This window comes from Nocardioides sp. NPDC006303 (genome assembly GCF_040613175.1).
Taxonomy (GTDB): Bacteria; Actinomycetota; Actinomycetes; order Propionibacteriales; family Nocardioidaceae; genus Nocardioides.
Genome location: NZ_JBEXRR010000029.1, coordinates 1 through 57,671, shown reverse-complemented (window position 1 = coordinate 57,671; position 57,671 = coordinate 1). Strand labels below are relative to the sequence as shown.

Annotated in this window: 48 protein-coding genes (1 of these 48 running past the window's edge); 15 read left to right on the top strand and 33 right to left on the bottom strand. The window is 68.6% G+C overall.

From position 1 onward, the window contains the following. The 14 genes from ABZY89_RS20530 to ABZY89_RS20465 form a co-directional block, all read right to left on the bottom strand. Window positions 1-950: the 5' portion of a polysaccharide pyruvyl transferase family protein gene (locus ABZY89_RS20530; protein WP_355230154.1), read on the bottom strand. 166 nt of this gene lie to the left of the window's left edge; only the first 950 of its 1,116 coding nucleotides appear in the window; it begins with the start codon at window positions 948-950; its stop codon lies off the left edge, out of view. A gap of 243 nt (window positions 951-1,193) precedes the next feature. Further along, entirely contained in the window at window positions 1,194-1,391 is a 198-nt protein-coding gene (locus tag ABZY89_RS20525; protein ID WP_141803713.1) for a hypothetical protein, read from the bottom strand. A gap of 182 nt (window positions 1,392-1,573) precedes the next feature. Further along, window positions 1,574-2,377, bottom strand: coding sequence for a DUF6576 domain-containing protein (locus ABZY89_RS20520; RefSeq protein ID WP_355230153.1), 804 nt, complete (start codon window positions 2,375-2,377; stop codon window positions 1,574-1,576). An 85-nt stretch (window positions 2,378-2,462) separates the two neighbouring features. Continuing rightward, window positions 2,463-3,689 (bottom strand): glycosyltransferase family 2 protein, encoded by a 1,227-nt coding sequence (locus ABZY89_RS20515; RefSeq protein ID WP_355230151.1) that lies wholly within the window; start codon window positions 3,687-3,689, stop codon window positions 2,463-2,465. Between the two features lie 11 nt (window positions 3,690-3,700). Further along, complete coding sequence (locus ABZY89_RS20510; protein ID WP_355230149.1) at window positions 3,701-4,519, bottom strand: FkbM family methyltransferase; 819 nt, start codon at window positions 4,517-4,519, stop codon at window positions 3,701-3,703. Window positions 4,520-4,545: 26 nt separating this feature from the next. Then, window positions 4,546-6,681 (bottom strand): acyltransferase family protein, encoded by a 2,136-nt coding sequence (locus ABZY89_RS20505; RefSeq protein WP_355230147.1) that lies wholly within the window; start codon window positions 6,679-6,681, stop codon window positions 4,546-4,548. Between the two features lie 16 nt (window positions 6,682-6,697). Then, a complete protein-coding gene (locus ABZY89_RS20500; RefSeq protein ID WP_355230146.1) occupies window positions 6,698-10,834 on the bottom strand; it encodes a glycosyltransferase in 4,137 nt (1,378 codons plus the stop codon). Window positions 10,835-10,937: 103 nt separating this feature from the next. Continuing rightward, window positions 10,938-12,011, bottom strand: a complete 1,074-nt coding sequence (locus ABZY89_RS20495) for a glycosyltransferase family 8 protein (protein WP_355230144.1) — start codon at window positions 12,009-12,011, stop codon at window positions 10,938-10,940. Between the two features lie 455 nt (window positions 12,012-12,466). Next, window positions 12,467-13,333 (bottom strand): bifunctional DNA-formamidopyrimidine glycosylase/DNA-(apurinic or apyrimidinic site) lyase, encoded by an 867-nt coding sequence (gene mutM / locus ABZY89_RS20490; protein ID WP_355230143.1) that lies wholly within the window; start codon window positions 13,331-13,333, stop codon window positions 12,467-12,469. Then, the gene (gene rnc, locus ABZY89_RS20485; RefSeq protein WP_355230189.1) at window positions 13,334-14,032 is read right to left on the bottom strand and encodes a ribonuclease III; all 699 of its coding nucleotides are present in this window, start codon (window positions 14,030-14,032) and stop codon (window positions 13,334-13,336) included. Between the two features lie 20 nt (window positions 14,033-14,052). Further along, complete coding sequence (rpmF, locus tag ABZY89_RS20480; protein ID WP_008358292.1) at window positions 14,053-14,238, bottom strand: 50S ribosomal protein L32; 186 nt, start codon at window positions 14,236-14,238, stop codon at window positions 14,053-14,055. A 66-nt stretch (window positions 14,239-14,304) separates the two neighbouring features. Next, window positions 14,305-14,859 (bottom strand): DUF177 domain-containing protein, encoded by a 555-nt coding sequence (locus ABZY89_RS20475; RefSeq protein WP_355230142.1) that lies wholly within the window; start codon window positions 14,857-14,859, stop codon window positions 14,305-14,307. Window positions 14,860-14,900: 41 nt separating this feature from the next. Then, entirely contained in the window at window positions 14,901-16,280 is a 1,380-nt protein-coding gene (locus ABZY89_RS20470; RefSeq protein ID WP_355230140.1) for a hypothetical protein, read from the bottom strand. Further along, the gene (locus ABZY89_RS20465; protein ID WP_355230138.1) at window positions 16,232-17,239 is read right to left on the bottom strand and encodes a lysylphosphatidylglycerol synthase domain-containing protein; all 1,008 of its coding nucleotides are present in this window, start codon (window positions 17,237-17,239) and stop codon (window positions 16,232-16,234) included. The genes ABZY89_RS20470 and ABZY89_RS20465 overlap by 49 nt, the downstream gene beginning before the upstream one ends. A gap of 94 nt (window positions 17,240-17,333) precedes the next feature. On the opposite strand from ABZY89_RS20465, the gene ABZY89_RS20460 reads away from it, so the two are divergent. The 7 genes from ABZY89_RS20460 (at window position 17,334) to ABZY89_RS20430 (ending at window position 26,853) form a co-directional block, all read left to right on the top strand. After that, a complete protein-coding gene (locus ABZY89_RS20460; protein WP_355230136.1) occupies window positions 17,334-18,440 on the top strand; it encodes a glycosyltransferase in 1,107 nt (368 codons plus the stop codon). Window positions 18,441-18,493: 53 nt separating this feature from the next. Next, window positions 18,494-19,249 (top strand): class I SAM-dependent methyltransferase, encoded by a 756-nt coding sequence (locus tag ABZY89_RS20455; protein WP_355230134.1) that lies wholly within the window; start codon window positions 18,494-18,496, stop codon window positions 19,247-19,249. A 90-nt stretch (window positions 19,250-19,339) separates the two neighbouring features. Then, the gene (locus ABZY89_RS20450) at window positions 19,340-22,120 is read left to right on the top strand and encodes a YfhO family protein (RefSeq protein WP_355230132.1); all 2,781 of its coding nucleotides are present in this window, start codon (window positions 19,340-19,342) and stop codon (window positions 22,118-22,120) included. A gap of 65 nt (window positions 22,121-22,185) precedes the next feature. Beyond that, window positions 22,186-23,799, top strand: a complete 1,614-nt coding sequence (locus tag ABZY89_RS20445; protein WP_355230130.1) for an acyl-CoA synthetase — start codon at window positions 22,186-22,188, stop codon at window positions 23,797-23,799. 2 nt (window positions 23,800-23,801) lie between these two features. Next, window positions 23,802-24,626, top strand: a complete 825-nt coding sequence (locus tag ABZY89_RS20440) for an enoyl-CoA hydratase (RefSeq protein ID WP_355230128.1) — start codon at window positions 23,802-23,804, stop codon at window positions 24,624-24,626. A 170-nt stretch (window positions 24,627-24,796) separates the two neighbouring features. After that, window positions 24,797-25,885, top strand: a complete 1,089-nt coding sequence (locus tag ABZY89_RS20435) for a glycosyltransferase family 2 protein (protein WP_355230127.1) — start codon at window positions 24,797-24,799, stop codon at window positions 25,883-25,885. Further along, on the top strand, window positions 25,882-26,853 hold the full coding sequence (locus ABZY89_RS20430) for a lysylphosphatidylglycerol synthase domain-containing protein (protein WP_355230125.1): 972 nt from the start codon (window positions 25,882-25,884) through the stop codon (window positions 26,851-26,853). The genes ABZY89_RS20435 and ABZY89_RS20430 overlap by 4 nt, the downstream gene beginning before the upstream one ends. On the opposite strand, the gene ABZY89_RS20425 is transcribed toward ABZY89_RS20430, so the two are convergent. From ABZY89_RS20425 to ABZY89_RS20380, 10 genes are all read right to left on the bottom strand, one after another. Then, complete coding sequence (locus tag ABZY89_RS20425) at window positions 26,795-28,306, bottom strand: phospholipid carrier-dependent glycosyltransferase (RefSeq protein WP_355230123.1); 1,512 nt, start codon at window positions 28,304-28,306, stop codon at window positions 26,795-26,797. The two genes, ABZY89_RS20430 and ABZY89_RS20425, sit on opposite strands and share 59 nt — an antisense overlap. A gap of 122 nt (window positions 28,307-28,428) precedes the next feature. After that, window positions 28,429-30,183 (bottom strand): hypothetical protein, encoded by a 1,755-nt coding sequence (locus ABZY89_RS20420; protein ID WP_355230121.1) that lies wholly within the window; start codon window positions 30,181-30,183, stop codon window positions 28,429-28,431. 56 nt (window positions 30,184-30,239) lie between these two features. Beyond that, window positions 30,240-30,821 (bottom strand): hypothetical protein, encoded by a 582-nt coding sequence (locus tag ABZY89_RS20415; RefSeq protein WP_355230120.1) that lies wholly within the window; start codon window positions 30,819-30,821, stop codon window positions 30,240-30,242. Next, entirely contained in the window at window positions 30,818-31,210 is a 393-nt protein-coding gene (locus ABZY89_RS20410; RefSeq protein WP_355230119.1) for a hypothetical protein, read from the bottom strand. The genes ABZY89_RS20415 and ABZY89_RS20410 overlap by 4 nt, the downstream gene beginning before the upstream one ends. A gap of 276 nt (window positions 31,211-31,486) precedes the next feature. Further along, on the bottom strand, window positions 31,487-33,199 hold the full coding sequence (locus tag ABZY89_RS20405) for a hypothetical protein (protein WP_355230118.1): 1,713 nt from the start codon (window positions 33,197-33,199) through the stop codon (window positions 31,487-31,489). Window positions 33,200-33,307: 108 nt separating this feature from the next. Next, window positions 33,308-34,006: a class I SAM-dependent methyltransferase gene (locus ABZY89_RS20400; protein WP_355230117.1), complete on the bottom strand. Its 699-nt coding sequence runs from the start codon at window positions 34,004-34,006 to the stop codon at window positions 33,308-33,310. 105 nt (window positions 34,007-34,111) lie between these two features. After that, window positions 34,112-34,603: a pantetheine-phosphate adenylyltransferase gene (coaD, locus tag ABZY89_RS20395; RefSeq protein ID WP_350661889.1), complete on the bottom strand. Its 492-nt coding sequence runs from the start codon at window positions 34,601-34,603 to the stop codon at window positions 34,112-34,114. A 34-nt stretch (window positions 34,604-34,637) separates the two neighbouring features. After that, window positions 34,638-35,201, bottom strand: coding sequence for a 16S rRNA (guanine(966)-N(2))-methyltransferase RsmD (gene rsmD, locus ABZY89_RS20390; protein ID WP_355230115.1), 564 nt, complete (start codon window positions 35,199-35,201; stop codon window positions 34,638-34,640). Between the two features lie 9 nt (window positions 35,202-35,210). Further along, the gene (locus tag ABZY89_RS20385; RefSeq protein ID WP_355230114.1) at window positions 35,211-37,475 is read right to left on the bottom strand and encodes an ATP-dependent DNA helicase RecG; all 2,265 of its coding nucleotides are present in this window, start codon (window positions 37,473-37,475) and stop codon (window positions 35,211-35,213) included. A gap of 13 nt (window positions 37,476-37,488) precedes the next feature. Beyond that, the gene (locus ABZY89_RS20380) at window positions 37,489-39,132 is read right to left on the bottom strand and encodes a DAK2 domain-containing protein (protein WP_355230112.1); all 1,644 of its coding nucleotides are present in this window, start codon (window positions 39,130-39,132) and stop codon (window positions 37,489-37,491) included. Window positions 39,133-39,369: 237 nt separating this feature from the next. Here ABZY89_RS20380 and ABZY89_RS20375 point away from each other — a divergent pair, with 237 nt between their 5' ends. Both ABZY89_RS20375 and rpmB read left to right on the top strand, forming a co-directional pair. Further along, the gene (locus ABZY89_RS20375; RefSeq protein WP_355230111.1) at window positions 39,370-40,398 is read left to right on the top strand and encodes a methyltransferase domain-containing protein; all 1,029 of its coding nucleotides are present in this window, start codon (window positions 39,370-39,372) and stop codon (window positions 40,396-40,398) included. A 125-nt stretch (window positions 40,399-40,523) separates the two neighbouring features. Beyond that, window positions 40,524-40,709 carry a 50S ribosomal protein L28 gene (gene rpmB / locus ABZY89_RS20370; protein WP_141803692.1) on the top strand — a complete coding sequence of 62 codons (186 nt, stop codon included), beginning with the start codon at window positions 40,524-40,526 and terminating at the stop codon, window positions 40,707-40,709. A 58-nt stretch (window positions 40,710-40,767) separates the two neighbouring features. On the opposite strand, the gene ABZY89_RS20365 is transcribed toward rpmB, so the two are convergent. Further along, window positions 40,768-41,724 (bottom strand): thiamine-phosphate kinase, encoded by a 957-nt coding sequence (locus ABZY89_RS20365; protein ID WP_355230109.1) that lies wholly within the window; start codon window positions 41,722-41,724, stop codon window positions 40,768-40,770. Between the two features lie 233 nt (window positions 41,725-41,957). On the opposite strand from ABZY89_RS20365, the gene ABZY89_RS20360 reads away from it, so the two are divergent. After that, a complete protein-coding gene (locus ABZY89_RS20360; protein WP_091049571.1) occupies window positions 41,958-42,194 on the top strand; it encodes an Lrp/AsnC ligand binding domain-containing protein in 237 nt (78 codons plus the stop codon). Window positions 42,195-42,233: 39 nt separating this feature from the next. Next, complete coding sequence (locus tag ABZY89_RS20355; RefSeq protein ID WP_355230107.1) at window positions 42,234-43,190, top strand: D-alanine--D-alanine ligase; 957 nt, start codon at window positions 42,234-42,236, stop codon at window positions 43,188-43,190. A gap of 134 nt (window positions 43,191-43,324) precedes the next feature. Here ABZY89_RS20355 and ABZY89_RS20350 read toward each other — a convergent pair whose 3' ends face one another. From ABZY89_RS20350 to ABZY89_RS20335, 4 genes are all read right to left on the bottom strand, one after another. After that, complete coding sequence (locus tag ABZY89_RS20350) at window positions 43,325-44,278, bottom strand: hypothetical protein (protein ID WP_355230105.1); 954 nt, start codon at window positions 44,276-44,278, stop codon at window positions 43,325-43,327. A gap of 340 nt (window positions 44,279-44,618) precedes the next feature. Then, the gene (locus ABZY89_RS20345; protein WP_355230103.1) at window positions 44,619-45,734 is read right to left on the bottom strand and encodes a hypothetical protein; all 1,116 of its coding nucleotides are present in this window, start codon (window positions 45,732-45,734) and stop codon (window positions 44,619-44,621) included. Window positions 45,735-45,754: 20 nt separating this feature from the next. Further along, a complete protein-coding gene (gene murF, locus ABZY89_RS20340; RefSeq protein ID WP_355230101.1) occupies window positions 45,755-47,245 on the bottom strand; it encodes a UDP-N-acetylmuramoyl-tripeptide--D-alanyl-D-alanine ligase in 1,491 nt (496 codons plus the stop codon). Between the two features lie 23 nt (window positions 47,246-47,268). Then, window positions 47,269-48,006 (bottom strand): alpha/beta hydrolase, encoded by a 738-nt coding sequence (locus ABZY89_RS20335; protein ID WP_355230099.1) that lies wholly within the window; start codon window positions 48,004-48,006, stop codon window positions 47,269-47,271. Between the two features lie 87 nt (window positions 48,007-48,093). On the opposite strand from ABZY89_RS20335, the gene ABZY89_RS20330 reads away from it, so the two are divergent. After that, window positions 48,094-49,161 carry a PLP-dependent transferase gene (locus tag ABZY89_RS20330; RefSeq protein ID WP_355230097.1) on the top strand — a complete coding sequence of 356 codons (1,068 nt, stop codon included), beginning with the start codon at window positions 48,094-48,096 and terminating at the stop codon, window positions 49,159-49,161. Here the strand turns inward: ABZY89_RS20330 and ggt are convergent. Beyond that, a complete protein-coding gene (gene ggt, locus ABZY89_RS20325; RefSeq protein ID WP_355230096.1) occupies window positions 49,158-50,984 on the bottom strand; it encodes a gamma-glutamyltransferase in 1,827 nt (608 codons plus the stop codon). The two genes, ABZY89_RS20330 and ggt, sit on opposite strands and share 4 nt — an antisense overlap. A gap of 175 nt (window positions 50,985-51,159) precedes the next feature. On the opposite strand from ggt, the gene ABZY89_RS20320 reads away from it, so the two are divergent. Beyond that, window positions 51,160-52,821, top strand: a complete 1,662-nt coding sequence (locus ABZY89_RS20320) for a glycosyl hydrolase family 18 protein (RefSeq protein WP_355230094.1) — start codon at window positions 51,160-51,162, stop codon at window positions 52,819-52,821. Between the two features lie 100 nt (window positions 52,822-52,921). On the opposite strand, the gene ABZY89_RS20315 is transcribed toward ABZY89_RS20320, so the two are convergent. Then, window positions 52,922-53,926 carry an NAD(P)H-dependent glycerol-3-phosphate dehydrogenase gene (locus tag ABZY89_RS20315; protein ID WP_355022151.1) on the bottom strand — a complete coding sequence of 335 codons (1,005 nt, stop codon included), beginning with the start codon at window positions 53,924-53,926 and terminating at the stop codon, window positions 52,922-52,924. Further along, window positions 53,923-54,687, bottom strand: a complete 765-nt coding sequence (locus ABZY89_RS20310; RefSeq protein WP_355230092.1) for a lysophospholipid acyltransferase family protein — start codon at window positions 54,685-54,687, stop codon at window positions 53,923-53,925. Before ABZY89_RS20310 ends, ABZY89_RS20315 begins: the two co-directional genes overlap by 4 nt. Before the next feature lie 61 nt (window positions 54,688-54,748). Here ABZY89_RS20310 and cofC point away from each other — a divergent pair, with 61 nt between their 5' ends. Then, window positions 54,749-55,390, top strand: coding sequence for a 2-phospho-L-lactate guanylyltransferase (gene cofC, locus ABZY89_RS20305; RefSeq protein ID WP_355230090.1), 642 nt, complete (start codon window positions 54,749-54,751; stop codon window positions 55,388-55,390). Window positions 55,391-55,395: 5 nt separating this feature from the next. On the opposite strand, the gene ABZY89_RS20300 is transcribed toward cofC, so the two are convergent. After that, a complete protein-coding gene (locus ABZY89_RS20300) occupies window positions 55,396-56,055 on the bottom strand; it encodes a hypothetical protein (RefSeq protein WP_355230089.1) in 660 nt (219 codons plus the stop codon). 163 nt (window positions 56,056-56,218) lie between these two features. Between ABZY89_RS20300 and ABZY89_RS20295 the strand changes: the two genes are divergently transcribed. Further along, the gene (locus tag ABZY89_RS20295; RefSeq protein WP_355230088.1) at window positions 56,219-57,496 is read left to right on the top strand and encodes a hypothetical protein; all 1,278 of its coding nucleotides are present in this window, start codon (window positions 56,219-56,221) and stop codon (window positions 57,494-57,496) included. Window positions 57,497-57,671 lie beyond the last annotated feature (175 nt).

Sequence of the window (57,671 nt, the reverse complement as noted above, 5' to 3'; positions counted from 1 at the left end):
CGCTTCATGAAGTTGCGGTTCTTGTTGGTCGCGATCATCACGATCGACGGCACGCCGTACATCGTGGCCACCACCGAGCCGTGGAACTTCATGCTGGCGAAGGCGGTGCACTCCCCGATCGCCCGGGTGAGCTCGTCGAGGTCCTCGGTGTAGACGACCTCCTTGCCCGGGATGTCGAGGTCGTCGGCGTTGGCCACGTCGCGGCGACCGACCTCCATCGTGCCGAGGATGAGATGACGTACGCGCCACCCCTCCGCGATCGCCTTGCCGGCCATCTCCTCGACGCGCGAATAGTCGTCGGGTTCGTCCAGGTTGGGGCGGTAGCGGGTGACCACGCCGAGGATCGGCGCCCCATCGGGCTTGGTCGCCGGAGGGAGGTCCAGCGAGCAGACCATGTCGGGAGCGACCTTGATGTCGAGGTCGGCGGAGATGTTCCCGAGGATCCAGTCGGCGGTCGGCTGGTCACGGACGCCGATGAACTTCACGTTCGGGTGCTCGAGGAACTTCTTGTGCCTCTCGATGATGTGGGGCTTGATCTCGGTGTTGCGGTAGATCGGGACCCCGACACCGACCACGAAGACCGGCTTGGCCAGCATCTTGTGGTTGAAGTAGCGCGGATCCGCCTGCCACGACTGCAGGATGTCCCCGCCGCCGATGAGGATGGCGTCCACCTCGTCGACGATCTCGGGCAGCGGCCGGTCGTAGTAGGGCTTGGTCATGTTGTCGGCCAGCACCCGCAGCTCGAACTCCTCGCCGAAGTACTGCTCGTAGACCGACAGGAACAGCTCATCGCCGTAGTTACCCGCCCCGAAGAACCCGGCGAGCCCGATGACCGGCTTGCGGCCCCGTCGCTCACGGCGGGCCAGCGCCGCCCTGATCTGCTCCTTGAGCGGGTCGGGAAGGCGGCGAGCCGCGGACCGCAGGACCGGGTGATGGCGCAACGAGGACAACGGAGAGCTCCTGGGGGATCACGAAAACGGGCCGCCGACGGCGGCGAACCGCGCGAGCGTAGCGACGCCGGGTTGTCCCCGACACCCACCGGCCGAACCTGAGGTGAACGCTGGGCGACCAGTCCGTACGCCCCTCGAAAAGGTCGAAACCGACCCTGAGTTTCAGAGTCGGTTCCCCCTGAACGAAGCTAGCCGCGAAACACGAAATAGCTCTCGCTCGTGGTGTTGCAGAGTGCCCGCAGGTCAGGCGGGCTGCATCTCCTGCATCGAGGTGTCCAGGTCAGCGGTGTGAGCCGCGACCAGAGCGTCGTTCTCCGTCTTCAGAGTGAGAACGAGATCCTCGAGCTCACGCACACGTGCACGCAACCGAGCATTCTCGGCGGTGAGGTGGGCGGGAGTCCGCAGGTCGCTGCTCATGTAACCGATCAGCGCCTTCGCCATGAATACGTTTCCTTCGTTGGAATCACTAGAAGTTCCCGCGATACCGGGCCGTCTACAAGGGTGACACCGTTATCGACAAGCGTCAACGTCACGCGTCCAAAGCCGGGACCTCCGACCATGCATTCCCCGCGAATACGGCCGAAATTTGAGTCGATCGCACTCAACTTCGGCTGATTTCCGCCTCAGCCGCGGCGCCGGCGCTCCCGCAGCTGCATGAGCTCCTTCTTCTCCTTGCTGGTCAGCGAGTCGGCGCCCTCGGCGTGGATCTTGTCGAGGAGCTCGTCCATCCGCTGGTCGTCCTTGGAGACGGTCGAGGACTCCCAGGGGCCGGTGACCACGGTCGGGCCGGACTTGCGCTTCTTGGCCTTGCCCGGCTTGGCCGCCTTCGGCTGCCCGGGCCCGCCGGCCACCTGCGGGATCCAGGGGAACCGGTCGAGCAGCCCGAACTGACGCGCCACGAAAGCGTTGACGAAGAGGCCGACGACGAAGACCAGCAGCATCACCCAGCTGCGGTATCCGAGGTACTGGATCAGCTGGATGCCGACGAGGATCACACCGAAGAGCCAGGCCGGGATGTTGAACATGAACATCCGGTCGGGCCACTGCGCGATCCACAGCAGCACCACCATCATCTCGAGCATCCCGAGACCGGCGAGAACGTACGTCGGGTCCAGCACCGCGCCGAAGAGGACAGCCAGGAACGAGAGCACCCCGGTGAACGCCACCAGCAGCCACGCGAACCGGACCTTGCCGAGCTCGTTGCGCTCGAGGTCGGAGCCGAAGTACCAGAAGAAGAAGATCGCCAGGACGTCGAAGATGCTGAACCGCGGATAGGCGAACGGCCAGGTGAACAGCGTCCACAGCTTGAGCTCGGCGAGGTTGGGCTGGATCAGCGCCAGCCCGGAAGCCACACCCGCGCTACCCATCACGGCGAAGAGGATCAGCCCGACGATGCTCGCGAAGACCACGAGCCACGTCGTGGTCACCCCCAATGAACCGATGTGGAACCAAGGCTCGTGGGGGTAACGACCGCCTGGGGTCAACCGGAAACGTTCTCGCACGGGGCCGAGCCTATCCACGCATTGGTTGCCACGTCAGCAGGGCACTCCCACCGACCTTCTCGATGTTGCCCAGATCCGGGGGCAGCGCCGGATCGTTGCGCCACGGATGCTGCCGAAAGGCCGCCCTGGCGCCGTACCTGTCGATCATCGCGATCAGCGCGACGAGGTCCTCGGCACGGTCCTGGGCGACCAGCCACGCCATCAGCCGTTGGGCACGTGGGACCGCCGTGTTCTCGAACGGAACGCCGGCGTCGTACCAGAACTCCAGGACGGCACCGCGCAGCAGCTTCCAGTAGCGGCTCGGGTCCTCGGTGTCGGGGTGGACCGCCGCGCGGAAGTGCTCCCACATGTCGATCGGCAAGACCTCGAGGAGCAGGGTCTCCATGAGCTTCGCCGAGCCGGCCGCGCGAACGAGGTCCACGGTCTGGCGCTTGGTGTCGATCCGCTCGACGAGGTTCGCGATCTGCGCACGCCGCTGCGTCGCCGAGGACCTGTCCGAGCGGACCTGCCAGTCGTAGACGATCTCCGTCATGACGTCGAAGGAATCCGCGGCGAGGAACACCTGGGTGAGTGCGACCTGGTCCTGGTAGCGAGTGCGCTCGGGAAAGGCGATCGCGTTCTCCGTCCAGAACGACCGCCGGAAGATCTTGTTCCACACGAAGATGTCAGCGAGCATCAGCGGCGCGTCCTCGATCCGGCACCTGAGCCGTTCCTCCGCGTGGTTGCGGCGCATCAGCGGTGTCATGAACCGGCGTTCCACCCCGCCCTCGACCGCGACCCGCTCTGCCGCACCGACCGCGAAGTCCGAGCCCGTACGCCGCAGCGACCGCACCATCGCCGACCACGCATCGTGCGGCAGGGTGTCGTCAGGGTCGACGAACGTCAGCAGCTCGCCGGTTGCCGCGTCGATCCCGGTGTGGCGCGCGCGGGAGACCCCCGAGTTCGGCTGGGTGATGACGGTGACGCAGGCTTCCTCCGCGGCAAGCCGCCGCAGGATCTGCGCCGACCCGTCGGTCGAGCCGTCGTCGACGACGATCACCTCGAGTTTCGAGATCTCGTTCCGCGGCTGGTCCAGGATGCTGCGCAGGCTCTTCTCGACGTACTCCGCCACGTTGTAGACCGGCACGACCACGCTGAGCGTAGGTCTGCCCCGCAGCAGCTCTCTCGCCCGACGGACCCCGGCGTCCGTCCGCTGACGCCAGTCCGTCACGCCGATCCGTTCCCCGACGGAGCGCACCCGAGCACCTCTCACAGCGGGAGGTCCGTCTCTGCGGCCGACTGGCGGTCCCGCTTCTCATATTCGCTGATCTGGTCACGGAGCGACCGCTTCAACGAATTGAGGCGATAGATCTCCTCGGTCGCCGCCACCAGCGCCGCAACCACCTCTGCCTCTTCGGGTGTTCCCGTGGCGGGGCGGAAGACATGGGTCGGAGTGAGGTTGAAGGTGCCTGTCTGGGAGTAGCCCATCCGACTCATCCATGACGAGACCTTCTGGTACCCCGCCAGCGTTCCGCACTCGACGTATAGGAATGGTCGGTCCCGCGCGATGAGCTCGGCCGCGCCGCCGAGCACATCGATCTCGGCGCCTTCGACGTCGATCTTGAGCGCCGCCACCCGGGCCGGAAGCTGCTCGTCGTCGAGAGCGACGACCGCGAAGTCGCCATCGTCGTCCGCCACTGCGACGGACTGTGCCCCCAGATTCGTCGCATCGAGGTCCGCCATCGTGCCACGTGCGGACTTCGCGTGGACGCCGACCTCACGGACGGCGACACGGTCACCGAGGCCGTTGGCCTCGACACTGGCGTTGATTCCGGCGACCAGCTCAGGGTTTGGTTCGTACGCGACGACGCGGAGCCCTCCGACCACCGCCAGGTACAGGGTGTGGTTGCCGATGTTCGCCCCGACGTCGATCACGAGGTCACCTGGCTCAAGAGCAGCAACCATCGCCTCGAGCATCCGCTCCTCATAGGGACGGCCGGTTCGCACCAGGTTCGACTGGATGTAGTCCGTTGCGGCATGCGGAACACAGACCGCGTAGCTCCGTCCCGCGACCTCGATCGTGGTCATACGGGCCGGAGATGTCGTGCCGTCGATCATTCGTTGATCACTTTCGCAGCGCAAGGATGGGACGGAGCGGGGCCGCCTGGTTGGGGAGCAACGTCCGCCAACGAGTCATCACTACACACGATCTCAACGTCCCCGAGCGGGCCAAGCCGCTCGGCGAAGTCATCGACGACGCGCTTCGCCCAGCTCGCTGTGACGTGGTTCAGATCCTGGTAGAGGATCGACTCTCCGACTACCAACGGGCAGCGTTTAGTACACATCAGGTCGACGATCGGTATGAAACGAGCGCTGGTCCCATTGATCGCACGCCGGGTCAGTTGGTTGCGCTCGATCTCGATACCGGCCGCCACAGTCACACAGTCCTCGAGTTGGTCCGCGGATGCGAGGCAGTCGACAGGATCCGGCCGCGAGGGAATATCGGCCAGGACCCTGACATCCGCCGAAATGCCAGTGAGGCGATCCACGACGGACGCGACGCCGGTTTCCCACTGTTCCCCGAGATTCCTGGTGTCACCTGGATGTGACTCCAACCCAGCTCTGGTGCCGACGATGATGGTGTCGGGTCGCATTGTCGTCAGACGTCGCATCGTCCATTCTCTGAACGCGTCGCACTCTGCGTCGGGCAGCTTGTCGCTGGTCGTGGCAACGTCCCACGTCGGACATGAGTGTTTGATGATGGCAACCAGCCGAATCCGTTCCCGCTTGGCGACCAAGTCCAAAGCGGGGAGCCACATACCTGCATGCGAGTCGCCGATAACGACAGCGACCCGTTTGGCCTCCTTGTCACCGTAGACGCAGTCGCGCGAAACGGTATCCCCATAGGTGGCGGCACATCCGTAGCCGCTCTTGGCCCACACATCGTCGACGTCGACGGCCATACCAGGCGGGACTGGGGCACCCCGGTCAGCCAGCGCTAAGGCCGCACGAAGCTGCTTCCGCAGGGGCGCATCCTTATCGACGGCGTACGCCGCGTCGTCGCTCTGGAACCAGGCCTCGGCCGCTACCGCACGTTGGTCGGCACGAAATCCGGAGTAGGTCTGTGCGCCGAGTCCTGCGACCAGCGCGATCACCAAGGCGACCGGCCAGAGAACCAGTGTCCGGGGTCCGCCCCTGAACACCGGGAGTCGTCGCTGCAGGAATGGTTGCTCGATCCAGTGGTAGCTCGCCATCGACAGCACGAGCACCAGCACGATCTCACCCAGTGCCACCGGCCAGCCACCGCCAGGCAGCAGCTCGGGTACGAGGATGAGCACCGGCCAGTGCCACAGGTACAGGGAGTACGAGAGATCTCCGAGGTACCTTAACGGCGCGACAGAGAGGATCCTGCCCGTCGGTGTTTCCGGACCCGCAACAAGAAGTGCTGCAGTGCCGATCACCGGAACCAGGGCCAGTGCGCCAGGGAACGGAAGGTGTTCGCTGAAGGTGACAGCTGCGAACACCAGCGCGCCGGCACCCAACACGCCGAGGACCGCTGCGACACGTCGGTTCAATGGCCCGCGTCGCCTGAGCAGGCAGGCGAGGAGCGCTCCGATGGCGAGCTCATGGGCACGCGCGAAGGTCGAGAAGTACGAGGTCGCGGGGCTGGTTGCTGTGGCATAGATCGACCAAGCGACCGACACGACGACAACAGTCGCCGCCATCGTCGCGATCACGGTGGTGGCCGAGGCCCTGGTCGACGCCCGGACCAGGAGCGCGGCCACGAGCACCGCCAGCGGCCACACCACGTAGAACTGCTCCTCTACCGACAGCGACCAGTAATGCTGGAGCGGTGATGGCGCCTCGGTGTTGAAGTAGTCGACCGCATCCAGCGCGAAGTGGATATTCGCCATGAAAGCCGCCGACCACACCGAGTCGCCGGCGATGGACTCGGTCCGGTGTTCCGGAAGCAGGAGCGCGCTGGCCACCAGGACCGACACCATCGTCACCGTCGCGGCCGGGAGAATCCGGAGCGCGCGCCGGACGTAGAACCTGGAGATGCTCACACGACCGTCGCGGTCGATCTCGCGCAGGAGCAGGCCCGTGATCAGGAACCCGGAGATGACGAAGAAGACGTCGACTCCGATGAATCCGCCAGGGGTGCCTGGCACCCCTGCGTGACCGGCGATGACGAGGCCCACGGCCAGTGCGCGCAGGCCCTGGATATCGAGCCGTCTGAACGAAGACATGACTGTTACGGCCCTGCTAGATCAGCGGCGCCGTGTCGACGTCGTCGGGGCCGATCACGCGACCGTCGTCCGCGACACCTCGGATGCGCTGCAGAATGGCATCACGGGAGACCCCCATGCCGTGCTCGAGGTGGCCGAGCACCTTCTCCAGCACGAGGTCGTTGTTGCCCTGGAACGCGTTGCGGCGCCACAGTGCGACGGTCTGGGCCTCCTGGATCTGCTGGTAGCCGGCGCGCTCGCGCGGCATCCAGACCGGGTAGCCGTTGGCGGTCGCCATCGCCTTGAGCCACAGGTCGTCGGCGTACAGCGCGGTCTCGGAGATCGCGTCCATGTCGAAGGTCGCTGTGGGCAGCGAGTGCGGCGGGTAGAGCACCCCTCCGATTCCTGTCGGAAGGAGCTGGTAGCTCGCCTTGCCACGCAGATAGTTGCAGTCGTAGACCCACCCGTCGTAGGAACGAAGGGTGCCCTCGGGCCGGAACATGGCCAGGTTCGCGCGCTGGCAGATGATCGCATGGGGGTTCGCCAGGTGGCCCTCGTACAGGGTCTCGACGAGGTTCTCGTCGTAGACGACGTCGTCGTCGACTGTGACGACGAGTGCGTCGGGATACTCCTGAACCGCGTAGAAGTACTTCTTGTGCGGCGCGATGTCGCCGTCCACCCAGCGGATCCGGAAGCAGTCGTCCTGACGTTCCAGAACCTCGTTCGGGACATCGGCCTCCCGGTTGGGGAAGTTCTCGGTGGAGAGCCACAGGAGCACCTTGTCGGGGCGCTTCGTCTGGTCCATGAGGGAGTCGATGCACTGGCCGATGGTGAGCATCCGGTGAGGAATCGAGGTGAGCGAGACCACGACGTCCCGGGTGGCTGAAGGGACTCGTCCACGGCGTCGATCGGCCCTCGACGTGGCCGGCTGGATCCTGCGGCCGGCACCGGCGGCGATCCGGCGCTCGAACAGAGCTGCGAGGTCCTTGGTGTACGCGTCCATGCTGGCCCGCTCGTCATACGCCCGGCGAGACGCGTTGCCCATCTTCTCCAGCGTCGAGGCCTTCTTGTCCATCATGGCCATGAAGGCGTCGCGGAGGGACATCACGTCGCCGGTGTCGACCACCAGACCGTTCGCGTCGCTGACCATGTACTTGGCGCCGACGTTCTCCGTCACGATCAAGGGCTTGGACAGCATCGCTCCCTCGAGAGCGACCAGGGAGCACGACTCGTCGCGCGACGCGACGACCACGGTGTCCATCTGCGACAGGAGCTCGATTTTCTTTCGCTCGTCGGAGATCACACCGTGGTAGTGGATGTTCTCCTCGTCTGCGATCTGGCCGAACACGTAGGAGCTGACCGACGTACCACTGTTGATGAACCCGCCTGCGAAGTGCAGCTCCGCACGAGCCTGATACTCCTCCGGCATGGCCTTGTAGGCGGCGATGAAGACGTCGTATCCCTTGCGGTGCTCGATGGTGCCGAGCTGGACGAACCTGAACTTGCCGCCGGCGGCGATCTCGTACGGCTGCCCGTACTCGGAGACGTCCACGACGCTGTTACGCACGACCTCGACGGGCCCGTCGGCGTGCTCCGCGACGGCTGCAGCCGCGTACTCGCTGACCACGCAGATGCTGCGGCTCTGGCGTAGCGTCTCTTGGCGCTCCGGGGCCGCTGCGAAGAAGTCAGGCAGGTTGGTCGCCTCACGCACGTACCAGACGAGCGGGATCCGGCCCTCCAGAGCGCGGACGTAGTCGTCGGTCGCGACCGTGTTGCACACGACGAGCTCGACGCCGCTCTCGATGAGCTTGCTGATCCGCTTCGGGCCCAGCTGGCCGGCGCGCATCACCTTCACGGAGATGCCGAGGGCTGCGAACTCCTTCGAGAAGGGACCGGGCTTCGCGGTCCAGACCACGGGCTCGTATCCCAGGGACATCGCGACCTTGCACATCCGGTGCAGGCTTCGGGGCGTGCCGGTGTAGGTCATCTCGGGCGACACGAACACGATGCGCCGCGAGCGCGAGACCCGAGCGGAGTCCTTCGACTCGCCAGCAGGCTCGAGGGCCTGGATCGGCCCACCGAGGTCGAACAGGTCACCGAATCGCTCGGTGTGCGTCTCCTCGCCGAACAGAGCTGGTGTGGCGTCGTAGAGGAAGTCCTTGTAGACCTCGTGGGAGTACGCCTCGTTCTCGATCGCCGCCTTCAACGGGTTGAACGCAACATAGGGAGAGATCGGGCGAATGTCCTGGTAGCTCTTGGAGCGGGCCAGGTACGCCTCGACGAAGTCGACGATCCCGCGCTGCATCTCGGTGATCTGCTCGACGTTGCGCGGAGCGTTGTTCCCACGGACGGCAACAGCCCGGCCATCCTCGAACCCGTAGCCCACAACGCTGGAGGCGACCTCGGTGAAAAGGTACTCGAGCGGGTGGTGCAGCAGGTCCGTCTTGCGCGCTGCCTTCGGTCCACTGGGCATCATGAACCTGGTCAGGTCCAGGTTTGCCATCGGTGAGTAGGCATATGCGCTGATGAAGCCGTCGGACACCATGTCGGTGACCTGCTCGGTGCGGCTCGTGCACATCAGCGCGCCGGAGACCTCGAGAGCGCGGTCAGCCAACGCGGTGCGGAAGAAATGACGAAGGGCGGTGATACAGGTGCCGCTCCAGCCGATGTCGACGATCAGCACCCGCTTGGCATCGCCGACGGCCGCACTGAAGTACTCCTTCGCCGCGTCGACGCTGGTGCGGTTGTGCTCCTCGATGACGTGCTTGTGGTCCCAGAAGAACCGATCCAGACGTCGCCGCGTGGCGCTGGCCGGGAACAGGAACCGTTCGATGTCCGCTTCGTCCAGGTACGGCAACAGGTAGTCGAACCCTGTGTCGATCAGGAGCTGCTCGATGGTCTTGGTGTTGTTGGACTCGTTGAACCAGCGGAAGAAGGAGCGCCCGACGAAGTCGTCGAAGTTCAGGTCGAGCGTGATCCCGGCGACCGCATAGCGGGAGATGTCGATGTAGACGCCCTCTGCGCTGCCGTAGAAGCGGTCGTAGACGCGCGAGATCACGTCGCAGTCGCGGCCGCAGAACAGGATCCGGTCGATGCCCTTCTCGCGTACGACCGACTCGAGGAACTCGCAGAACCCCGCGGCCAAGACGCCGCCGACGCGGTAGCCGTGCGTGTAGTGCAGGTCTTCGGTCCAGGTGCCGGAGCCGATCGAGTTGTTGACGGCGGCGCCGTAGAAGCTACCCGCCAGGGTCTCCATGTACGGCTCCCGAACGAGCCGTCGCTGGTCCTCGTTGTACACGGCCGGAAGACCAACCCGTTCGGACTGCTCGACATCTGCCTCGAGGTTGTCGCCGACGTGGACGATCGACGTCTCACTGCCGTAGTACTCCAAGAGGACCTGCTGCAGCGTGCCGTCGCCCTTGCGGCGAAGGTACTCGTTCGACAGGTAGATCTTTTCGTAGCCCGAATATCCGTTGCGGACGAGCATCTCCTCGATGACCTCCCGCGAGAGATACATGTCCGAGGTGAACACGACGGTCGTGCCCGTGGCGAGGAGCCGGTCGAAGACGTCCTTGATGAACGGGTTCGCTTCGGCCAGCTCGATCTCGAGGTCCCGCTCGAGCAGCTCCCACTCCGGATCCGCGCCGTATCGCTCCACCATCACGGCGTAGATCTCACGCAGGGTCACCTCTCGGGAGCCCTTGTGGTTGTCGTTCTCCCGACGCGCGTGCTCCTCCGCCTGCTTGCGGATACTCGGGAACCTGTCGATGCCGAGCCTCGACCCCATGATCCGGAAGACATCCTTCGGGAACTCCACCGCTCGGTACAGCGCCGTATCGAACACATCGAACGAGACGACGTCGTACGCGGCCAGGGTCTCGACCATCTCCTCGACGCTGAGCCGCTCAGCACTGTCAGGCTTGAGGTAGTACGGCCGCCCGCTCTCCAGCTCGGTGCCCGCGGGCTCTCCCAGCCGCGCGCGCAGGCGCTCGATCTTCGCGTTCAGACCCGACTGCCGGTCCAGGAGCCGGGTGTAGCGGGACACGACCGGACCGCCGCTGGTCGGACGACCGAACAACACCAGCTTGTGTTCGCCGTCCACCTCTGCGACGCGCACCATCCGATGACGCAGCCCGAGCTTGTTGGTCGGTTCCTCGCCCATACCGGCAGGCATGGTTCCTCCTTGTGTTTCTGGGTGACGACAGCGCGGGCCTTCGAGTCGGCCTGCGGTTGGTCTGGTTTCGATCGAGCTGGCTCACGGCCCGCCGCGATGCGGGCTACTTCTCGATGACCTGGGTTCGCAACTGTGGCGAACGGGCATCCCGCTTGAACGAGTTGCGGATGACGCGAGGTCCGGACGTCATCAGGGACCCGATCCTGAAGGACACCGAGCCACGGGTGTCGGCGAGCTCCTGATCACGGCCCTGGAGCTCCTGCTCGAGGGTGACCACCCGGCTTCTCAGCCGCTTGCGGACGGCCGAGGCGGTCCCGGCTGCCTCGGAGACCGCGTCGGCGAGATAAGTGGCCACGATCTCGGCGCACATCGGGCTCATCGCCGCGTACTGCCACCATCGTTCTGCGAAGTCGGCCGAGACATCCATCCACGGCTTCCGCTTGTCCGCGAAGTGGATGATGACCGGCGAGCTCATCGCCTCGTCGTACTCGTCGCGGGACCAGACCCGCTGGACGGCCGGTCTGCTCCAGAACTCCTCGACGTTCTTGGGACCGTACTTCGTCATCAGGTTGAAGCGGAGCGGAAGATGGCGGAGGCCGTCGTAGCAAACGATGTTGATGATGTCCTGATCGTCGGAGTCGAACTCCTTGGCGGAGAGCTCGAGGAACTCCTCGACCAGGCCGTCCTCACGCATCTTCTCCAGGTTCATCACCATGACACCGGAATTGACGTAGCGGTCGAAGGACGGGAGGCCCATCGCCCGGGCCGCCTCTGGCGACCGGAGGTGGTAGACGGCGGCCGGCACTGCGGCGACATAGACGTCATGCACGTCCTGCGCGTAGAGCGGCGACAGATCGCTCTCGATGACGGTGTCGACGTCGAGATAGATGATCTTGTCGACGTCCGGGAAGAGGTCAGGGAGCTTGAGCCGGAAGTACGCAGGTGCGGTCAGGTGCGACGTGCTCACCTTGACGTCGGCGAAGCCGTCCACGACGACGAACGTGATCGTGTTGCCTGGATAACGATTTTCGAAGCTGAGGATCTGGTCGCGTACGTCCGCCGGGTACTCCTCCGCCACCAGGATCTTCAGGTCGTAGCTGGTGTCGGTCGCGGAGTTCTCCAACAACGACGTGATCGCCACCGACATGGGCTTGGCGTAGTTGAGGTCGGCGGCCATGGCGACCGGGATGGTGCGAGTCTGCTCGGCCTGAGCGTTGGCTAGGCGGGGTTGCGGTAGTTCCAGATCCTGCGGGCGCGTTGTGGGCGCATGATCGGATACGGCGAGCTTGTGGGGAGCCACCTGTTGTCCTTGTCGAGCTGTTGACCAACCCCGATGGGGCGGGCGTGTGGTTCACGCCGATGCCGGTATGGGTGGGCCGTGGTTTGTCTTCCCCGAGATCCGGATGACCACGTCGCCATCCAGCTAGACCGCCAGCCCGAACAAGGCGGTGCATCGTCTGCTCCCTCGGCCCGGGCAGAGCTGAACCCAGGACGAACGGAGACGAACGGCAAAGAGATTAACCCACCGGAATCCGCTTTCCTTAACCAACGCTGAGGATGATTGAAACTGTCACAGGCCCGCAACATTCGGGTGATCCGACGGAGCCCTGAGCAATAGCCCAGATGGACTATTTACCCCTGGATTCGGCGGACTCGAGGTGCCGGCTGGCAGGTGGGGCAGAAGTAGGAGGAGCGGTTCATGAAGGCGGTGCGGCGCATCGGGGCACCGCACCGGTCGCAGGGCTCGCCCTCCCGTCCGTACGCGGCGAGCGACCGCTCGAAGTAGCCCGACTCGCCGTTCACGTTGACGTAGAGCGCGTCGAAGGAGGTGCCGCCCTGGGACAGCGCTTCGGTCATCACGTCGCGTACGTGACCGAGCAGCTCGCGCACCTTGGGGCCGGTCAGCCGGTCCCCCGGCCGTTCGCCGTGCAGCTTGGCGCGCCACAGGGCCTCGTCGGCGTAGATGTTGCCGACGCCGCTGATCACGGTCTGGTTGAGCAGGATCCGCTTGATGCCGCTGGAGGAGCGGCGTACGCGGGCCACGACCGCCTCCGCGTCGAAGGCGGCCTCGAGCGGGTCGGGGGCGATGTGGACGATCTCGGGCGGGAGCTCGGCTCCTCCGGGGCTGATCGAGAGGCCGCCGAACATGCGCTGGTCGACGAAGCGGAGCTCGCGGCCCTCCGCGGCCCCGTCGAGGCGGATCCGGACGCGCAGGTGCCGCTCGTCGGGCGACTCCGGCGGCTGGACGAGCATCTGGCCGCTCATGCCCAGGTGGGCCATGAGGGCGTCACCGGAGTCGAGCGGCAGCCACAGGTACTTGCCGCGGCGGCGGGCACCGATCAGAACGCGGCCCCTCAGCTCCTCCGCGAAGGCCGAGGCACCGGCGAGGTGGCGACGTACGGGCCTGGGGTGCAGGACCTCGACCGCGACGATCCTCGCGCCGAGTACGTGGCGCTCGAGGCCGGCGCGTACGACCTCGACCTCGGGGAGCTCAGGCATCTAGGCGGAAGAAGAGGCGGCGGCTTGGATCTCGCCGTAGGCCGTCTCCGCGGCGGCCTGCTCGGCCTCCTTCTTGGAGCGGCCGACGCCGTTGCCGTAGAGCTGCTCGCCGACTCGGACCTTCGCGGTGAAGGTCTTCATGTGGTCGGGGCCCTCGTCGGTGATGACGTATTCGGGCACACCGAGGGCACGCTCGGCGGCGAGCTCCTGCAGCGAGGTCTTCCAGTCGAGCCCGGCACCGAGGTCGGAGGCCGCCTCGATGAGGGGGTCGAAGAGTCGGTGGACGAGGACGGTGGAGACCTCGATGCCACCGGAGAGGTGGACCGCGCCGATCACCGCTTCCACGGTGTCGGAGACGATCGACGCCTTCTCGCGCCCACCGGTGGCCTCCTCGCCACGGCCCAGCTTGATGTGCTGGCCGAGGCCGATGGCCTGACCGACCTCGGCCAGGGCGCGGGCGTTCACAACTGCCGCCCGCAGCTTGGCCAGCTTGCCCTCGGGCAGGTCTGGGTGGGTGCGATAGAGGGTCTCGGTGACCACGACGCCGAGCACCGAGTCACCCAGGAACTCCAGGCGCTCGTTGGTGGGCAGGCCACCGTTCTCGTAGGCGTAGGACCGGTGTGTGAGCGAACGCTCAAGCAGCTCGGGGTCCAGGATCGGATCCCCGAGCGCTTTGCGAAGCTCCGCGTAGTTGGTCAGGAGACTAACCGCGTGTCAGATCAGAGGACCTGGCGACGCTCGGCGCGAGCGCCGTACTGGCCGCACTCGCCGCACGCACGGTGCGGGATGTGCTTGGCGCCGCAGGCGGGGTTCGCGCACGTCACCAGGGTCGGCGCAACGGCCTTCCAGGCCGAGCGGCGGTGACGGGTGTTGCTGCGCGACATCTTCCGCTTCGGGACAGCCACTGTTTTCTCCTCTTATTCGGCCGGTCGGATCTCGACCGGCTACTGAAGCCTAGTTACTGGCGAACTCTAGTTGCTGGGCTCATCTTTCAGCGAAGCCAGCCCCGCCCAGCGCGGGTCGACCTTGTCGCCGTGGTTGTGCCCGGGCTCGTCCGCGAGCCGCGCCCCACACTCGGGGCACAGTCCCGGACAGTCGTCCTGGCACATCGGCTGGAACGGCAGCGCGAGCACCACCGCATCCCTGAGCACCGGCTCGAGGTCGATCAGATCGCCCTCGGTCCGGCTGGTCTCGTCGTCCTCGTCAGGGGCCTGGCCGTCACGAGAGTCGTTGTAGACGTACAGCTCCTGGATGTCGACCTCGGCTTCGTCCTCGATCGGCTCCAGGCACCGCACGCACTCGCCCTCGAGGACAGCAAAAGCCGTCCCCGTGACCAGCACACCCTCCATGACCGCCTCGAGCCGCAGGTCGAACTCGACCGGCGAACCCTCGGGGACAGAGAGGACTTCGATACCAAGATCCGCCGGCGCCGGCACCGTCAGCTCCACGTGACGCTCGGACCCCGGGCGGCGGCCGAGCTCGCGTGTATCGAGCACGAGCGGCGCTCTCGGGTCCAGGGCAGTCATGTTTCACTTCCGGATGAGGGCACGACAGATCAGATGAGATCTTACCGGGATCGGACGACGGCGACCAAAAGGACGGTCACCACAGCGGCCACGCACGCGACACCGGCGACGCCCGCCGCGACCCACGCCGCCGACTGGAAGACCGGCGCGGTGGCCAGATCGCCACCGGCGGGGTTCGGCGGAGCGATGTGGGCAGCGAAGACCGCGAACGCCGCCGCAGCCCAGACCGCGACCGCCGGCCCCGCCACGCGCGGAGTCGCGGCGAGCCCGAGCGCGGTGAGCAGGCTGGTCACGACCGTGAGCGGGATTAGATAGCGCCAGTACGCTCCCCCGCCACCGGCCGCGTAGTCGAGCTGGATCCCGACGATGACCGCGGTCAGGGCGAGCAGCAGCAGCGCCGTCGCCACCCGGACGGGCTCCCGCCGCGATCGCGAGAACGCACGGAGGCCGCCGACCAGCCCGAGCACGAGCGGGGCGATGGTGAGCACGGCACCGATGGTGACGTGCTCCTGGAGCGCCGGCGGGATCAGCAGCTGGCGCCAGATGTCGGGGTCGGTGGCGACGTCGAGCACGGGGCGTACCTCCCGTTCCTGCAGCGGGCCGCCGGGCTTGCCGACGAGGTCGGTCTGCATGCCGGACCAGTTGCCGGTGGCACGGAAGTTGCGGATGTAGAACCACGCGTTGACGGCTACGGCGAGGAGCACCGCAACAGCCAGGCGCAGGATGCCCGACCAGTCACGGCGCGGGCCGAGCAGCCAGACCAGGCCGAGGGCGGTCGCGCACAGGCCGATGAAGACGACGCCGGGGAGCCGGGTGCCGAGGGCGGCGGCGGCGTACAGACCGAAGATCACCAGCCCGCCGGTCCTGGGCCCGTGGCGGAGCAGCCAGACCGTCTGGCCGACCAGCAGGGTGGCCCACAGCACGAACAGGTTGTCGTTGAAGACGACGCCACCGAGTCTGGTCAGTGCCGGGCTGAGCGCGGTGACCAGGCCGGCCGCGATCGACACCTCGGGGCGGCTCGGGACGATCTGGCGCGTCGTCCACATCACCGCGGCCACGACCAGGCAGGTGATCACGAGGGCGATGCCGCGGGCGGCCATCCCGGCGGCGAGCAGGTGGCCGGCGTCGGTGAGCGGTCCGACCACCGGTGCCAGCAGCAGGTAGAAGAGCGGTGGATGCTGGCCTGTCCAGTCGAAGGGCAGCGTGTAGCCCCAGATCTGCGGCATCCGCATCGGGTCGCCGATGCTGATCAGTGTGCCGTGCCAGAGCTGGTAGGCGTGGTCGACGTGGGCGACCTCGTCCTTGGTCCCGTAGAGCGGCGAGGAGAGCGCGTAGCCGGCACACACGCCGGCGCAGGTGATGAGGTTGGCGATCAGGCCGGCGGTCCAGAGCTGTGGTGCGGTGGGCCGTGCGGTGGGCACAGAGGTCTCCCGAGTGGTTCGTTGGCTGGTGACTTGGCTGGGGCAGGAAGGTCGCCGGCGCGACGGGTCAGGAAGGCGGCGACCAGGGCGACGACGACATCGACCAGGACCGCGATACCGCGGGCCAGCAGCGCGACCAGCAGCGCCAGCCCGGGCGAGAGGACGCCGGAGAGGGCGACGACCAGGACGGCCTCGCGCAGCCCGGCGCCGGCCGGGAGCCCGATCGCGGCCATGCCCAGGCTGAACCCGAGCGCGTAGCCGCCGACGCTGGCCAGCAACGAGGGCAGCGGGTCGCCGCCCAGGCCGACCACGACCACCCAGATCTGGAGGCCGAGCAGGAGCCAGACCACGCCCTGCAGCGCCAGCGCCGTGCCGATCCCCCGCCAGGTCGGCAGCACCTCGAGCGGCTCGCGACGCAACAGCCGCAGCCCGGTATTGGCCACCTTCGTGAAGACCGGCGGATGCAGTGCGACCAGGATCAGCGGCAGGAGCAGGGTCGCCCACCAGTAGCGCGCGAACGTCTCCTGGCCGAGGAACGGCATCAGCAGCACCGACACCATCACCCCGGCACCGACGGCGATCGCCAGCACGAGGACACCCTGGGTCAGGGACGTACGCCGCGGCACCCGCTCGGCGCGGGCGAGCTCCATCTGCCCGACGATCGTCCATACCGAGCCGGGCAGGTACTTCCCCAGCTGGCTGACGTAGAAGATCCTGGCCGCGGGCACCAGCGGCAGGGGCGAGCCGAGATCGGCCAGCACCACCCGCCACATCAGCAGCGCCACGCCCTGGGCGATCACGGTCAGCAGAAAGGCGGCCCCGAGCACCCACAGCGGCAGCTCCTCGAAGCCCCGCACGAGCGCGTCCCAGTTGCGGTGGACCGCGTACGCCGCCACCAGGACGACGATCACGACGACCACCGCCTTGAGCGGCACCGCCTTCGTCCAACCTCGGCCCACGGGTCCTCCTTGGCAGCACTTTTCGGGTGCCGACATCTCAGATGCGGGGTGTGCTGCTCGATCTTTCCTTGATCACGACCCTAACGTTGAGGTGATGCACATCGTCGCCTTCGGCACCTATGACGTGGCCTCCCATCCGCGGGTCGCGGTACTCATCGAGGGCTTACGAGCCTGTGGCGCGGAGGTCACCGAGGTCAACCGGCCGCTCGGTCTGGACACCGCGGCGAGGGTGGCGATCCTGCGACAACCGTGGCGGCTGCCGCTGCTCGTGCTGCGTCTGCTGACCTGCTGGAGCGGCCTCGTCGCCGAGTCGCTGCGTCGCCGTCGGCGCGGACGGCCCGACGCCGTGCTGGTCGGCTATCTGGGCCATTTCGACGTGCACCTGGCCCGTCTCCTCCACCCGCGTTCGACCATCCTGCTCGACCACATGGTCTCGGCGGCCGGGGTCGCCACCAACCGGCGGCTGGCCGGCTCCGGCGGGTTGAAGCTGCGCCTGATGAAGGCGATCGACGCGATGGCGCTGAAGCAGTCCGACGTGGTCATCGTGGACACGGTCGAGCAACAGGAGGGACTGCCCGAGGACGTACGCCGGCACTCGGTCGTGTGCCCGGTGGGTGCCACGACGGAGTGGTTCGACGTGGGCGCCAGGGCGCTCGAGCGGCCGACCGAGGAGCCACTGAAGGCTGTCTTCGTCGGCCTCTTCTCCCCCACCCACGGTGCCCCGGTGATCGCCGACGCCCTCGACATCCTCGCCGACGACGAGCGGATCGAGGTGACGATGGTGGGCCAGGGCCAGCAGTACGACGAGGCCCGGCGCCTCGCGGCGGGCAACCCGCGCGTCTCCTGGGTCGACTGGGTCGACGCCGAGGAGCTACCCGACTTCGTCGCCGGGTTCGACGTGAGCCTCGGCATCTTCGGCACCGTCCCGCAAGCCCGCCGGGTGGTGCCCAACAAGGCGTTCCAGGGTGCGGCAGCGGGCGCAGTCGTCGTCACCTCCGACACCGCGCCCCAGCGGCGGATGCTGGAGAGCGCGGCCATGCTCGTCTCCCCCGGAAGCCCCGAGGAGCTCGCCTCGGCCCTGACCAAGCTCGCCGACGACCCGGACGAGGCCCAGCGACTCCGCGAGGCCGCCTACGAGCAGGCTCGCGAGCACTACACGCCGCAGGCCGTCGCCTCCCCCATCCTCGAATGTCTCAGCTGAAGCGAAGCCCGAAGCAATCAGCACCGCTGAACCCACCCCGACCCAGGAACCAGATGACGCTCAACGCCACCGACCGCCCGCTGCCGCCGCTCGCACCCCGCGCCTGGCTCCGCTACGACGTCGTCAGCCGGATCATCGACCGGCTGGCGCCGACGACGGCACTGGAGATCGGTTGCGGCCAGGGCGCCTTCGGTGCCCGCCTGGCCACCCGCGCCGACTACCTCGGGATCGAGCCGGACGCGGACTCGTTCGCGGTGGCGTACGAGCGGATCACCTGCATGGGCGGCACGGTGCTCAACGCGATGTCCTCCGAGCTGGATTCGGGGAGGACGTACGACATGGTCTGCGCCTTCGAGGTGCTCGAGCACATCGAGGACGACAAGGGGGCGCTGGCCGAGTGGGTCACCCACATCCGCCCCGGCGGCCACCTGGTGCTCTCCGTGCCGGCGTTCCAGGAGCGGTTCGGGCCGATGGACCGGCACGCCGGGCACTTCCGTCGCTACAGCCCCGAGGAGCTGACCGACCGGCTGGAGGAGGCAGGTCTGGGCGACGTCGACATCACTGTCTATGGCTGGCCGCTCGGCTACGCCCTGGAGGCGGTCCGCAACCGGATCGACGCCCGGAAGCTGGAGAAGGTGGGCGACCTCACACCCGAGGAGCTCACCCAGGCGACCGGGCGTACGTTCCAGCCCAGCGGTCAGCTCAAGGGGGCCGCCATCGCCCTCGCGACCAGCCCGTTCATGGCCCTGCAGCGGCTACGGCCCGACACCGGCACCGGGCTGGTGGCCGTCGCGACCAAGCGCGACTGACCGGCCGCCCGGAACGACCGAAGACAACTTGAACGACCTACCGCGCGCGCTACCGGCGCCCGTTCCCGACTACTCATAGATTTCCGGATTGTGATCCCATCCGATCGGTGGCGCTCAGGCGTCGTCCTGGCACTTCTCGTCCTCTTCGTCGCGGTGACCTTCGGTCCCGCGCTCGTGGGACAGGGCATGCTGCTGGACACCGGATGGCTGCACGCGATGATGCCGTACGCCGCCGACGGCCCGATCCCGCAAGGGACGCTGTGGTGCCGCGGCGACACCTGGGACTACTACCTGCCCGGCGTCGAGAACATCGTCGAGGGCGTACGCCACGGCAACTGGCAGACCTGGGCACCCTATGAGGTCGGTGGCGCGCCGCTGGCCTCGCTGCCGAACCACGCGGTGCTGAGCCCGGTCTCGTGGCCCTACTGGGTGATGCCGATGTGGCTGGCGCCGGCCTGGGTGAAGCTGACCGAGCTGGTCCTGGTGCTGGTCGGGATGGTGCTGTTCCTCGGCCGGCTCGGGGTGCGGCGCAGCATCGCGCTGGTTGCCGGCCTGGTCTTCTTCACCTCCGGGTTCATGATGATGTGGACCAACTGGCCGCACACCAAGGTCGCCTGCCTGGTCCCGCTGCTGTTGTGGGCGCTGGACCGTGCGGTGCAGGAGCGCGGCGCGCGCGACCTCGCCGCCGTCGGCCTGGTCGTCGCCGCGATGCTGCTCGGCGGGTTCCCGGCGGTGACGATGTTCGCGCTGACCCTGGGCGGGATCTACATGGTCGTCCGGGCGGTGGCGCTGCGGGACGTGCGGCGCACGCTGGTCGCGGGCGGCATCGCCGCCGGCGGCGTCGGGCTCGGGGTCGCGCTCTCCGCTGTCCAGGTGCTCCCCTTCGCGCTCAACATGAGCACTCTCGGGCTCGACGGGCGGGTCCCCAACCAGGTCAAGCCCGCCAGTCTCGTGCTGACGACGGTCGCCCCTGACGCCTACGGCACCTGCGTCGACGGCCTCTGGTTCGGCGAGGACAACCCGATCGAGTCGATCTCCTTCATCGGCGTCGCGGCGCTGATCCTGGTCCTGTGCGCCATGATCGTCAGGCTCCCCGGCGGCCGTCGCCCCTCGACACCCGCCCTGCTGGCGGTCGTACTGGCCGCGGTCGTCTGGCTGCTGTGGATCGGCGGGCTGCCGCTCGAGCTGCTCCAGAAGCTGCCCGGCTACAGCTCCAACAGCTTCGGGCGGGCGAACTCGATCTTCGGGTTCCTGTGCGCGGTGCTCGCCGGGATCGGGCTGGAGCGTCTCGTCCAGCGGGCCGAGGTGTCGCGGTCGGCTGATGAGGAGGGTCGGTCCTGGCGTCCGCCTCTGGTGGTGTCGCTGGTCCTGCTGCTGGCGGCCGCCGGGGTGGCTGCGTACTTCCTGTACGCGGCGTACGTCTACATCGACGGCGCCCCGCGACCGATCCCCGACGTCGCCGCGAAGCTGCGGGTGCCGGCGCTGCTGGGAGTGGTCTCGGTCCTCGCGGTCGCGGCGACGCTGCTGCTGCGGGGCCGGCTGCGGCTGCTCGGCCCGCTGGTGCTCGTGCTGGCGGTGCTCGCGCAGAGCACGATGTTCGCGCGCGAGGTGCTGCCGCTCACCGACCGCGACGAGTTCTACCCGGTCACCCCGGCCCACGAGTTCCTGAAGGAGAACCTCGGAGAGGAGCGCTACGGCGCCTCGAGCTGGGAGCACACGGGCGTCGCCGACCACTACCGGCTACGTACGCCGACGGGCCATGAGTTCACCTCGCCGGAGTGGAAGGCGCTGATCGCCGCGGTCAGCCCGGACGCCCAGCTGTCCCCCACCTACAGCGACTTCCCCGCCAACGTGCCCACGCCGGGGCGTCAGCCGGTGCTCGACCAGCTCTCCGTCCGCTACTGGGTGACCCAGCCGATGGAGGTCATCGGGGCATCCGAGCCCACGCCGGTGCCGGCCGCGCAGCGGCAGCCGCTGATGGTGATGCCCGGCCAGCAGGCGATGTGCCAGGTCCCGCAGGGCGACCTGCGCGGGATCGAGGTCACCGTGCCCGACGGCCTGAGGCCGCGGGCACAGACGCCGACGGTCGTCCGGGTGAGCGTCGGAGCCGGCGCCGAGAAGGTCACCTCCGAGCGGGCCATCGCCGTGAACCGGCCGCTCAAGCGCGGGGAGAAGCTGCGCGTCGCCGTGCCCGACCACCGCTTCGCGTCCGGTCCGGTGCCGGTCACCATCTCGTTCTCGGGGAAGAGGAAGCCTGTCCAGCTGGCCGGTCGCACCGACGGTTCCGCGGTCTGCGCCGCGGTCCGGCCGGAGAAGGGCGACGGGCTGCGGGTGGTGCACGCCTCGGCCGGCGCGGTCGTCTACGAGCGCGCGAGCGCGCTGCCGCGGATCCGCTGGGCCGGCACCAGCGAGGTCGTTACCGACGGGCCCACGCGAGTGCGGCGCCTGACCGAGGGCGTCGCGCCCGGCACGGTGCTCCTCGACGACGACTCGACGCCGGCCGCGTCCGGCTCGACGGCCCGGGTCGACGTACGCCGCGACGAGGCCGAGACGATCTCGGCCGAGGTCACCGCCGACGGAGCCGGCTACCTGGTCGTCGCCGACTCGATCGCCCGCCCGGGCTGGTCGGCGACGGTCGACGGCCGCCCGGTGGACCTGGTCGCCGGCAACCACGCCTTCGCCGCGGTGCCGGTCCCCGACGGCGCACACACCGTCACCCTCCGTTATGACGCGCCCGGTCTGCGGGCCGGGGCGGTGATCTCCGCAGTCGGCGCTCTTGTTCTTCTTGGCCTCCTGCTCGTCCCGACCGTGTTCCGCAGGTGGCGGCGAAGCAGGAGCGACTCCTCGGCCCCGAAGGATGCCGACGTCTAGAACACGTTCCACCCAGCGACACCGCAGGCGTGACACCGGTCCGGCTACGTACCAAGGTCTGGCTCATGGCTGTTCAGATCGCCGACCTGTTCGAGCATGTTGTCGATGTCGTCCCGGAGCGACCGGCGCTGATCGCCGGCGAGGTGCGCTACACGTACGCCCAGCTGGACGCGGAGGCCAACCGCTTCGCTCACCACCTTCTCGGTGCCGGGATCGAGCCGGGCGAGCATGTCGGGCTGATGGCCCGCAACGTGGCCGAGCACGTGGTCGCGATGCTGGGGTGCTTCAAGGCGCGGGTGGTGCCGATCAACATCAACTACCGCTATCTCGAGGCTGAGCTCGACTATCTCTTCGAGAACTCCGGGATCGTCGGCCTCGTCCACGAGGAGCGTTATGCACCGGTGCTGGCCGAGGTCGTGCCGAAGCACGAGCGGCTTCGGCACGTGGTGTCGATCCCCGACGGCAGCGGCGAGAGCACGGCCTATCAGTCCATCGACTGGCGCACGGCTCTCGATTGCGAGCCCACGACGAGGGGGTTCGGCGAGCGCAGCGCCGATGACGTCTTCATCATCTACACCGGCGGGACGACGGGTTATCCCAAAGGCGTGGTGTGGCGGCAGGAGGATGCCTGGAGGGCTCTGGGCGGCGGCATCGACTTCGCGACGCGGAAGCCGATCGAGGAGCTCGCGCCGTCTCAGGCCGCGGCCGAGGATCCATCGCCGCTGGTCACTCTCCAGCTCGGACCGGTCATGCACTCCAGCGGGCAGTGGGCGATGCTGATGCGGTTCATCACCGGCCACACCAGCGTAATTCTTCCCAAGTTCGACCCAGCGACGATCTGGCGGACCGTCGAGGCCGAGGGGATCAGCACGATCTCGCTGGTCGGGGACGCGATGGCGCGACCGCTGATCGAGGAGTTCGAGCGCGGCTCCTACGACGCCAGCACGCTGACCACCGTGACCAGCGCGGCCGCGCTCTTCTCCGCCGAGGTCAAGGAGCGCTGGGTCAAGACCTTCCCGGACGCCGTGGTGCTCGACGTCATCGGCTCTTCCGAGACCGGGATGACCGGCAACGGACGGATCGAGCAGGCGACGCTCGCGGACAAGGGCTCCCTGGTGCACCTCGGCCCCGGAACCGCCGTGATCGACGAGCAGCACCGGATCATCGATCCCACCGAGGTAGGCGCGATCGGGCTGATGGCACGATCGGGCGCCATCCCGCTCGGCTACCTGGGCGATCCGGAGAAGACTGCGCGCACGTTCGTCGAGATCGACGGCACCCGGTACGCCGTGCCGGGCGACTATGTCCAGATCGAGGAGGGCCATCGGCTGACCCTGCTCGGACGCGGGTCGGGCTGTATCAACACCGGCGGCGAGAAGGTCTATCCCGAGGAGGTCGAGGTCGCCCTCAAGTCGCACCCGGGAGTCTTCGACACCCTCGTCTTCGCACTCCCCGACCCGACCTACGGCCAGCAGGTAGCAGCCCTCATCGAGCCCCGGCCAGGTGTCGCACTCGACGTCGATGACGTCCGCGCGCACCTGCGCACCAGGCTCTCGGGCTACAAGGTCCCGCGCACCGTGCACGTCGTCGAGAAGGTGCCACGACACGTGACCGGCAAGGCCGACTATCGCCGTGCCCGGGAGATCTCCGACGCCCTCCGCGCCGAGAAGGCGAGCTGAACATGTCGTACGTCATGGTCGACCGCCCCGCCGACGGCGTCGCCGTCCTCACCCTGGACCGTCCCGAGCGGATGAACGCCATGTCGTTCGACGTGATGGTGCCGGTGCGCGATCAGCTGGTCGAGATCGGCCACGACAACAGCGTCCGGGCGATCGTGATCACCGGCGCCGGCCGGGCGTTCTGTGCAGGCGCGGACCAGGAGTCGGCAGGGCGGCCACCGCACACCGAGGGCCTTGCCCGACCGGGCTACGCGTTGCGGTCGCTGGATCTCCTGGAGGACGTGATCGGAACGATCCGCCGCCTGCACCAGCCGGTCATCGCAGCGGTCAACGGTGCGGCCATCGGTGGCGGGCTCTGCCTGACTCTCGCCTGCGACGTCCGGATCGCCTCCACCTCGGCGTACTTCCGTGCAGCCGGTATCAACAACGGCCTCACCGCGAGCGAGCTCGGGCTGAGCTATCTGCTGCCGCGGGCGGTCGGCTCCAGCCACGCGGCGGATCTGATGTTCACCGGCCGCGACCTGAGCGCTGAGGAGGCCGCCCGCATCGGGCTCGTCTCGCGGCTGGCCGACCCGGTGCTCGAGGAGGCCATCGCGATCGGGACGCGGATCGCGGAGCTCTCCCAACCGGGCATCGAGCTGACCAAGAAGTCGCTCCACGCCGGGATCGCAGCCGGTTCGATGGAGAGCTACATGCCGATCGAGGGCATCGGGCAGCTCTACCTTCGGCTGCTCACCGACAACTTCGAGGAAGCCACGCGCGCCCGCAAGGAGGGGCGGCCTGCACGCTTCCGCGACGATCTTCCCCGCCCTCAGGCCGGTCCCTAGCCCACCGGGCCGCTCGACTCGCAGGCAAAGGAACGGACACGGCGTAGACCGGTGTTGAACACCAGGTTGCCTTAGCACATACGCCGGATGACACCCGCGAGGGGGCGTGGGGCCGCGGAATCCACGCGGTAATGTGGCAGTTCAGAAGCCCCTCATCTGCCCCGAATCCTGTGTTCGGTCCCACTACTTGCCCTGAGGTCCCTGTGAAGCTTGTCGTTCAAGTCCCCTGCCTCAACGAGGAGGAGACGCTCCCGTCCGTGCTCGAGTCGATTCCGAAGCAGATCCCCGGAATCGACGAGATCGTGATCCTGATCGTCGACGACGGGTGCACCGACCGGACGGTCGAGGTGGCCAAGGAGCACGGCGTGCGCGAGTTCGTGCACCACTCCCGCAACCAGGGGCTGGGCCGTTCCTTCCACGACGGGGTGGTTCGCGCGCTCGAGCTGGGCGCCGACATCGTGGTCAACACCGACGGCGACAACCAATACCCGCAGGACCGCATCACCGACCTGGTCCAGCCGATCATCCACGGCCAGGCCGACATCGTCATCGGCGACCGGCAGGTCGACCGGATCGAGCACTTCTCCGGGCTGAAGAAGAAGCTGCAGAAGGTCGGCTCCAAGGTGGTCAACATGGCCGCCGAGACCGACCTGCCCGACGCGGCGAGCGGCTTCCGCGCCTACTCGCGCGAGTCGCTGATGCTGCTCAACACCGTGACCCGCTTCTCCTACTGCATGGAGACGATCATCCAGGCGGGCAACAAGCGGATGAAGATCGCCTCGGTGCCGATCGAGACCAACGCCAAGACGCGTGAGTCGCGGCTGTTCAAGTCGATGCCGGAGCACATCGCGAAGTCGGGCGCGGCGATCGTGCGCTCCTACATGATGTACAAGCCGTACGCCATCTTCGTCTGGCTCACCGCCTTCTTCTTCGTCCTCGGGGCGATCCCGTTCCTCCGCTACCTCGTCCTGTGGATCAGCGGCGACAACGGCAACCACATCCAGTCGCTGCTGCTCGGCGGCGTGCTGATCAACCTGGCCTTCATGTCCGCGATGCTCGGCGTGATCTCCGACTTGATCCGCACCAACCGGGTGCTCATCGAGGACGACCTGGAGCACACCAAGAAGGCTCGCTTCGGCAAGTCCGGCACCGAGATGCTCCGCGACCAGACCTCGGTCGCCGAGTTCGACCTGCCGCACACGCCGCGCACGAGCACGTCATCTGCCCAGTCCGGCGAGACGTGGACGACCAGCCTGTGACGACGACCCACTCCGGCCCGGTCTCCCCCGCGGAGGCCGGGTCGTCGGCTACGCCCAGCCCCGCGAAACCCAGCCTGGCGAAGCGGCTGCTCAAGATCGCGCTCGCCCTCCTCGTCGTGCTCGGCGGCGCCTACCTGGTCTGGCGCCAGCGTGCCGACCTGGCCACCGCGGTCCAGGAGCTGAGCCTCGGCCGCGTCGCGATCGCCGGGGTCCTGGCGATCATCGGCACCATGCTGATCGGCCAGACCTGGGTCGCCCTCCTGCACGGCATGGGCATCCGGCCGTCGCTGCGCGACTCCCACTCGGTCTTCTACGTCTCCCAGCTGGGCAAATACCTGCCCGGCTCGGTGTGGCCGGTCGTGGCGCAGATGCAGTTCGGGCTGCGCTGGGGCGTCGCGCGCCGGACGATGCTCGGCGCCAACATCCTCTTCATGGGTGTCATCGTCGCCAGCGGCATCAGCGTCGGCGCACTTCTGCTTCCCTGGTCGTCGCCCGAGGGCCTCGACCGCTACTGGTGGCTGCTGCTCCTGCTGGTGCCGCTGGCAGTCTGCCTGCACCCGCGCGTCGTCCCGGGCGTGCTCGACTGGCTCTTCGCCCGGCTCGGCCGGGAACCCCTCAACGTACGCCTCACCGCGCGGGGCCTCTTCACCGCCATCGGCTGGGCGGTGCTCGCCTGGGTCGCCTTCGGTCTCCACCTGGCCGTGATGATGCAGTCGTACGCCTCGATCGGGCTGCTCGAGGTAGCGGCCGCGACCGGTGGGATGGCCCTGGCTTGGGCCGCAGGGATCGCGTTCATCCCAGCCCCCGCCGGCGCCGGGATCCGCGAGGGGCTGCTCGCCCTCACCCTCGGCCCGATCATCGGCGTCCCCGAGGCGCTCACCGTCGCGCTCGCCTCGCGCGTCCTCCTGCTCATCGCTGATGTGTTGCTGGCTGCGCTGGGAGCGGTTGTCGGGCGGCGTACGTCCTGAACGGCCGGGCCGCGAGACAGACGGCGAGCACACCGCAGGCCACGCCCGTGGCGACCACGAGCTCGGCCCCTCGCGACTCGGAGTTCGGCAGTCGGCCGGCGTAGGTGGCCGACCTGACGAACCAGTCGAAGATCAGCAGGGCGTACCCGCCCAGCGCGAGGGTCATCGCGGCCGCTGCCAGCTGCGCCCGCGACTCACGGGAGCCGACCGGGATCATGTCGACGAGCGCCATGGCGCCGACGGCGAGCGCCGTGGCCAGCAGGGGCATCAACGGCATCAGATAACGGTCGTTCGGGTTCCCACCACCCGCGACGAACCCGACCAGGTTCGCCAGGATGACCGCCGCGTGGACCGTGAGCAGCAGCCAGCCCGCCGCCGAGAAGGGCTGATCCTCCGGCCTGGCTATCCGCCGCCGGACGAGCAGCACGAGAAGTCCTGCCACCGCGACGACGGCGAGCACATCGACGACCACGACGTAGCCCTCGGCCAGCAGCGGCACCCAAAGGCGCTCGTACCAGTCCTTCCAGAGCGAGCCGTCCGTCACGATCTGCCACCAGGTCCCGTTCGGCTCCCGGTCGAACTTGTCCAGCAGCGCATCAGTGGCGGTCGGGTCGCCGTAGAGGACGATGTTGCGGACGTAGAACCATCCGGTGGCGAGCGCCGGCACGCCGGTGGCCACCGCCGAGGCCGCCAGAGCGCGGACCACGCCGCGACGCGAGTGGTCCCTCAGCAGCAGAGCCACCGCGATCGCCGCGCCGCACAGGACGACGGTCAGGACCCCAGGCGCCTTCGCCCCTGCCGCGGCCGCCCCGGCCAGCGCGACCAGTGCCAGACGCCCCGGCGACAGGCCGCGGTTCAGGATCCGGATCGTCGCCAGCAGAGTCAGCGACGACGCCGCCACCGCGACCCCGTCGTTGGCGATGTGCCCGCCGGCGGTCACCAGTACGGCACACGAGGCGCTGATCCCCGTGGCCAGGAACGCGACCGCCTCCCGCCGGGTCACCTCGAAGGCGATCAGGCCCACCAGCAGCACGCACAGCGCGGAGCCGACGGCGTTGATGAGCCGCATCCCGACGACCATTACCTGAGGTGCGTCGAGCGCTCCGGCCGCGGCCACGAACGGCAGCGACATCAGGTAGTAGAGCGGAGGGTGGTTGGCGGTCCAGATGTGGCGATGCGGCTCATCCACCATCGTCCCCAACCCCTCGACGACCTGGGGATACCGGCGGGCATCCGTCGTCACGGGTGTGTCGATCGTCGGCAGCCGTCCCGAGGCCAGCTCCACCGCGTAGCCGGCGTTCGGCCCCTCGTCCCGGGTCTGGTACTGCAGGGCCCGGGTCAGCGCGACGTAGCTGCTCAGGCTCAGCGCGAAGAACGCCATCAGCACCATCGCCGCCAGCAGCCGCTTCTGGAGTCGTACCTCGGCGCGGTCCTCACCGGGAGAGCGGAACATTCACGACCTTCGGATGAGCTTGCGGGCGATGGCGAGCCTATGTCAGGTTCTCCCGTGCTCTCGTGCTCTGGCCCCGTGTCCTTTGAGTTGGCTCTTGTCTTCGGTCGTACGCGCCCTAACGACTAGGGCAGCCTGCTGGAAGTTCTGGTGCCGTCGGGCTGGACCGTGACAGCCCGCTTCTCGAACGGCTCCAGCGAGCGGTGCGCCCAGATGCGGAAGCGCTTGTGTTCTTCGGCGATCCAGACCTCGGCGCAGGGCTCGTAGTCGCTCTCGATCGCGGTCTCCACCCAGCCGCCGCGGGCCATCGCGGTCGTCTGCAGCACCACCGGGACCTCTCCGTTGGCCATCATCGCCGTCAGCTGCTTCTCGTTGCGATCGAAGTCGTAGTGGAACAGGTAGAACGGCGTCGGGTTCTCGACATCGAGGGCGTCATACAGCGACAGCTGGTTGCCCAGCACGAAGGCGGTGCGGCCTCCCTTCAAACACCGTGTCATCTCGGGTTGTATCGCGTCTCCCCAGACCTCGGCGGCCTCGAGCTGACGACTGTCCCGGCTCAGGTCGTCGACGTGCTCGACGGCTGCGGCCAGGGGAACCACCCCCAGGACGAGGCAGGCACCCGCGGAGACGGCGACCAGCCTCGCGCGTAGCCTCGTGCCGATCATCATGACGCTGACGACGAGCACGAGGATCAGCGGACCGATCAGGCTGTGGGCACCGAATCCGAACGCAAGAGCTGCACCGACCCACGCCGCCCCCGTCGCGAACCCCACGATCGCGGTCACTGTCTGCCACGGGGACACGGACCGCGGCCGGCTCGGGAACGAGATCTGGTCCCGGCGGTCGTACACGTCGCAGAGGACGAAGATCAGCGCCGCGAACACCAGGGCACTCACGGTCTCGGCGTGCCCGGGCCCTGGACGCCGGATGGGGACGGTCGCGAGAAGAAGAGCGCACAACGCGAGGAACCGCGTCGGGTCGCTCGCCAGACGCCAGATGACGGGCACGAACATCAGCAGCAGAAGGAAGGGATAGACGGCGACGATCTCGTAGCCCTTCCCGTCGGACGGCACGTCGAAGAAGGGCCAGCCGAAGTGGTTCGGAAACTGCTGGGCCTGACCGAAGACGACCTGGCGGTTGAACTCGGCGAGGCTCATTCCGTAGCCGATCCGGAAGAACAGCACCTCCGACACGACTCCGACCAGGATTCCGGCGGCGAGGGCGACACATCGTGTCAGCCTCTCCCGCACCGCTGCCTCGTCCCGCCCGATGAGCTCGTACAGTCCCGCCGCACCGGTCAGCAGGATCGCCAGCTCGACGTGCTGCCAGAAGAGGGCCGCCGGCACCAGCACCCGCACGACCAACGACCAGCGTCCGGAGTCGAGCCGACCTCCGGGCAGGAGGATGAACGCGAAGACGACAGGGAGGACGTACTTCACCTGGGCGGGCGACGCGAGCGTCAGGACGGCCAGCGCCATTGCGGCCATCGCAGCCGGATGTACGCGTCTGCGCAGCCCCATCGCGGCCACGAGGACGGCAGACAGGGTCACACCGAAGAAGCGGCCCAGGAAGAACTCCCACCACAGAGGGTCACCACCGGCCAGGCGATAGACCAGGCTGTTCACCCACCACGAACCGGCGTTCCAGCCGTGCTGGAAGTCGACCAGCGGGACCGCACCCTCGGCGGTGAGCTTGCCGAGGTAGTACTGCGCGCCTCTGTCCCCGGTCAACGGCTCCATCTGCGCGGTGAGGGTGTAGGCGGCATGCACAACGGCGACCACGACGATCACAGCGAAGGTCGCCCACCTGACCGGACCGATGGCCTCACGCACTCGGCGTGCGGGCGAGGGGGTTGCCGTCGTGGCCACCGCATCGGGCATGGTCCGAACGTACGCGCTGTCACAGATGACTGGGGGCGGAACGCTGGGACCGCCCGTCAGACCTGCTCAGCGCGATGCTTGATCAGTCGCGACGCGTCCTGTGCTCCGAGCCTGATCTCGTGTTCCACGTCGTCGCCGTCCACGATGAACTCGAGTACGCCCTCATCCGTGTAGAAGCGACGTACCAACGCCTCGAGGTCCTCTGCCTCGCTCAGGCCCAGCCGAACAGCCAGCGCGACGATGTCGTCAGCGTCCTTCGCGCGCTGCGCGATGAGCTTCGTCGCGAGCAGGAAGTCATCCGAGGCATACGTGACGCGAAGTCCCGGAAAATCTGGAGGCTCGAACAGCGTCGGAGGGAGCGGCGGCATCCACATGTTGGCGTTCGAGTTGAGCCAGTTCATCGGTAGTCCACGTTCAGCCGCCAGCGCGCGGGCCGCCTCGATCACCGCCGGCTGGCGGGTGATTCCGTCGATGTCGACGGTCACCCGGTCCTCGCGGATCCCGGTTGCGGCGATGGCGGCGCCACCAACGACGAAGACAGACGCGGCGACGCCACGGTCCCGAAGTCGTCCATCGAGCGCCGAGAGCAGCTCTTGGATCTCGGATGCGGTGAACTCGTGGCGCCGGTCAGCGTTCATGCCGTGGCCAGGTCACGCTCTGGGACATAGATGTGGAGACGGCGAAGCCATGGTGGGGTCCGAGCGACGACCCGCTCAGGGCTGAGGAAGGGATGAGGTGGCCGCCAGTCCTCCTCGAGCGGTTCGATCCGGGTCCACTCAGGCGCGGTGACACCCGCTTCGTCGAACTCGTGCGATGCGAGCGCTGCAAGCAGGGCGTCGAACCCGACGTTGCCGGTCGGTCCAGGAGCGGCTTCCCAAGAACCTGTCAGATCGAGGTCGTTGTACGCCGAGTCGGTAAGCAAGAGGCGCAGGTGGTCTCGCCCCTGGAGCAGCATCCGCCACGCCCAAGTGGTCTCCCCCGCTCTGAGCGCCCGGCGGATCTCGGCCGCGGTCTCGGGAGCGGACATCAGCCGATGCTCACGCACTTTCGAGAGGGCATTCGCCAGTCGACGCCCCCGGACGCAGAACCAGGCGGACGGCCGCGTCGCTCCCGTCAGGTATGTGGACATCCGCGGCGCCGATGTCCCGACCGCACGTGCGAAGGCAGCCTGCGAGAGCCCGCTGAGCTCGATCGACCGCCTCAGAGCATCGATGACTTCCTGGGTGTCGCGGTCGGGAATCTGCGGCTGCACGCAAATAGCGTACCACCGGAACGTTATCGAATTCGATAACGTCAACTGTAGTTAGCCTTCCGGAGTCGGAATCGCCTTGCCCTGGCGGATGATGAGATCGCGCTGGGCGATCTCGCCGCGGGACTTGTGGGTCCAGATCGTGACGGCGGTGGCCTGCTTCTCGATCCTGACGACCGAGCACGGGACGTAGTTGGCGCGGATGGCGTCGGTGAGCCACGGCTGCGGCGTGTGCAGCGGCATCGTCTCGATGATGACCGGGATCGACCCGTCCTCGAGCTGAGGCACCAGCACGTCCTCGTACTGCGCGAAGTCGTAGTGGAACAGGTAGTAGGGCGTCGGGTTGGTGATCTCCAGCGCGTCATAGAGCTCGAGATAGTTGGGCATCACGAGTGCCTCGCGGGCGCCGCCGCTGCAGCGTTCGTACTCCGGGCCTGCCCAGCGGGCGATCGAGTCGCTCACCGCGAAGGACTTCGCGTCGCGGCGCATGTCGTCGAGGTGGTCGACGGCGGCAAGAGCGGGTACGCCGCCCAGCACGACCAGCGCGCCGGCGGAGACCGCTGCGGTGGCTCCTCGGAGGAACGCTCCTCCGAGGACCGCCCCAGCGATCGCCAGGGCCACGAGGAGGACCGCGCCGAGCATGCTCTGCAGGCCGAAGCCGATCCAGAGGGTGGCGGCCGCCCAGGCGGCGCCTGCTGCGGCCAGAAGTAGCGCGAAAGCCGACCGTGTTGGTTTCGACACGCCTCCGCCTAGCGGCTCCGTCGGCTCAACCAGCGAGGCGCGGCGCTCGTAGAGCTCGGCCACCGCCAGGACGACGGCGAGGAGGACGAGGGCGGAGACGGTGGTGGTGTGGGGGTTGTCGACGCGGCGGATCGGGACGACTACGAGGACCAGCCCGGCCAGCGCGATCAGCCGGGTGGAGTCCGAGATCCGCTGCCACACCAGCGGCACGAACGGGATCAGCAGCGCGAACGGGTAGAGCGCCAAGATGAAGAAGCGCCCCGACTCGGTCGGCAGGTCGAAGAAGTTCCACACGGCGTACTGCGAACCCTGGTGCGTCTCGGTCTGCCCGAGGATCACCTGTCGGTTGAAGTCGGCGAAGGAGAGCCCCCACACGAGCTTGTACGCCATCGCCTCGACGACCAGCCCGAGCACGAATCCACCGGCCAGCTGGACGCAGTTGAGGATCCGGGTGCGCCAAGGCGCCGAGCGCCGCGCGAACAGCTCGAAGAGCCCCGAGGCGCCGGTGAGGAGCACTGCCAGCTCGACGTACTGCCAGAAGACGAGGGCCGGGAGGAGCACCCGCGCGGCCGCGGCGAGGCGTGGGCGTGACTCGAGCCAACCGGTCGGCAGCAGGACGAAGACCCACAGCAGGCAGATCGTGTACTTGATGTGCAGCGGGGTGGCCAGCAGGAACACCCCGAGCGCGAGCGCGATCATCACGGCCGGGTGCAGCCGCAGACGGACGCCGATGGCGGCGGCGAGGATCGCGCCGAGGCCGGCGCCGAGCAGGCGGCCCCAGAGGAAGTACCAGATCGTCGGGCTGCCGCTCGCGATCGCGTAGAGCGCCGCGTTGACCCAGAACGAGCCGGCGTTCCAGCCGTGCTCGAAGTCGACCAGCGGGATCGCGCCGTGGGCGGTGATCTCGGCCAGGTGGTACTGCGCGCCGAAGTCCTGGGTCAGGAACGAGCCGTTCTGGGCGCCGACCGAGTAGGCCGCCCAGACCAGCGCAGCGACGCAGACCCCGGCGAACGTCGCCCAACGCACAGCTCCGACTGGTTCGTCTTGCTCCCCCGGTGATGCCATGCGCCAGACCTTAGAGCGCGTGAGCGGCGGCGTGGATAATCCACGCCGCCGCTCACGAAACGTACGAGATCAGCCCTTCGTCAGGACCGAGGTGCGCTCGGGGTAGGGCAGGGTCGGGGTGAGACCGGCGTGGATGGTCTCCTTCATCCCCGAGGCGGCGATGGCCTCGACGTAGCGCTTGCGGCGGCTGTTGTCGAAGACGATGATCCCGCCGGGAGCGAGCCGGTCCTTGGCCTTCTCCAGGCACGCCTCACGGGCACGCCCGTCGATCACCACGAGGTCGAACTCGCCGTCGACGTCGTCGATGGAGTTGACGTACGCCTCGAAGTCGAGGCCCGCGTGGCCCTCCTTCTGGGAGGGGACGACGGGGTTGTCGCTGGCGACCGGCTCGATGACCCGCAGCGAGATCTTCTCCTCGCCGGCGAGCTCGGCCTGCATCATCTCGCCGAAGCCCTTGTGGTGCTCGACGGAGTGGATCTCGTCGGCGCGACGGGAGAGCCAGATGGTGGAGGCGCCGGAGCCGTACTCATAGATCCGGATCGGGCGCTCACGCTCGCTCAGCCAGGCGTCGACCGCGGCGATCGCGTCGTAGGTCCACCACGGCACGTCGAGCTTCGCCATCGCCAGGGAGTCGTAGACCTTGGTCAGCGAGTGGGCCCAGTGACGCCAGCGCTGCTCGACCGGCGGCGCGGTCTCCTTCGCGAGTCCCGTCTTCGTCAGCCCGCGACCGACGGCCTTGAGGGAAGCGGCATAAGACTGCTTGGCCAAGGAAAGCGGGGAACGACCTGAGGTGGACATTGATCTCCAGGGAAAGGATTGTCGGGGAGCCCTAGGAAGGACTACCCAGGGAACGATACCGGCGAACGCTCCCCCTTACTCGGAACGTTCTGCCAAACGCTTGGTGAGTCGCGCAAGAACATCCGGCGGCAGGAAAGCCGACACATCCCCACCGAAATGGGCCATCTCCTTGATCAGCGAGGAGGAGACCGCCGCCCAGCGCGGGTCGTTGAGCAGGAAGACGGTCTCGACGCCGGTCATGTGGGCGTTCATCTGCGCCATCGGCGCCTCGTACTCCAGGTCGGGCGCCCCGCGCAGCCCCTTCACGATCGCCTGGGCGTCTATCTCGACGCAGAAGTCGGTGACCAGGCCGGTGAACCCCTGGACCCGTACGTTGCCCAGCGGAGCGGTCACCTCGGTGATCATCTCCATCCGCTCCTCGGCCGTGAACAGGCGCTTCGACTTCGACGGGTTGACCCCGACGGCGACGACGACCTCGTCGAACATCGCCGAGGCGCGCGTGAAGATGTCGAGGTGGCCGAACGTGGGCGGGTCGAACGAACCCGGGCACACCGCGCGACGCGTCATTTGTTTTCTTCTCCCATTCGATCAGTCCAGCCGGTCAGTCCGGTGCGTGGCCGTACCAGAGCGTGGTCTCGCCGTACTTCTTCGACTTCTGGTCGGTGAACCCGTCGGGCCAGACCGGCTCGGGGCTGCGTGCGGACCGCTCGACGACGACCAGAGCGCCCGGAACCAGCCAGCCGTGCTTGACCAGCAGCGCGATGTCCTCGGAGACCGCGTCGTCGGAGAGCGGGTAGGGCGGGTCGAGGAAGACCAGGTCGTAGGGAGCCGGCGGCGGCGTCACCAGGGTGCTCGCCACCGTGGCCGCGACCACGTGGGCCCGCGGGAAGCCGAGCTCCTTCGCATTGGACCGGATCACCCCGGCCGTACGCCGGTCCGACTCGACCAGGGTCACGACCCCGGCGCCGCGGGACCATGCCTCCAGCCCGACCGCGCCGGTGCCGGCGTAGAGGTCGAGGAAGCGCAGTCCGGCCAGAGAGCCGTAGGAGGACTCGATCGCCGAGAAGAGCGCCTCGCGGACCCGATCGGTGGTGGGACGGGTCCGCACCCCCTTGGGAGCGAGTAGGCGTCGCCCTCCTGCGACGCCACCGATGATCCGAGTCATTGGGATACCTTAGGACTTTTCCAAGTAGTCGGCGGAAGCGGACTCCTCGATCTCGGTGACCCGCTCGGCCAGGAGCGGTGCGGTCGCGAGCTCCGGGTCGGCCTCGAGCAGCGCCTCGGCCGCCTCGCGCGCCTCCAGGATGGTCTCCTCGTCACGGAGCACACGCAGGCTCTCCAGGCTCGATCGCCGCCCCGACTGGGAGGCGCCGAGCACGTCTCCCTCGCGGCGCTGGTCGAGGTCGACCCGGGACAGCGCGAACCCGTCGGTGGTCTGGGCGACCGCGTCGAGGCGGGTCCTGGCCGGCGTGCCGGCCTCGGCGTGGGAGACCAGCAGGCACAGCCCGTGCAGCCCGCCACGGCCGACCCGGCCACGGAGCTGGTGGAGCTGGGAGACCCCGAAGCGGTCGGCGTCGAGGATGACCATGGTGGTGGCGTTGGGTACGTCCACGCCGACCTCGATCACGGTGGTGGCGATCAGCACATCGATGTCGCCGGCGGCGAAGGCGCTCATGGTGCGCTCCTTCTCCTCGGCGGGAAGCTTGCCGTGGAGCTTGGCGACGCTCAGCCCCTGCAACGGACCGGTGGTCAGCTCCTCGGTGACCTCGTCGACGGCGGAGAGCTGGGCCGGGGCGGCCTTGACCTCGTTGCCGTCGGCGTCGAAGTCGCGCTGGTCGCTCTCCCCCTGCTCGGACTCGTCGCCGCTGATCCGGGGGGCGACGACGTAGACCTGGTGGCCGTTCTCGACCTCTTCCTTGACGCGTTCCCACACCCGGGCGATCCACGCGGGATGGTCCACGAGCGAGACCAGGTTGGTCTGGATCTCGGCACGTCCGGCCGGGAGCTCGGTGAGCGTGGAGACCTCGAGGTCGCCGAAGACGGTCATCGCGACCGTGCGCGGGATCGGCGTCGCGGTCATCACCAGCAGGTGCGGCGGGGTGCCGGCCTTGTCGGTGAGGGCGGCCCGCTGCTCGACGCCGAAGCGGTGCTGCTCGTCGACGACGACCAGGCCGAGATCGTCGAACATCACCTGGTCCTGGAGCAGGGCGTGGGTGCCGACGACGATCCCGGCCTCGCCGGTGGCGATCCGGCTCAGCGGCCCCTTGCGCTGGGTCTTGGTCATCGAGCCGGTCAGCAGCTCGACATGGGTCTGCTCCTGGTCACCGGCGAAGAGCCCGCCGGCCAAGCCGCTGGCGGCCAGATCGCCGAGCATCGCGGTGATCGACCGGTAGTGCTGCTGGGCGAGCACCTCGGTCGGCGCCAGCAGCGCGGCCTGGCCCCCGGAGTCGACCACCCTCAGCATCGCGCGCAACGCGACCAGCGTCTTGCCGGAGCCGACCTCGCCCTGGAGCAGGCGGTTCATCGGGTGGGGCTGGGCCAGCGCCGCCTCGAGCTCCTCGCCGATCTCATCCTGTCCCTTGGTCAGGGTGAACGGGAGCCGCTCGTCGAAGGCCTCGAGCAGGTGGTGGACGCCGCCGGTGCGGGCGGTCGTGCCCAGCGCCTGGAGCGCCCGCCGTCGGCGTCCCAGGACCAGCTGCAGCCCGAGCGCCTCCTCGAACCGGAAGCGGTGCAGGGCGCGCTGGACGTCCTTGGGCTCATGGGGCGCGTGGATCAGGTCCAGGGCGTCGCGCAGCCCCGGAACGGCGTACGTCTCCCGGAGCTGCTCCGGGAGCACATCGGTGACATCCTCGACGACCTGCCGGGCGAACCGCACCGCGCGCATCACGTCCCAGTGCTGGAGTCCGGCGGTGAGGGGGTAGATCGGGAAGAGCTCGGTCAGCTCCTCGACCGCCATCTGGTTGTCGGCCGCCTCGGCGGCGTTCTCGGAGTCGGACGGGTCACCGAAGACGACCATCTGCGGGTTGGCCAGCTGCCACTCGCCGCGGAACGATCCGGCCTTGCCGACGAAGACGCCGCGGACACCCGGGGCGAGCACGCCGCGACGCCACTCGGCGATCCGCTGGGACTTGGAGAAGAAGGTGAGCTGCAGGTCGGCGGTGCCGGCCTTGAGCTGGGTCTCGACGCGGAAGGCGGGCCGGCCGGTGCGGCGGTCGGTGTGCTGCCGTACGACGCTGCGGACCACCTCGCCGAGCACCGTGAGCATCTCGCCCTCGTGCAGCTGCGGCGTCTGGCTGAGGTCGGCGGTGCGCAGGTAGCGCCGCGGGAAGTGGTAGAGCAGGTCCCCGACGGTGCGCAGCCCGAGACCCTTGGTGAACTTCGTGGCGTGCTTGCTGTTACCCAGCACGGCCTCGATCGGCGACTCGAGGGTGATCGGCACCGTCTCTTCTCCTCTACTCCACCGACATCAGGAGGGGGTAGCGCTCCTGGCCTCCGTCGTACACCATCACATCAACGGCCGGGTGGTTGGCAGCCAGCCACGCCGCGACGGCCTCGGCGAGCTCGCCCGTCGGGTCCTCGAGGCCGGAGACCAGCGTCACCAGCTCGCCGCCACCACCGATGAGCCGGGCGAGCACGTAGGTCGCACATGTCTCCAGGTCCTGGCCGACCTTGACGAAGTCTCCGTCGAGCACCCCGAGCGCGTCACCCGGCATACACGGCCCCGCCATGGTAATCGCTCGGGTGTTCGAGATGGTGACCGCGCCATGCCGCGCGTGTCGCGCGGTGGCGGTCATCTCGAGCACGTCCTTGTCGAACTTCCGGCCGGGCTCGTGGACCGCGATCGCCGCCAGTCCCTGCACCTGGCTGCGGGTCGGGATCACCGCGACGTTGATGTCGAGGTCGTCCTCGGCCGTGCGGGCCGCGGCCTCGGCCGACTGCCGGGTCGGGAAGTCGTTGGGGAGCACGATCACCTCGTCGGCGCCGGAGGCGGTGATCGCCTCGAGCAGCTCGGAGGTCGTCGGGCGCCGATGCGGGCCACCCTCGATCACGATCGCCCCGGCACCGCGGAAGAGCTCGGCCAGACCCGGCCCGGCCGCGAACGCGATCACCGCGCGGCCGCCACGGGTGGCGTGGCGATGGGCCTGGCCGGCGATCTGCTCGGCGAAGTGGGTCACATGGATCCGGTGCGGCCGCCCGGCGTTGATCCCCGCCTCGATCGCGGCGCCGACGTCGTCGACGTGGACGTGCACGTTCCAGATGCCCTCGCCGCCGACCACGACCAGCGAGTCGCCCAGCGGCTGGAGCCGCTTGCGGAGGTCGGCGATCGCGGCGTCCTCGGCGTCGAGCAGGTACATCACCTCGTACGCCGGGCCGCCGGGCTCCAGCGCGTGGCCGTCGGCCGCGCCCATGCCTGTCTGGATCGGGATCGGGATGTGCGGGGTGTTCGCCATCGGCGTCTGCGGGCTCGGACGGCGACCGGTCAGGGCGGTCTCGAAGGCGTCGAGCAGCACGCAGATCCCGCGGCCACCGGCATCGACCACCCCGGCAGCGGCCAGTGCGGGCAGCTGCTCCTGCGTACGGGCAAGAGCGGCGCGGGCCGCGCTGGCGGCGACCGACATCACGTCGCGGGTGCGTGCGGTCTCATCGATCTCGACGCACGCCTCGGCCGCGTCCGCGGCGGCCCGGAGCACGCTGAGCATGGTGCCCTCCTGGGGCTCCCCCACCGCGGCGTACGCGGCGTTGCCGGCGCTGCGCAGCGCGTCGGCGAAGACCGTGGCGGTCCGCTCCTCCTCGGTGGCCTGGATCAGGCGGCGCAGCAGGGCGCCGATCATCTCGGCCAGGATCACGCCCGAGTTGCCGCGGGCGTCCAGGAGCGCGCCGCGTGAGAAGGCGCGCAGCCCCTCTCGCCAGTCGGAGCCGGTGAACTCGCGTAGCCGGTCACGGGCCGCTGCGATCGTGAGGTAGAGGTTGGTGCCGGTGTCGCTGTCAGGCACGGGGAAGACGTTGAGCGCGTCGATCTCCTCGCGGTGCGACGCGAGCGCGTCGGTCGCCAGGTCGCCGAACCGGCGGAACAGATCGAGCTTGACCTCGGCCACGCGGCCCTCCCTACTCCTCGACACCCTGCATACACCCAGACACCGTGACTCCGGACACACTTCCCGGTATTGCGGCCCCAAGGTTAGGCGGTGCCTGGGCACGGGGTAAACGACGGGTGAACAAATCCGAGGCTGCAGCAAAGACACGAGCGAGTAACACCTTCTGCCGAGTTGCGCCCCACCTCGGTGACGATCATCCCTAGTGTGGACGTGTCCCCAACGCCGAAGGACTCACGGATGTCGATCCCGACCCCGACCCCACGCGCGAAACGCGTCAACGAAATCTTCGACTTCTCGGCCGGGCGCGGCCTTGAGATCGGACCCTTGCACCAACCGCTCGTCCCCCGAGATGCCGCGGAGGTCGCCTATCTGGACCTCTACGACCGAGACCGGCTCTACGAGTCGTACGCCGAGCATTCCCAGGTGAATCACGACACCATCCCCGAGATCGACTATCCGATGTGGGACGGCACCCGGATGCGTACGCTCGAGGAGGCGGCCAAGGAGGGTGCCCCGTTCGACTGGGCACTGGCCAGCCACGTCGTCGAGCACGTCCCCGACCTGGTCGGATGGCTGGCGCAGGTCGAGGCCGTCGTCGCTCCCGACGGGGCTCTCGTCCTGGTCGTCCCCGACCGGCGCTACACCTTCGACGCCCATCGCCCGCCCACGACGATGGGGCAGATCCTGCAGGCGTACGAGGCCGGCGACACGATCCCGTCGGTGCGCGCCGTCTTCGATCACCACCGGAGTGCGGTCAACACCGACGCCAAGCGCCTCCACCACCGCGGGCCGAGCGAGGCCGAGACCTGTATCCACGACCTCGGCTACACCAAGGCCCAGGTCGAGCGTGCCCGCCGGGGCGAGTACGTCGACTGCCATGTGTGGACCTACACCGACCGCTCGTTCCCCGAGATCATCGCCGAGCTGCGCCGCCTGGGGCTGACCGGCTGGTCGGTCGAGTCCCTCCTGCCCGTGCCCGAGAACGACATCGAGTTCTACGTCGTCCTGCGCCGCGGCCTCTCCCCCGAGCTCCCGGCGGTGCCCGCCATCCCGGACTGGGTCGAGCACGGCCTCGAGCTGCGCGACGAGGTCGCCAAGCTGCGTGAGGTCGTCGCGGACCAGCGGCGGCGGCTCGAGTCGCAGCGCAAGCAGCTCGCCGGCCAGCGCGCCGAGATCGACGATCTGCGTGGGTCGAAGCGGTGGAAGCTGGCCACCGCGCTGGCCGCGCCGCTGGACAGGTGGCGGGATCGCCGCTCGGACGACTGACGATTTCGCCGCGCACAGCCGGACGGGCTACGCTTGTTCGGTTGTCTCGGCAGGGCAGCCGTTCATCGCGCCCGCCGACACTATCCAATCGACCTCGATCATCTATTCAACCTCAGGAGTTCACGGTGGCTGCCGTCTGCGACATCTGCGACAAGAAGCCGGGCTTCGGCAACAACCGGCCGTGGTCCAAGAAGGCGACCAGGCGCCGCTTCGACCCCAACATCCAGCGCGTTCGCGCCGTCATCAACGGCACCCCGAAGCGCATGAATGTCTGCACGACCTGCATCAAGGCCGGCAAGGTCGCTCGCTGACCCGGGATCTTCCTCGCACGAAGGCCGCTGCCCACTCGGGCAGCGGCCTTCGTCGTTCTCAGAAGTGCGTCCAGCCCGTCGAACCCTCGTAGACCTTCCCGTCGACCGTGACCGGTTCGCCACCAGGCTCGCCGATCGTCCCGATCACAGTCCACCCCTGTGGCAGCTCGACGTCAGGCGGGAACGCGGCGAGCAGGGAGTGGTCCTCTCCCCCGCCCAGCACGAACGCGAGCGCGTCGGCGCCGGTCGCCGAGGCGACCGCGTTGAGCTCGTCGGGGACGGTCAGCGCAGCGGTGTGTACGTCGATGGAGACCTCCGAGGCATCGGCGATGTGCCTGGCCTCGGACAGGAGCCCGTCGGAGACGTCGATCAGCGCCGAGGCACCGGCCGCCGCTGCGGCGGGGCCGGCTGCGTACGGCGGTTGTGGGCGGCGGTAGGCGTCGACCAGCACCCGTGGTGACCGGAACCCTCGCTTGAGGATCGCCAGGCCGGCCGCGGCCCACCCCTGGCGGCCGCACAGCGCGAGTACGTCGCCGGGCTCCGCGCCCGAGCGCAGCACCGGCGCTTGAGCGACCGCGCCGATGGCGGTCACGGAGATGACGATCTGGTCGGCGCCGGTGACGTCACCGCCGACGACGGAGGCCCCGACCAGCGCGCACTCCGCGGCGAACCCCTCCGCGAAGTCGACGGCCCACTCGGCGGGAAGGTCCGAGGGAAGGGCGAGCCCGAGGGTCATCGAGTGTGCGACGCCACCCATCGCGGCGATGTCGGCGAGGTTCTGGCCCGCTGCCCGGTGGCCGATGTGGGACGCCTCGGCCCAGTCCCGCCGGAAGTGGCGGCCTTCGACGAGCAGGTCGGTCGAGACCACCACATGGCCCTGCTTGACCCGCACCAGCGCGGCGTCATCGCCGGGGCCGACCAGCACCTGCTCCCCCTGGGCGAAGTGCTTGGTCATCTCGGTGATCAGCCCGAACTCGCCGATGTCGGCGAGCGTCGTGTCCCTCGGAAAAGCCATGGCACCATCCAACCCTCCTCTCCGCGCGCGGAGATACCGGGACACGCATCACCGTGTCTCCGAGCTTCGCTCGGTCACTCCCTCGTTCGGCGCGAGCGGACGAGCAAGCTCGCCGCTCGGCCTCACTCCGGTCGTCTTATCCCCAGGGTCGGTGTAGGTCGATCGATAGATAACGCGATAGGTTACTTGCCTGACGTTGTGCCAAGGAAGGCACGGAGAACAGGAGCAGCACCATGGTCGTACAGGCGTACATCCTCATCCAGACCGACGTCGGCAAGGCCGCAGAGGTCGCCACCGAGATCGGCAAGATCCAGGGCGTGACCCTGGCTGAGGACGTCACCGGTCCGTACGACGTGATCGTCCGCGCCGAGGCCCGCAACGTCGACGAGCTCGGCAAGCTGGTCGTGGCCCGCGTCCAGAGCCTCGAGGGCATCACCCGCACCCTGACCTGCCCGGTCGTCCACATCTGAGATTGACGGCTCTTCCCGGCCGTCTGTTAGAACGAACCCATGAGCACACCTCCTCTTTCCGGACCTGTCGCCGTCATCGCCGGCGGGCTCAGCCACGAACGCGACGTGTCGCTGGCCTCTGGCCGCAACCTCGTGCGCGAGCTGTCGGCGCTGGGCGTGGAGGTGGCTGCGTACGACTTCGACCGGGCGCTGCTGCACAACCTCGAGCGTGACAAGGCGGTCGTGGCGCTGCCGGCGCTGCACGGCCAGTTCGGTGAGGACGGCGAGATCCAGACGCTCCTGGAGCTGATCGGGATCCCGTACGTCGGCACCCTCTCCACCTCCTGCCGCGTCGCGTTCGACAAGACGGCTGCCCGCGAGCTTCTGCGCCGCGGGGGCATCCCCGTGCCGGACTCGGTCTCGCTGTCGTCCACGACGTTCCGCGACGTCGGCGCGCCGGTGCTGATGGAGCACGTCATCTCGCGGCTGGGTGAGCGGGTCGTGGTCAAGCCCTCGCGCGGCGGCTCCGCGCTCGGCGTCACCGGCGTCGACGGCCTCTCCGCCCTCCCCGCGGCCCTGGTCAAGACCTACGCCTACTGCGACGAGGCGCTCATCGAGCGCTTCTACGCCGGCATCGACGTCTCCGTGGTCGTCCACGAGACCGACGAGGGCGTCAAGCCGCTGACCCCGATCGCCATCGACTTCAGCAAGGGCCACGAGTTCGACTTCGCGGCGCGCTACACCGCGGAGTTCGTCGGCTTCGGCCGCCCCGACCTCCCCGACGCGCTGCTCGCCGAGCTGGGCGAGACCGCCGTACGCGCTCACGAGCTGCTCGGCATGCGTGACATCTCCCGCACCGACTTCATGGTCACCCCCGACGGCAGCTTCGTCGTCCTCGAGGTCGCCATCACTCCCGGCGCCACCGAGACCAGCGTCTTCCCCTTCGCCGCCAAGCACGACGGCACCTCGATGGGCGAGGTCACCCTCGCCCTCCTCAAGCGCGCCCTCTCCCGCTGACCCCGCCGGTCGCCAGGGATACCCGGTTGACCGGGTATCCCTGGACATGACGGGCACTGAAACACCCACCCAGTCCACGAAGTGCCCGTCAAGCCCTGCCGTACGTCTCACTAACCGGACCGCGAGAACAGTCATCAAGCCGCCGCGCGCGCAAAGGCAGCGCGGATCCTGGCGGCGACCCGCTCAGGGCTGGCGAGATCGGCCCAGGTCAAACGGATACACCGCCAACCTGTGAGTTCCTCGATCATCTCCTGTCGGCGCTTCTCCCTGAGCACCACGTCAGTGACCGACTCACCCTCGCGTAACAACTCCTGATACTTGATACGGCCGTCGAACTCCACCCACACCCCATACTCCGGCCACGCGAAGTCGAGTCGAGCGACTATGTTTCCCGAGTCATCGGATACCTCGTACTGCGGACAAGGCATCGGCAACGCTTGGGCGAAGCAAAGGTGGAACACGCGCCCCTCGCCGACGGACTCGATCCGGCCATCGGCGAGCCGGAGGACCAAGTCAGTGGTCAAGGTCTGAGGCCAATGATCCATCGCACCGGCGTAGCGCTGGACAAGCTGTTCCATCGTGACCGGTTTGCGATGCAGGAGGCAGCTCGTGAGGACGAGACCGACCTCGACCCGCGCCATGGTGGTGACCTCTAGTAGGGCCCTCACCGGTGAGGTGACGTCGACGTCACCAATGCGTACGACATCCCCTTCGACCAAGCGTCCGCGATGCTGCTGGACGCCGGCCTCCTTGCGCCCGCTCTTTCCGTCTCGTCTCGTCAGATGCAGGTTTCGAAGGTCGAGTCCCCACGAAGGCACCGCTTCGGGATAGAGGGCGATCGCGGACGTATGGGAGATCACGACCTCCGTCTTCGCCTGCTTCGCCGCGGCTCGGGCGCGCACCGCGTGCTGAGAGCGTTCATCGAGCGCGGCAAACGGCGCGGCGTTCACGTACGCCCCGCGGCGGGCGCGTGCAAACTGGCCAGACCGGACGGATCGCAGGATCGTGGCATCGTCATAGCCCGACGCGAGCAACTCCCGCCGCAGTCGGATTGGCATGAGACGTACATCATCGGGATCTAGGTTCATGCCGCTCAGCCTGGCCATGACCTAGGACAATCTTCGAGGCCCGGAGGCCTCTCTGTGGATAACTCGAACCTCAAGTGCACCTGTGGACGCCAACCGGCCCGAGTCACTGTCACCGCGGCTCGGGCTGGCTCAGAAATTGAGACCGTCGGATCGACTCGACGGGCACTTCGTGGACTGGACGGGTGTTTCAGTGCCCGTCATGTCCAGGGATACCCGGTCGACCGGGTATCCCACGCCCGCCACAACCTCAGCGGCTCGTCCTGACGTAAACCACGCCGAGTCGGCGCGTTAGAACGCGCCGACTCGGCGTGGTTTTCGGTCAGCTTGCGCCGACTCGGGGTCAGCTCAGGCCGGTGAGCTTGCCGGCGATGCCACCGGCGGCCTTGAGGGCGACGCCCTCCTCGAAGTTCCGGGTCACCTGAGGGATGTGCTTCTCGGCCTCGGCGATGGCGCTGGTGAGGACCTCGGAGGCGGGGGTGTCGGGCCACAGGTAGAGCGAGAGGGCGCCGGGGATGGAGTTGACCTCGTTGATGTAGACCTCGCCCTTGCCGTCGGAGAGGAAGTCGATGCGGAGGATGCCGGTGAGGCCGGTGAGCTCCACGACGCGTACGGCCAGGTCCTTGATCTGCTTCGTGACCGACTCCTCGACCTGGGCGGGGAACTCGCGCGGAGAGGAGGAGAGGCCGTCGGTGTGGACGTACTTGGCGGAGTAGTCGTACATCTTCGCCTCATCCGAGCGCAGCGGACGCTCGACGTCGCTCACCACGACCTCGGGCGCGGTGCGCACCGAGGCGTTGAGGTCGAAGAGGTCGGGACGGTACGGCTCGACGACCGCGCCCGCGCGCAGGTGCGGGGAGGTGTTGAGGAGCGCCAGGCCGGTCTCGTAGTCGTCGACGACCTCGATGCCGATCGAGGAGCCGCCGAAGCGCGGCTTGACGATGTAGGGGCCCTCGAAGGACGGGGCGGCGTAGCGCGAGAGCAACTCGCGCTGCAGCGACGGGAGGCCGGCGTTGAGCATGACCGCGCCGAAGGCGAGCTTGTCCATGCCGAGCGCGGCCGCGGCCGGGGTCGCGCCGGTCGCCTTGAGGCCGGCGAGCTCGAAGAGCCACTGGATGCCGCCGGCCTCGCCCGCGCCGCCGTGGAAGGCGGAGAGGATCGGGCCGGTCTCGAGGCGCTTTCCGCCGCCGAAGCCGCCGACGGTGTAGAACCCGTCGCCCTTCTCGGAACCGAGGCGGAACTCGACGGCCTTGGAGCCCTTCGGCTCGCCGCCGAGGAAGTCACGCGCCTCCTGCTTGGCGGGCACCAGGAACCACTTGTCGGAGCGCGCCCAGTAGAGACACGTCACCTCGACGCCGGCACCGGAGAGGACCCGCTCGGCCTGAAGGCCGGTGAGGATGCTGATGTCGTGCTCGGCGCTGGGACCGCCGAAGACGATGGTGGCCTTGGTTACGCTCATGGTGAAAGCTCCTGAGGGTCCTACGCGTAGTGGTCGGGGAGGTCGTTCTCGTACAGCACCACGTCGCCCTCCTTGGCCGCGGTCAGAGCATGATCCGCTGCCGCCTTACGGCTCTCGAACGCAGTGGTTCGCGCTGGCTCCCCCGAACGCAGCGCTTTTCGGTTGGTGCGACCGACGATGCACAGCCGCATCTTGTCGGAGGCCGTGGCAGCCTGCGCGAACTCGATGTTGCGCGCGGCCTGCTCAGTGCCCAGCTCGACCATACCGGGCGTGATGGTCCACACCGTGCCCGACTCCCCTGCCAGCCGCTTGGCCTTCGCGAGCGCCGCGGCGGCACCGGTGGGGTTGGAGTTGAACGTGTCGTCGACGACCCAGACGCCGCCGGGCGTCCTGTTGGCCTCGGCGCGGTGGGGCGTGCCGGGGATAGACGCCAGCCGCTGGGTGATCGTCTCGATCGGGACCTCGACCGCGAGGGCGAGGCCGACGGCGATCGCCACGTTGATCGGGTGCCCGACCTCGTCGGGCAGCTGGACGGCGTACGTCTCGCCGTTGATCTGGAGCGCGCCGTCGGCCACCACGACCTCGGCGGTGGTGCCAGGTACGGCGGAGCAGGCGATGACGCGCTTGCTGGCGCGGAGGTTCTCGGCGATGAGGGCGAGCTCGGGTACGTCGATGTTGAGCACCACGGTCGAGGCCTTCGGGAGGATCTCCGACTTGGCCTTCACGATCGTCTCGCGCGACTTCATCCGCTCCAGGTGGGCCTCGCCGATCGTGGTGATCGCGGCGACCTCGGGGGGGAAGATCTCGGTCAGCTCGGCGATCTCGCCGGGGCCGTAGGTGCCCATCTCGGCGACGAAGATGTCGGTGCCGGGCTGGAGGCGGTCGTTGACCGCGCGGGAGAGGCCCATCGCGTTGTTGAAGCTCGCCGGCGAGGCCAGCGTCGACCAGCGGCCCTGCATGAGGTGGGTCGCGTAGTTCTTCGTCGACGTCTTGCCGTAGGAGCCGGTGATCGCGACGATCCGCGGGTTGACCTTCTTGATCGTGGCGGCCGCCTGGACCTGCCACTTCTTCGCCATCGCCTTCTCGATCGGCCACATGATCGCCAGCGCCGCCTCGGCCAGCGGGACCGCGAGGATCGGGAGCAGGCCGGCAGCGGCCGGGACGACGAGCGCGATCACGACGGTGACGATCGCGTGCAGCACGAAGAGCACACCGGCCAGGCGCTTGACGCGGTCGGTCCACACCAGCCGCTTGGCGCCGGTGAAACTCATCCCGACCGGCCAGCCGATGAACAGCAGCGCGCCGACGAGCGCGCCGTAGGGCAGCACGAACGAGGCCAGGCAGACCACGACGAGCGCGCCGAGCAGGATCGCCTCGACCGGGCGTGCCTTGATCCAGATCCACTCGATCGCGAACAGCCGCGTCGGCTCGTAGTGCTCACGCTGAGCGACCCGCAGCCAGCGGTAGTACGAGACCAGGGTCAGCGCGGAGGTGACCAGGACGATCCACATGCTTCTTCTTCAGCCCCTCAGATTCAGTTCGTACGAAGTTCGTCGATGGTGCCTCGGAGGCTCTTGACCAGGGCCGCGTCGAGCAGGTGCGCGGACCCGGGGACGATCTCCAGGGTCGCGTTGGCCCCCAGGATCTCCATGGCCTCACCGGGCATCCAGACCGGTGCGGCGGTGTCGTTCTCACCCCAGATCAGGCGGACCGGAAGGTTCTTCGGGATGGCTGCCAGTTGGTCTGTGTAGTCGTCATTGACGGCCTTCACCAGCACCTGGCGCATGACGCCCTTCGCATTGCGGTAGTCCGATGATCCGTACTTCTCCCGCAGCTGCTCCATCTTTGACTCCGGGATGAGCTTCTTGGAGTAAGCCCAACGACCGGCCCGGTAAGCAAGCTTGGGCTTCCCGCCCACCTTGGGGCGGAAGAGAGGTACGCCAGTGAGCACGACCCCACGGACGAGCTCGGGATGCGCGGCAGCGAGTTGGACCGCGACACGGCCACCGAAGGAGTGCCCAACGAGAACCGGACGGTCGAGATCCCGCAGGATCTTCGCGAGCCACTCGGCGTACTCCCTCGTACCCCATGCCTCATCGGGCGCCGGGGTCGCGCCGAAGCCGGGCTGGTCGAGCGCGAGCGCGTCCAGGCCCTCGAGCGTCGAGCCCCAGTCGCTGCGGTTGCGCGCCCAGCCGTGCAGGGCCACGACGGTGGCAGCATCCTTGCCGTGCTTCTCACCGAAGGCACGTCCATCCAGCAGGGTCGTCAACACGGCCGCAACCTTATCCGGGACCATGCGCTGACCCGTAACCGCGCGGCGCGTGAGCCCGGTTGCCGAGCGGGCAATAGGGTCGAAGTCATGGATCACAAGCCCGCCACGATCGCCGTCCACGCCGGGCGGCCGGCCCACGAGCCCGACCAGCCGCTCAACGTACCGATCACGATGGCCTCGACCTATGTGGCCGGCGGGGACAAGGAGTACGGGCGCTACACCAACGACTCGTGGGTGGCGTTCGAGGAGGCGCTCGGGCAGCTCGAGGGCGGGCGGGCGCTGTCGTTCGCCTCCGGGCTCGCGGCGATCGCGACCCTGCTCGATCTGGTCAACGACTCGGTGGTCGTGGCGACCGAGCAGAGCTATCTGGGGACGATCGGCCAGCTGGCCGACCTCGAGGGGCGCGGCCGGCTGACGGCGCGCCTCGCGGACTTCTCCGACACCGCCGCGGTCGTGAAGCTGCTCGAGAAGCTCGACGGCGAGGTCGCGCTGGTCTGGGTCGAGACGCCGACCAACCCGGGGATGCAGCTCGCCGACCTGCCGGCGGTCATCGCCGCCGCCCACAAGGCCGGGGCGCGGGTCGTGGTCGACAACACCTTCGCCACTCCCCTGCTCCAGCAGCCGCTCGCGCTCGGCGCGGACATCGTCATCCACTCGGCCACGAAGTTCATCGCCGGCCACTCCGACGTCGTCATGGGCGCGGTCGTCGTCTCCGACGACACGCTGTGGGACGTACTCAAGGCCCGTCGCGACCTGCTCGGCGCTATCCCCGGCCCGTTCGAGGCGTGGCTGGCGCTTCGCGGCATTCGTACGCTGCACCTGCGCGTCGAGCGCTCCTCCGCCAACGCGGCGACCCTCGCCGAGCGCCTGGCAGCGCACCCGGCGGTGGCTGAGGTCCGCTACCCCGGGTTCGGCGGCATGCTCGCGGCCGTCTTGCCCACCGCGGAGCAGGCCGACCTCCTCACCCACTCCACCTCGCTGTGGGTCAATGCGACCTCCCTCGGCGGCGTCGAGTCCACCTTCGAGCGCCGTCGCCGCTGGAAGACCGAGTCGGCGACGGTGCCCGACGGGCTGGTGCGGCTGTCGGTCGGGGTCGAGGACGTCGACGACCTCTGGGCCGACCTCCTCCAGGCGCTGGACCGCATCGGGAGCTAGTGGGTCGGCGACTCCGGGCTCACCACCAGCGCGGACCCGCCACCGCGTCGCCACGGCTCGGCGGTCGAGGTCAGCAGCCCGTCGGGGCCGATCTCGATCGCGGTGGCCGCACCGAGCTCAGCGGTCGGGGCGAAGCTGTGCCCCAGCGATGTCAGCGGCCCTCCGTACGCCTCGATGAACGCCGGCTCGGCGCCGGTGCTCGCGGCATTGCGCTGGGAGACCCGCGGCGCCGCCATGGCCTCGGGAAGGGTCCGGTCGCGCGCGTACCGCTCGATGATGATCTGGAGCACCGTGGTGATGATCGTCGAGCCACCGGGCGAACCGACCGCCAGCACGGGCCGGCCGTCGGAGAGGACGATCGTGGGTGACATCGAGCTGCGCGGGCGCTTGTTGGGCTCGATCCGGTTGGGGTCGTCGGCCCGGTAGGTCGTCGAGAAGTCGGTCAGCTCGTTGTTGAGAATGAAGCCGCGGCCGGGCACGGTGATGCCGGATCCACCGGTCTGCTCGATGGTCAGGGTGTACTCGACGACGTTGCCCCAGCGGTCGACCACGGTCAGGTTGGTGGTCTCGAGGTTCTCGGTGTCCTTCGCGGTCTCGCCCGCGCCTCCCGCGCCGTCGCAGACCCCGTCGAAGTCGTACGCATCACCGGCTGCCACAGGCTTGGGCTGGGCCGCCGCGGGGTCGATGCCGCAGGCCCGCTCGGCAGCGAAGGCGTCGTCGAGGAGCGCCTCGACTGGTACGTCGACGTGGTCGGGGTCGCCGAGGTAGGCGCCCCGGTCGGCGAAGGCGATCGCGCTCGCCTCGAGAAGATGGTGGTAGGCCTCGGTGTTGGTCATCCCGGCCAGCTCGTAGCGCTCCAGGATGTTGAGCGCCTCGCCCACCGAGGTGCCGCCCGAGGACGGCGGGGCCATCCCGTAGACGTCCAGGTCGCGGTAGGTCGAGTGGGTCGGCTCGCGGTCGGGGGCGGTGTAGGCGGCGAGGTCCTCGGTGGTCACCCAGCCGGCCGGAACCGGGAGGTCGGTGTCGTCGCTCTTCGGCGGCTCGGCCACCGTCGCGGCGATCTCCGCGGCCAGCGGGCCGCGGTAGAAGGCCTTCACGCCCTTGCGGGCGAGCAGGTCGTAGGTCGCGGCGATGTCGGGGTTGCGGAACCGGCTGCCGACCTCGGGCGCGGATCCTCCGGGAAGAAATAGTTCGGCAGTGGAATCGATCGCTGCGAAACGTTCCGCGTTGTCGACGGTCTGCTGGCGGAACGTCTCGTCGACGACGAAGCCCCGGCGAGCCAGCCGCGCGGCCGGCGCGAGCGACTGGCCGAGCGACCGGGTGCCCCACTTCCTCAGCGCCTTGTCCCAGGTCAGCGGGGTGCCGGGCACGCCGACAGAGGCGCCGCTGGTGACCATGTCGGGGAAGAACGGATACTCCTTCCCGGTCTCGGGGTCGATGAACGCATCGCGCGGCATCGCGGCCGGAGCCTTCTCCCGACCGTCGATCGTCTCGACCTCGCCGGTGCGCGCGGAGTAGTGCACGAAGAAGCCGCCTCCGCCGATCCCGGCCGAGTAGGGCTCGGTCACACCGAGCGCCGCGGCCGTCGCGACCGCGGCGTCGGTCGCGTTGCCGCCCTTGCGCAGCACCTCGAGCCCGACCCGGCTCGCGTCGGCGTCGACGCTCGCCACCGCGCCTCCGTAGCCGACCGCAGTGGGCACCTTCGGTGGTGGCGCCAGCCTCTCCTCCGGGGCGGCGGTGGCCCCGGCGTACGGGACCAGAGTGGCCAGCGCGAGCGCGCCCCCGGTCAGTGTGGCGACAACTGCAGAGCGGCGTCCGAGCATGGCGATCTCCCAGAGATTGGCGGCTCATCGAACGTACTACTTCGGCGCCGACCTCGAATTACGTTCTGAAATTCCTTAATTAGTAAGGGTTGCTTACAAACAAACCGACTGCCACCATCGAATGGCGATTCGGGCGCCTGGTGCCCGAGCCAGCCATCACCTCGGAGGTGTCACCATGCATGTCGCCTTGCCCTCACGAAGATCACGACGATCACGCCGGACAGCCGGCCTTCTCATCGGCGCACTCGCCGGAGCGCTCGCCCTCACCGGCACGCTCGTCCTCACCAGCACCCCGTCCAGCGCATCGCTCAAGACGGCCGCCGCGGAGCCGACCGCGATCAACGGCTACCGCAACGTCGGCTACTTCGTGCAGTGGGGTGTCTACGGCCGAGCCTTCAAGCTCAAGCAGCTGGAGACGTCCGGGGTCGCCGACGACCTCACCCACCTCAACTACGCTTTCGGCAACATCCACCACCAGACGCTGACCTGCTTCGAGGCCAACAAGGCCCAGGGGGAGGGGCCCAACGGCTCCGACGGCGCCGGTGACGCCTACGCCGACTACGGGATGTCGTACGCAGCCGACGCCTCCGTCTCCGGCACGGCCGACACCTGGGACCAGCCCCTGGCCGGCTCCTTCAACCAGCTCAAGCAGCTCAAGGCGAAGCACCCCGACCTGAAGGTCCTGCTCTCGCTGGGCGGCTGGACCTGGTCGAAGAACTTCTCCCTCGCGGCGGCCACGCCGGAGTCGCGACGCAAGTTCGTCTCCTCCTGCATCGACCTCTACATCAAGGGCAACCTGCCGGTCATCGACGGCCGCGGTGGCGCCGGAGCGGCCGCCGGCGTCTTCGACGGCTTCGACATCGACTGGGAGTGGCCGGGCTCGCCCAACGGCAACACCGGCAACCACGTCGACCCGGTCAACGACCGCGCCAACTTCAAGGCGCTGTTGGCCGAGTTCCGCTCCCAGCTGGACGCCCTCGGCTCGACCACGGGCAAGGACTACCAGCTCTCCGCATTCCTCCCGGCCAACCCGCAGGACATCGAGGCGGGCGGCTGGAACGACCCGGCGATCTTCAACTCCCTCGACTTCGGCAACATCCAGGGCTACGACCTGTGGGGCGCCTGGGACCCGACGCTGACCGGCCACCAAGGCAACCTCTACGCCGACCCCGCCGACCCGCGCCCCGACGGGAAGCGGTTCAGCGTGGACGAGTCGGTCCGCGAGTACCTCGACGCCGGCATCTCACCGGCTCAGCTCGGGCTCGGTATGGCGGCGTACGGCCGTGGCTGGCAGGGTGCGACCTCCTCCGCCCCGTGGGGCCCGGCGACCGCCGCGGCACCAGGGACGTACGAGGCCGGCAACGAGGACTACGACAAGCTCAAGTCCCGCGGCACCGACCACTACGACGCCGCGACCGGCGCCGGGTGGCGCTACGACGGCAACCAGTGGTGGAGCTACGACAACAAGCGCACGATCGCCCAGAAGGCGGCGTACGCCATCTCGAAGGGCCTCGGCGGAGGCATGTGGTGGGAGCTCTCCGGTGACCGCCAGGGCGAGCTGATCGGCACCTTCGCCGACGCCATGCGCAACGGCACCGGCGGCCCGGTCGAGGAGCCGGACCCGACCGATCCGCCCACCGAGGAGCCCACGGACCCGCCGACCGAGGAACCGACCGACCCGCCCGGCGGGGCGGCCGCATGGTCGGCCACGACGGTGTACGTCGCCGGTGACCGTGCCACCTACGGCGGTCACCTGTGGGAGGCCAAGTGGTGGACCCAGGGCAACACCCCTGGCACCGAGGAGTGGGGCCCGTGGAAGGACCTCGGCACCGCCTGACCCGCTGATCCTGCATCAAGGTACGCAGAGAAAGGCCCGCTTCCCGTGCGGAACTCCGCTCGGGAAGCGGGCCTTCGGCTGCATACCGTGACGAAGGAACCTACTCGGTCTCGGCCTTCGTCGGCCGCTCGAGCATCTCATCCATGATCTCGCTGACGGTCTTGGCGCCGGAGACGACGTCGTCGACGTACTGGGCCAGCGGCACGTCCACCCCGACCTTCGCCGCCAGCTCGCGCAGCGAGTGCGACGACTTGGCGCCCTCGGCGACCTGGTGGCTGGAGGCGAGGATGTCGGCGGTGGTCATGCCCTTGCCGAGCTTCTCCCCGAACGTACGGTTGCGGGACAGCGGCGAGGAGCAGGTCGCAGCCAGGTCACCGAGGCCGGCCAGCCCCATGAGGGTCATCGGGTTGGCGCCGAGCTGCATCGCCAGCCGCGCGGTCTCGGCGAGACCGCGGGTGATCAGCGACGCCTGGGTGTTGTCGCCGAACCCCATCCCGGCGGCCATGCCGGTCGAGATCGCGACCACGTTCTTGTAGGCCCCGCCGATCTCGCAGCCGACCACGTCGGTCGAGGTGTAGGGGCGGAACGCGGGCGAGTGCACGCGCGCCTGGATCGTCTTGGCGACCTCCTCGTCGGCGCACGCCACCACACCGGCGGCGGGCTCGCGACGAATGATCTCCTTGGACAGGTTGGGACCGCTGACGACCGCGATCCGCTCCGGCCCCGCACCGGTGACGTGGGCGATCACCTCGCTCATCCGCTCGAGGGTGCCGAGCTCGACACCCTTCATCAGCGAGACCAGCGGTACGTCCTGGGGCAGGAACGGTGCCCAGTCGGTGAGGTTGGCGCGCAGCGTCTGCGACGGCGCCGCGAGGACGACCAGATCGGCTCCGTGCGCGGCCTTCTCGATGTCGTGGGTGGCGCTGATGTTGTGCGGCAGCTCGGTGCCCGGGTGGTAGTCGGGGTTCTCGTGGGTGTCGTTGATCGCCGCCGCGACCTCCTCACGCCGCGCCCACATGGTCACGTCGTTGCCGGCGTCGGCGAGGATGACCGAGAACGCGGTGCCCCATGAGCCCGCTCCGAAGACCGCTACTTTGCCACTCAATTGCTGTCCTTCTTCTTCGTCTTGCGGGGGTCGCCGGTCGCGTTCACACCGGCCTTCTTCGGGTCGAAGAGCTCGCTGGGCGGCTCCTCCTCCCGGATGTCGGCCACCAGGCCGACGATCGCCTTCATGATCCGATCGGTCGCCTGGTTGACGACCGCCGGCGTGTGCTCCTGGACCTCGAGATCCTTCAGGTCGACCGGGTCACCGATCTTCATCTGGATCATCTTGCGACCGATCAGGTGCGGCTTGAGAGAGTACGCCGGAAGCAGCTCCTGGGCTCCCCACTGTCCCACCGGGTAGACCGGGGCGCCGGTCGCGAGCGCGATCCGCGCCGCACCGGACTTGCCGCGCATCGGCCAGCCGGTCGGGTCCTTGGTGATCGAGCCCTCGACGTAGACGACCACGATGCTGCCCTCGTTGACCGCCTTCACGGCCGCATCGAACGCCGACGCGCCTGCCGTCCGGTCCACGGGGATCTGCCGGGCGGCCCGCAGGAACTTGCCCAACGGACCCTTGAACAGCGCGGCCTTGGCCAGATAGCTCGGCCTACGTCCGTAGTCCCACACGATGTGCGCGGCGGTGAACGGGTCGATCTCGGAGACGTGGTTGAGCGCGAACACCGCTCCCCCGCTCTCCGGGATCTTCTCGCCGCCCACCCACTCGTGCTTGGTGGTGGCGAGAAGGACGGGCTTCACGATGCCAACAGCCACGGTCCACGGCCAGCCGAGCTTGCCCTCCTGGAACTTCCGGTACTTTCCCACGCAGGGCAGGCTACCGGGCCGTCTCCGCGTGGTTGTGAGATACCTGTCAGGATCTACCTCGATGCCTGTACCTGCACCCGGTTACGTCGTACTGCTGCCCGTCAAGCCTCCGGCGCGCGGCAAGTCCCGGCTGGTCGGAATCGAGTCGCACGAACGGGCGGATCTCGCCCGCTCGTTCGCTCTCGACACCGCCGAGTCGTGCCTGGCCGCCTCCGGCGTCGGCGCCGTGCTGGTGATCACCGACGACTCCTACTTCGCCGCCGACGTCGCCCGTCTCGGCGCCGCCGTCATCCCCGACGGGGTCAGCGGAGACCTCAACGAGACCCTCGTACAGGGAGCACTCGAGGCCCGGCGTCGCTGGCCGGGGCTTCGCCCCGCTGCCCTGTGCGGCGACCTGCCCGCACTCCGCTCCGCCGACCTCGACGCGGCACTGAGCGCCGCGAGCGGGTTCGGGGCTGCGTACGTCGAGGACGCGGCGGGTGGGGGCACCACCCTCTACACCGCGATCCACGACCGGTTCCGGCCCGCGTTCGGGCCCGGGTCCGCCGCCGCCCATCGCGACGGCGGCGCCCATCCGCTGGAGGGCGACCTCCACTCGCTGCGCCACGACGTCGACACTCTCGAGGACCTCGAGGCCGTACGCAGCCTGGGGCTCGGGCCGCGTACGACTCTCGCGTCGGTCCGCGTCGGGACGCCCGGCTAGAACTGCTAGGCGTCGCTGGACGGCGTCTCGCTCCCGGTGGCCGGGCTCGTCGTCGAGGTCCCGCTCGCCGGAGCCTTCTTCGCCGCGGTCGTCTTCTTCTCCGCAGTCTTTGTCGCGGTCGTCTTCTTCGCCGCAGCAGTCGACTTCGCGGGTGCCTTCTTGGCCGTCGTCTTCTTGGCTGCGGTCTTCTTGGCAGCAGTCTTCTTGGCAGCAGTCTTCTTCGCGGCCGTCGTCTTCGCCGGGGTGGACGCGGCGGAGGTCTCCTTCGCCGGGGTAGCCGCAGCGGCCGTGGTCTTCTTCGCCGCGGGCGCCTTCTTCGCGGTCGTCTTCTTGGCGGTGGTCTTCTTCGCCGCCGGAGCCTTCGTGGCCGTGGTCTTCTTCGCCGCGGTCGTCGTCTTCTTCGCGGGGCTCTTCTTGGCCGTGGTCTTCTTGGCGGGGGTCTTCTTCGCCGGCGCGGCCTTCTCGGCCGCCTCGGTCACCGGGTCCGCAACCGCCTCGACGGCGGGCTCGGCCTTCACCGGCTCGGCGACGGCCTCAGCGACCGGCTTGGCGGGCGGCTTCACGACCGGCTCAGCGGCCTTGGCCGGCGCCTTACGTCCTGGCCGCGGCACCCTGACCTTGCCGGACACCACGTCGGCGACCAGCTTCCCGGCCGTCTCCCGCACCGCGCCGACTACTCTTCCGGCCTGTTTGCCTGCATCAGCTACTCGTTTTCTCACCACGCGATCGACCTTAGGCCATCTCCGGGCCTTCCGAACATACCGACGGCATGTGAAAACGGATTGTTCACCTGATCGCTCCTGATTCCGACGCCTCCACGTGGTTACCGTGGAGAGACTCGGGGCACGTCCGCAGCATCGCTTCGACATCGCAGCCTTCGGGAGACAGGACGAGGAAGGTACGACCATCACCGACGTGCACATCGACGAGGAGCAGCCCACCGTGGTGCTCGAGGAGCCGCAGACCACGGCGAGGCCCAGCCGCGCCGGGATCCTGTTCTCGGCATGCATCATCCTCGCCCTGATCGCCTCCGTGGCCTGGCTGGCCGTCCACACGACCCGGCTCGCCGAGGGCCGCACCGGCGCCAACGTACCGACGCCGGCGCCACCCGCCCCGACGGTCCGCAACAGCGAGCCGGCCATCCCCGCGACGTACGCCGATCTGCCCGTCGGCCCCGCGACGACCCTGCCGTTCGTCGACCAGGCCGGCCGCCTCCAGCTCGGCGCGAAGCCGCAGAAGGTCTTCGGCTCGCAGATGAGCGTGGCCGGCTGGACGGTGCTGATGTACGAGCGCGCCGACAAGCCCGGTCCGGTGTGGATCGCGCGGCGCGGGTCGACCATCCAGGTCCCCGGCCTGTGGACCCAGCCGGTCCTGAGCAAGGACGGCAACCAGCTCTTCGCGCTCCAGCAGACCGACGACGCCGTCTCCGCCCTCGTCGCGGTGGACACCACGACGGGCGAGGAGACCGACCGGCTCGTGCTCGAGGGCACGCCTGCGGCCACCGCGGTCCTCGGCACCGACCGCACCCGGGCCTACTTCCGCACCGGCATCGTGCCCGCCCCGCCGGCAGTGCCCGGCAACTACGGCGAGCTCACCGTCTCCCGGCCGCCGGTGACCGCCTGGGATCCGGGCGAGGCCACCCAGCGGATCTCGCTGCCGCTCGGGTACCAGCAGCTGATCCCGCTGCGCCGCGGCGTACTCCTCCACAACCCCAGCGAGTGGGAGGCCCGCTTCGCCGCCATCGAGGCCGACGGCAGCCTCACCCAGCCCGGCGTCCACGCTCCGCTGCCCGGGTCGGTCGCCGACTCCCCCGACGGCTCGATCGTCGCCATCGCCCGCAACCCCAGCGACCCCGGGATGATCAGCTACGGCGCCGAGCGCGGCATCGCGGTCAACATGAGCACCTCCGAGCACATCGACCTGCGCGTACCCGACTCCGTCGAGAAGGTGCGCGTCGCCGGCTTCGAGTCCGACCGCAGCGTCGTCCTCTACACCGCGACCGCCGCCGAGTCCTGGTACCTCCGCTGCTGGGTCGACACCGGCTCCTGCGACCGCATCACCGGCTCCCAGCGTGCTGCCGACGGCCGCCAGATCCGCCTCCCCTAGCCAGCCGAGGCATCACCCGCGTCGGCCGAAGCGTCAGTTGCGTCGGCCGAGACGTCAGTTGCGTCGGCCGAAATGGCAGTTGCCTCCGGGTATGCGGCGCTCGGACGGCACCAGTGTCTACCGGCACACCGGAGCCGACCGGTACACCAGCCAGCGAATCCTCAACGCCGAAGAC

Bases quoted from the DNA above. Each gene is read 5' to 3' on its own strand.
- ABZY89_RS20355 (WP_355230107.1), top strand. From the start codon at position 42,234: ATGAGCACACCTCCTCTTTCCGGACCTGTCGCCGTCATCGCCGGCGGG.
- ABZY89_RS20455 (WP_355230134.1), top strand. From the start codon at position 18,494: ATGACGCTCAACGCCACCGACCGCCCGCTGCCGCCGCTCGCACCCCGC.
- ABZY89_RS20350 (WP_355230105.1), bottom strand. From the start codon at position 44,278: ATGAACCTAGATCCCGATGATGTACGTCTCATGCCAATCCGACTGCGG.
- ABZY89_RS20510 (WP_355230149.1), bottom strand. From the start codon at position 4,519: ATGACCACGATCGAGGTCGCGGGACGGAGCTACGCGGTCTGTGTTCCG.
- ABZY89_RS20500 (WP_355230146.1), bottom strand. From the start codon at position 10,834: ATGCCTGCCGGTATGGGCGAGGAACCGACCAACAAGCTCGGGCTGCGT.
- ABZY89_RS20445 (WP_355230130.1), top strand. From the start codon at position 22,186: ATGGCTGTTCAGATCGCCGACCTGTTCGAGCATGTTGTCGATGTCGTC.
- ABZY89_RS20345 (WP_355230103.1), bottom strand. From the start codon at position 45,734: ATGAGCGTAACCAAGGCCACCATCGTCTTCGGCGGTCCCAGCGCCGAG.
- ABZY89_RS20505 (WP_355230147.1), bottom strand. From the start codon at position 6,681: ATGTCTTCGTTCAGACGGCTCGATATCCAGGGCCTGCGCGCACTGGCC.
- ABZY89_RS20460 (WP_355230136.1), top strand. From the start codon at position 17,334: ATGCACATCGTCGCCTTCGGCACCTATGACGTGGCCTCCCATCCGCGG.
- murF (WP_355230101.1), bottom strand. From the start codon at position 47,245: ATGTGGATCGTCCTGGTCACCTCCGCGCTGACCCTGGTCTCGTACTAC.
- cofC (WP_355230090.1), top strand. From the start codon at position 54,749: ATGCCTGTACCTGCACCCGGTTACGTCGTACTGCTGCCCGTCAAGCCT.
- ABZY89_RS20475 (WP_355230142.1), bottom strand. From the start codon at position 14,859: ATGACTGCCCTGGACCCGAGAGCGCCGCTCGTGCTCGATACACGCGAG.
- ggt (WP_355230096.1), bottom strand. From the start codon at position 50,984: ATGCTCGGACGCCGCTCTGCAGTTGTCGCCACACTGACCGGGGGCGCG.
- ABZY89_RS20320 (WP_355230094.1), top strand. From the start codon at position 51,160: ATGCATGTCGCCTTGCCCTCACGAAGATCACGACGATCACGCCGGACA.
- mutM (WP_355230143.1), bottom strand. From the start codon at position 13,333: ATGCCTGAGCTCCCCGAGGTCGAGGTCGTACGCGCCGGCCTCGAGCGC.
- rsmD (WP_355230115.1), bottom strand. From the start codon at position 35,201: ATGACTCGGATCATCGGTGGCGTCGCAGGAGGGCGACGCCTACTCGCT.
- ABZY89_RS20415 (WP_355230120.1), bottom strand. From the start codon at position 30,821: ATGAACGCTGACCGGCGCCACGAGTTCACCGCATCCGAGATCCAAGAG.
- ABZY89_RS20375 (WP_355230111.1), top strand. From the start codon at position 39,370: ATGTCGATCCCGACCCCGACCCCACGCGCGAAACGCGTCAACGAAATC.
- ABZY89_RS20440 (WP_355230128.1), top strand. From the start codon at position 23,802: ATGTCGTACGTCATGGTCGACCGCCCCGCCGACGGCGTCGCCGTCCTC.
- ABZY89_RS20365 (WP_355230109.1), bottom strand. From the start codon at position 41,724: ATGGCTTTTCCGAGGGACACGACGCTCGCCGACATCGGCGAGTTCGGG.
- ABZY89_RS20525 (WP_141803713.1), bottom strand. From the start codon at position 1,391: ATGGCGAAGGCGCTGATCGGTTACATGAGCAGCGACCTGCGGACTCCC.
- ABZY89_RS20495 (WP_355230144.1), bottom strand. From the start codon at position 12,011: ATGGCCGCCGACCTCAACTACGCCAAGCCCATGTCGGTGGCGATCACG.
- ABZY89_RS20360 (WP_091049571.1), top strand. From the start codon at position 41,958: ATGGTCGTACAGGCGTACATCCTCATCCAGACCGACGTCGGCAAGGCC.
- coaD (WP_350661889.1), bottom strand. From the start codon at position 34,603: ATGACGCGTCGCGCGGTGTGCCCGGGTTCGTTCGACCCGCCCACGTTC.
- ABZY89_RS20410 (WP_355230119.1), bottom strand. From the start codon at position 31,210: ATGTCCGCTCCCGAGACCGCGGCCGAGATCCGCCGGGCGCTCAGAGCG.
- ABZY89_RS20425 (WP_355230123.1), bottom strand. From the start codon at position 28,306: ATGTTCCGCTCTCCCGGTGAGGACCGCGCCGAGGTACGACTCCAGAAG.
- ABZY89_RS20330 (WP_355230097.1), top strand. From the start codon at position 48,094: ATGGATCACAAGCCCGCCACGATCGCCGTCCACGCCGGGCGGCCGGCC.
- ABZY89_RS20420 (WP_355230121.1), bottom strand. From the start codon at position 30,183: ATGCCCGATGCGGTGGCCACGACGGCAACCCCCTCGCCCGCACGCCGA.